This window comes from Streptomyces sp. NPDC055099 (genome assembly GCF_053607685.1).
Genome location: NZ_JBSGUA010000004.1, coordinates 322712 through 377838 on the forward strand (window position 1 = coordinate 322712; position 55127 = coordinate 377838).

General features: G+C 71.1%; 54 protein-coding genes (2 of these 54 running past the window's edge). 34 read left to right on the forward strand and 20 right to left on the reverse strand.

Translation table 11 applies throughout. The features are described from left to right. Positions 1 to 619, forward strand: the 3' portion of a protein-coding gene (locus ACWFRU_RS12840; RefSeq protein WP_453686215.1) for a hypothetical protein. It extends 560 nt beyond the left edge of the window; only the last 619 of its 1179 coding nucleotides appear in the window; its start codon lies beyond the left edge, outside the window; the stop codon is at positions 617 to 619. 182 nt (positions 620 to 801) lie between these two features. Continuing rightward, the gene (locus tag ACWFRU_RS12845; protein WP_453686217.1) at positions 802 to 1836 is read left to right on the forward strand and encodes a tetratricopeptide repeat protein; all 1035 of its coding nucleotides are present in this window, start codon (positions 802 to 804) and stop codon (positions 1834 to 1836) included. An 18-nt stretch (positions 1837 to 1854) separates the two neighbouring features. On the opposite strand, the gene ACWFRU_RS12850 is transcribed toward ACWFRU_RS12845, so the two are convergent. The 3 genes from ACWFRU_RS12850 to ACWFRU_RS12860 form a co-directional block, all read right to left on the reverse strand. Beyond that, entirely contained in the window at positions 1855 to 2241 is a 387-nt protein-coding gene (locus ACWFRU_RS12850) for a PPOX class F420-dependent oxidoreductase (RefSeq protein ID WP_453686219.1), read from the reverse strand. Positions 2242 to 2437: 196 nt separating this feature from the next. Continuing rightward, positions 2438 to 2938 (reverse strand): hypothetical protein, encoded by a 501-nt coding sequence (locus ACWFRU_RS12855; protein WP_453686221.1) that lies wholly within the window; start codon positions 2936 to 2938, stop codon positions 2438 to 2440. Positions 2939 to 3136: 198 nt separating this feature from the next. Beyond that, positions 3137 to 4528, reverse strand: coding sequence for a tetratricopeptide repeat protein (locus ACWFRU_RS12860; protein WP_453686223.1), 1392 nt, complete (start codon positions 4526 to 4528; stop codon positions 3137 to 3139). Between the two features lie 242 nt (positions 4529 to 4770). Here ACWFRU_RS12860 and ACWFRU_RS12865 point away from each other — a divergent pair, with 242 nt between their 5' ends. The 6 genes from ACWFRU_RS12865 (at position 4771) to ACWFRU_RS12890 (ending at position 10664) form a co-directional block, all read left to right on the forward strand. Next, a complete protein-coding gene (locus ACWFRU_RS12865) occupies positions 4771 to 6126 on the forward strand; it encodes a M64 family metallopeptidase (protein ID WP_453686225.1) in 1356 nt (451 codons plus the stop codon). Between the two features lie 121 nt (positions 6127 to 6247). Then, complete coding sequence (locus ACWFRU_RS12870; protein ID WP_453686227.1) at positions 6248 to 6790, forward strand: N-acetyltransferase family protein; 543 nt, start codon at positions 6248 to 6250, stop codon at positions 6788 to 6790. Positions 6791 to 6844: 54 nt separating this feature from the next. Then, the gene (locus ACWFRU_RS12875) at positions 6845 to 8140 is read left to right on the forward strand and encodes an MFS transporter (protein WP_453686229.1); all 1296 of its coding nucleotides are present in this window, start codon (positions 6845 to 6847) and stop codon (positions 8138 to 8140) included. Continuing rightward, positions 8133 to 9029 (forward strand): aminoglycoside phosphotransferase family protein, encoded by an 897-nt coding sequence (locus ACWFRU_RS12880; protein WP_453686231.1) that lies wholly within the window; start codon positions 8133 to 8135, stop codon positions 9027 to 9029. The genes ACWFRU_RS12875 and ACWFRU_RS12880 overlap by 8 nt, the downstream gene beginning before the upstream one ends. 61 nt (positions 9030 to 9090) lie before the next feature. Beyond that, a complete protein-coding gene (locus ACWFRU_RS12885; RefSeq protein ID WP_453686233.1) occupies positions 9091 to 9846 on the forward strand; it encodes an AraC family transcriptional regulator in 756 nt (251 codons plus the stop codon). Between the two features lie 83 nt (positions 9847 to 9929). Next, a complete protein-coding gene (locus tag ACWFRU_RS12890) occupies positions 9930 to 10664 on the forward strand; it encodes a Clp protease N-terminal domain-containing protein (RefSeq protein WP_453686235.1) in 735 nt (244 codons plus the stop codon). Here ACWFRU_RS12890 and ACWFRU_RS12895 read toward each other — a convergent pair. Both ACWFRU_RS12895 and ACWFRU_RS12900 read right to left on the reverse strand, forming a co-directional pair. Further along, a complete protein-coding gene (locus ACWFRU_RS12895; RefSeq protein ID WP_453686237.1) occupies positions 10651 to 11721 on the reverse strand; it encodes an isopenicillin N synthase family dioxygenase in 1071 nt (356 codons plus the stop codon). The two genes, ACWFRU_RS12890 and ACWFRU_RS12895, sit on opposite strands and share 14 nt — an antisense overlap. Before the next feature lie 54 nt (positions 11722 to 11775). After that, a complete protein-coding gene (locus ACWFRU_RS12900; RefSeq protein ID WP_453686239.1) occupies positions 11776 to 12645 on the reverse strand; it encodes a (2Fe-2S)-binding protein in 870 nt (289 codons plus the stop codon). A gap of 501 nt (positions 12646 to 13146) precedes the next feature. Here ACWFRU_RS12900 and ACWFRU_RS12905 point away from each other — a divergent pair. The 4 genes from ACWFRU_RS12905 (at position 13147) to ACWFRU_RS12920 (ending at position 19542) form a co-directional block, all read left to right on the forward strand. Beyond that, positions 13147 to 14343: an ATP-grasp domain-containing protein gene (locus ACWFRU_RS12905; protein ID WP_453686241.1), complete on the forward strand. Its 1197-nt coding sequence runs from the start codon at positions 13147 to 13149 to the stop codon at positions 14341 to 14343. Next, a complete protein-coding gene (locus ACWFRU_RS12910; RefSeq protein WP_453686243.1) occupies positions 14340 to 16250 on the forward strand; it encodes an IucA/IucC family protein in 1911 nt (636 codons plus the stop codon). Before ACWFRU_RS12905 ends, ACWFRU_RS12910 begins: the two co-directional genes overlap by 4 nt. Before the next feature lie 239 nt (positions 16251 to 16489). Beyond that, positions 16490 to 18340: an IucA/IucC family protein gene (locus ACWFRU_RS12915; protein WP_453686245.1), complete on the forward strand. Its 1851-nt coding sequence runs from the start codon at positions 16490 to 16492 to the stop codon at positions 18338 to 18340. After that, positions 18337 to 19542, forward strand: coding sequence for a type III PLP-dependent enzyme (locus tag ACWFRU_RS12920; protein WP_453686246.1), 1206 nt, complete (start codon positions 18337 to 18339; stop codon positions 19540 to 19542). The genes ACWFRU_RS12915 and ACWFRU_RS12920 overlap by 4 nt, the downstream gene beginning before the upstream one ends. 36 nt (positions 19543 to 19578) lie before the next feature. Here the strand turns inward: ACWFRU_RS12920 and ACWFRU_RS12925 are convergent, their stop codons facing one another. Both ACWFRU_RS12925 and ACWFRU_RS12930 read right to left on the reverse strand, forming a co-directional pair. Continuing rightward, entirely contained in the window at positions 19579 to 19713 is a 135-nt protein-coding gene (locus tag ACWFRU_RS12925; protein ID WP_453686248.1) for a hypothetical protein, read from the reverse strand. Between the two features lie 121 nt (positions 19714 to 19834). Beyond that, entirely contained in the window at positions 19835 to 20350 is a 516-nt protein-coding gene (locus ACWFRU_RS12930; protein WP_453686250.1) for a hypothetical protein, read from the reverse strand. A gap of 236 nt (positions 20351 to 20586) precedes the next feature. Here ACWFRU_RS12930 and ACWFRU_RS12935 point away from each other — a divergent pair, with 236 nt between their 5' ends. Continuing rightward, a complete protein-coding gene (locus ACWFRU_RS12935) occupies positions 20587 to 21525 on the forward strand; it encodes a GlxA family transcriptional regulator (RefSeq protein WP_453686252.1) in 939 nt (312 codons plus the stop codon). A gap of 47 nt (positions 21526 to 21572) precedes the next feature. Here the strand turns inward: ACWFRU_RS12935 and ACWFRU_RS12940 are convergent, their stop codons facing one another. Then, entirely contained in the window at positions 21573 to 22301 is a 729-nt protein-coding gene (locus ACWFRU_RS12940) for a class I SAM-dependent methyltransferase (RefSeq protein WP_453686254.1), read from the reverse strand. A gap of 103 nt (positions 22302 to 22404) precedes the next feature. Here ACWFRU_RS12940 and ACWFRU_RS12945 point away from each other — a divergent pair, with 103 nt between their 5' ends. After that, positions 22405 to 23286, forward strand: coding sequence for a slipin family protein (locus ACWFRU_RS12945; protein ID WP_453686256.1), 882 nt, complete (start codon positions 22405 to 22407; stop codon positions 23284 to 23286). A gap of 31 nt (positions 23287 to 23317) precedes the next feature. Further along, the gene (locus tag ACWFRU_RS12950) at positions 23318 to 24145 is read left to right on the forward strand and encodes a hypothetical protein (RefSeq protein WP_453686258.1); all 828 of its coding nucleotides are present in this window, start codon (positions 23318 to 23320) and stop codon (positions 24143 to 24145) included. Positions 24146 to 24170: 25 nt separating this feature from the next. Here the strand turns inward: ACWFRU_RS12950 and ACWFRU_RS12955 are convergent, their stop codons facing one another. Then, positions 24171 to 24854: an alpha/beta fold hydrolase gene (locus ACWFRU_RS12955; protein WP_453686260.1), complete on the reverse strand. Its 684-nt coding sequence runs from the start codon at positions 24852 to 24854 to the stop codon at positions 24171 to 24173. Between the two features lie 129 nt (positions 24855 to 24983). On the opposite strand from ACWFRU_RS12955, the gene ACWFRU_RS12960 reads away from it, so the two are divergent. From ACWFRU_RS12960 to ACWFRU_RS12985, 6 genes are all read left to right on the forward strand, one after another. After that, positions 24984 to 27419, forward strand: a complete 2436-nt coding sequence (locus ACWFRU_RS12960) for a polysaccharide lyase 8 family protein (RefSeq protein WP_453686262.1) — start codon at positions 24984 to 24986, stop codon at positions 27417 to 27419. A 359-nt stretch (positions 27420 to 27778) separates the two neighbouring features. Beyond that, positions 27779 to 28222, forward strand: a complete 444-nt coding sequence (locus ACWFRU_RS12965) for a subtilase-type protease inhibitor (RefSeq protein ID WP_453686264.1) — start codon at positions 27779 to 27781, stop codon at positions 28220 to 28222. A gap of 145 nt (positions 28223 to 28367) precedes the next feature. Beyond that, the gene (locus ACWFRU_RS12970) at positions 28368 to 29336 is read left to right on the forward strand and encodes an aminoglycoside phosphotransferase family protein (RefSeq protein ID WP_453686265.1); all 969 of its coding nucleotides are present in this window, start codon (positions 28368 to 28370) and stop codon (positions 29334 to 29336) included. Between the two features lie 132 nt (positions 29337 to 29468). Beyond that, a complete protein-coding gene (locus tag ACWFRU_RS12975; protein ID WP_453686266.1) occupies positions 29469 to 29846 on the forward strand; it encodes a YciI family protein in 378 nt (125 codons plus the stop codon). Further along, positions 29846 to 31090, forward strand: coding sequence for an RNA polymerase sigma factor (locus ACWFRU_RS12980; RefSeq protein ID WP_453686268.1), 1245 nt, complete (start codon positions 29846 to 29848; stop codon positions 31088 to 31090). Before ACWFRU_RS12975 ends, ACWFRU_RS12980 begins: the two co-directional genes overlap by 1 nt. A 3-nt stretch (positions 31091 to 31093) precedes the next feature. Continuing rightward, on the forward strand, positions 31094 to 31621 hold the full coding sequence (locus tag ACWFRU_RS12985; RefSeq protein ID WP_453686270.1) for a GNAT family N-acetyltransferase: 528 nt from the start codon (positions 31094 to 31096) through the stop codon (positions 31619 to 31621). Between the two features lie 24 nt (positions 31622 to 31645). Here the strand turns inward: ACWFRU_RS12985 and ACWFRU_RS12990 are convergent, their stop codons facing one another. From ACWFRU_RS12990 to ACWFRU_RS13000, 3 genes are all read right to left on the reverse strand, one after another. Continuing rightward, positions 31646 to 32878 (reverse strand): epoxide hydrolase family protein, encoded by a 1233-nt coding sequence (locus tag ACWFRU_RS12990; RefSeq protein ID WP_453686272.1) that lies wholly within the window; start codon positions 32876 to 32878, stop codon positions 31646 to 31648. A 30-nt stretch (positions 32879 to 32908) separates the two neighbouring features. Beyond that, the gene (locus ACWFRU_RS12995; protein ID WP_453686273.1) at positions 32909 to 33874 is read right to left on the reverse strand and encodes a TauD/TfdA dioxygenase family protein; all 966 of its coding nucleotides are present in this window, start codon (positions 33872 to 33874) and stop codon (positions 32909 to 32911) included. 175 nt (positions 33875 to 34049) lie between these two features. Continuing rightward, entirely contained in the window at positions 34050 to 34898 is an 849-nt protein-coding gene (locus ACWFRU_RS13000) for an SAM-dependent methyltransferase (RefSeq protein WP_453686275.1), read from the reverse strand. 253 nt (positions 34899 to 35151) lie between these two features. Between ACWFRU_RS13000 and lpdA the strand changes: the two genes are divergently transcribed. Further along, positions 35152 to 36555: a dihydrolipoyl dehydrogenase gene (lpdA, locus tag ACWFRU_RS13005; RefSeq protein ID WP_453686277.1), complete on the forward strand. Its 1404-nt coding sequence runs from the start codon at positions 35152 to 35154 to the stop codon at positions 36553 to 36555. A gap of 163 nt (positions 36556 to 36718) precedes the next feature. Next, complete coding sequence (locus ACWFRU_RS13010; RefSeq protein ID WP_453686279.1) at positions 36719 to 38923, forward strand: MMPL family transporter; 2205 nt, start codon at positions 36719 to 36721, stop codon at positions 38921 to 38923. Here ACWFRU_RS13010 and ACWFRU_RS13015 read toward each other — a convergent pair. Continuing rightward, the gene (locus ACWFRU_RS13015; RefSeq protein ID WP_453686281.1) at positions 38905 to 39711 is read right to left on the reverse strand and encodes an isocitrate lyase/PEP mutase family protein; all 807 of its coding nucleotides are present in this window, start codon (positions 39709 to 39711) and stop codon (positions 38905 to 38907) included. The genes ACWFRU_RS13010 and ACWFRU_RS13015 overlap by 19 nt on opposite strands. A gap of 189 nt (positions 39712 to 39900) precedes the next feature. Between ACWFRU_RS13015 and ACWFRU_RS13020 the strand changes: the two genes are divergently transcribed. The 3 genes from ACWFRU_RS13020 to ACWFRU_RS13030 all read left to right on the forward strand — a co-directional run bounded on the left by ACWFRU_RS13020 (position 39901) and on the right by ACWFRU_RS13030 (position 42160). Next, complete coding sequence (locus tag ACWFRU_RS13020; protein ID WP_453686283.1) at positions 39901 to 40317, forward strand: YciI family protein; 417 nt, start codon at positions 39901 to 39903, stop codon at positions 40315 to 40317. Beyond that, the gene (locus tag ACWFRU_RS13025; RefSeq protein ID WP_453686786.1) at positions 40314 to 41549 is read left to right on the forward strand and encodes an RNA polymerase sigma factor; all 1236 of its coding nucleotides are present in this window, start codon (positions 40314 to 40316) and stop codon (positions 41547 to 41549) included. Before ACWFRU_RS13020 ends, ACWFRU_RS13025 begins: the two co-directional genes overlap by 4 nt. A 284-nt stretch (positions 41550 to 41833) precedes the next feature. Next, positions 41834 to 42160 (forward strand): plasmid mobilization protein, encoded by a 327-nt coding sequence (locus ACWFRU_RS13030; protein ID WP_453686285.1) that lies wholly within the window; start codon positions 41834 to 41836, stop codon positions 42158 to 42160. Positions 42161 to 42189: 29 nt separating this feature from the next. On the opposite strand, the gene ACWFRU_RS13035 is transcribed toward ACWFRU_RS13030, so the two are convergent. Then, entirely contained in the window at positions 42190 to 42807 is a 618-nt protein-coding gene (locus tag ACWFRU_RS13035) for a TetR/AcrR family transcriptional regulator (protein WP_453686287.1), read from the reverse strand. 73 nt (positions 42808 to 42880) lie between these two features. Between ACWFRU_RS13035 and ACWFRU_RS13040 the strand changes: the two genes are divergently transcribed. Then, positions 42881 to 43828: a DMT family transporter gene (locus tag ACWFRU_RS13040; RefSeq protein WP_453686288.1), complete on the forward strand. Its 948-nt coding sequence runs from the start codon at positions 42881 to 42883 to the stop codon at positions 43826 to 43828. On the opposite strand, the gene ACWFRU_RS13045 is transcribed toward ACWFRU_RS13040, so the two are convergent. Then, positions 43801 to 44247, reverse strand: coding sequence for a cupin domain-containing protein (locus tag ACWFRU_RS13045; RefSeq protein WP_453686289.1), 447 nt, complete (start codon positions 44245 to 44247; stop codon positions 43801 to 43803). The two genes, ACWFRU_RS13040 and ACWFRU_RS13045, sit on opposite strands and share 28 nt — an antisense overlap. Then, complete coding sequence (locus ACWFRU_RS13050) at positions 44244 to 44903, reverse strand: TetR/AcrR family transcriptional regulator (protein ID WP_453686291.1); 660 nt, start codon at positions 44901 to 44903, stop codon at positions 44244 to 44246. The genes ACWFRU_RS13045 and ACWFRU_RS13050 overlap by 4 nt, the downstream gene beginning before the upstream one ends. Positions 44904 to 45125: 222 nt before the next feature. On the opposite strand from ACWFRU_RS13050, the gene ACWFRU_RS13055 reads away from it, so the two are divergent. The 4 genes from ACWFRU_RS13055 to ACWFRU_RS13070 all read left to right on the forward strand — a co-directional run bounded on the left by ACWFRU_RS13055 (position 45126) and on the right by ACWFRU_RS13070 (position 49278). Further along, positions 45126 to 46013, forward strand: a complete 888-nt coding sequence (locus tag ACWFRU_RS13055) for a Gfo/Idh/MocA family protein (protein ID WP_453686293.1) — start codon at positions 45126 to 45128, stop codon at positions 46011 to 46013. A gap of 445 nt (positions 46014 to 46458) precedes the next feature. Continuing rightward, positions 46459 to 47280, forward strand: a complete 822-nt coding sequence (locus tag ACWFRU_RS13060; RefSeq protein WP_453686295.1) for an MmyB family transcriptional regulator — start codon at positions 46459 to 46461, stop codon at positions 47278 to 47280. Between the two features lie 93 nt (positions 47281 to 47373). Next, positions 47374 to 48426: a PhlD gene (locus tag ACWFRU_RS13065; protein WP_453686297.1), complete on the forward strand. Its 1053-nt coding sequence runs from the start codon at positions 47374 to 47376 to the stop codon at positions 48424 to 48426. 54 nt (positions 48427 to 48480) lie between these two features. Next, a complete protein-coding gene (locus ACWFRU_RS13070) occupies positions 48481 to 49278 on the forward strand; it encodes a GNAT family N-acetyltransferase (RefSeq protein ID WP_453686298.1) in 798 nt (265 codons plus the stop codon). Here the strand turns inward: ACWFRU_RS13070 and ACWFRU_RS13075 are convergent. From ACWFRU_RS13075 to ACWFRU_RS13085, 3 genes are all read right to left on the reverse strand, one after another. Beyond that, on the reverse strand, positions 49241 to 49837 hold the full coding sequence (locus ACWFRU_RS13075) for an isochorismatase family protein (RefSeq protein ID WP_453686300.1): 597 nt from the start codon (positions 49835 to 49837) through the stop codon (positions 49241 to 49243). The two genes, ACWFRU_RS13070 and ACWFRU_RS13075, sit on opposite strands and share 38 nt — an antisense overlap. Positions 49838 to 49938: 101 nt before the next feature. Beyond that, entirely contained in the window at positions 49939 to 50382 is a 444-nt protein-coding gene (locus ACWFRU_RS13080) for a MarR family winged helix-turn-helix transcriptional regulator (protein ID WP_453686301.1), read from the reverse strand. Between the two features lie 96 nt (positions 50383 to 50478). Beyond that, positions 50479 to 51705, reverse strand: a complete 1227-nt coding sequence (locus tag ACWFRU_RS13085; RefSeq protein ID WP_453686303.1) for an acyl-CoA dehydrogenase family protein — start codon at positions 51703 to 51705, stop codon at positions 50479 to 50481. A 167-nt stretch (positions 51706 to 51872) separates the two neighbouring features. On the opposite strand from ACWFRU_RS13085, the gene ACWFRU_RS13090 reads away from it, so the two are divergent. Further along, positions 51873 to 52520 carry a TetR family transcriptional regulator gene (locus tag ACWFRU_RS13090; RefSeq protein WP_363207121.1) on the forward strand — a complete coding sequence of 216 codons (648 nt, stop codon included), beginning with the start codon at positions 51873 to 51875 and terminating at the stop codon, positions 52518 to 52520. 31 nt (positions 52521 to 52551) lie between these two features. Here the strand turns inward: ACWFRU_RS13090 and def are convergent, their stop codons facing one another. Then, positions 52552 to 53091: a peptide deformylase gene (def, locus tag ACWFRU_RS13095; RefSeq protein WP_453686305.1), complete on the reverse strand. Its 540-nt coding sequence runs from the start codon at positions 53089 to 53091 to the stop codon at positions 52552 to 52554. 142 nt (positions 53092 to 53233) lie between these two features. Between def and ACWFRU_RS13100 the strand changes: the two genes are divergently transcribed. Continuing rightward, complete coding sequence (locus tag ACWFRU_RS13100; RefSeq protein ID WP_344519320.1) at positions 53234 to 54472, forward strand: MurT ligase domain-containing protein; 1239 nt, start codon at positions 53234 to 53236, stop codon at positions 54470 to 54472. A gap of 40 nt (positions 54473 to 54512) precedes the next feature. Continuing rightward, a protein-coding gene (locus ACWFRU_RS13105) for a type 1 glutamine amidotransferase (RefSeq protein ID WP_160509220.1) crosses the window boundary here: on the forward strand, positions 54513 to 55127 show its 5' portion. It continues 114 nt past the right edge of the window; the window shows 615 of its 729 coding nt (coding positions 1–615); the start codon lies at positions 54513 to 54515; the stop codon falls past the right edge of the window.

Below are 55127 nucleotides of genomic sequence, written 5' to 3' on the forward strand. Positions count from 1 at the left end.
CGACATCGTGCGCGCTGACGACCTCAAGAAGGCCGTCGCGGCCGAGGCCAAGGCGGGCGACCGCGTCGACTACGTCCGCCAGATCGTCGACAAGGGGCAGGTCAAGACGCCGGCGGGCCAGCTGATCGACGCCCCCGCCGAGCTGAAGGAAGAGGCCGAACGGCATCTGTCCCTCATCGACGAGCTCGACGAGGGCGAGGACTCCGGCGAGTGGGCGCGCGAGGCGTACGACACCGTGAAGGACCTGGTCGCCCAGACCGTCCAGAGCGACCCGAAGCTGCGGGTGCAGGAGCGCCGCGCGAAGTTCTACAGCAGCCTGCAGAAGGCGACGAAGGTCTTCGAGGAGCTGACCTTCGACGACGTCGAGGTCGAGGACATCTACGAGGACGACATGCTGCTGCGTCTGGAGGAGCTGCAGAAGTCGATCGCCGCGTGCATCACGGCGCTGCAGACGGCGACGGCGGGCTCGGCATCCGCCGGTTCCGCCACGGCCACGGTCGCTGCCGCCTCCGAGGCCGTCGCCGGCTTCGACGACATGCCCGTCTTCGACGACACGGACGGAACGGCCGACACAGTCGACACGGCAGACGCGACCGACACAGCGCAGCCCACCGGCTGACGGACAACCGCGGGCCCCGCCCTCCCCGTACATCCCGATGATGACCATGGCCTCTCCCGTAGCCCTGGAGTCGTACGGAATGACCCATACGTGGAGGGATTCGCCGCACCCCGCCGCGCTCGTAGCTTCTTGATCAACGTACGGAGACCGACGTACGGAGTTGATCGAGAGGTCATGGATCTATGCACGGCAAGGCATTCGCGCCCGAGTACCAGGGCGAGCTGGGCGCGGCACTCGGGGTGAACTCCTCCTACGAGGAGGTGCTGACGGCGGCGGACCGCGCCCTCTCCCAGGCGGACACCGCACTGGAGAGGGCGCGCGCCGCACTCGCCCTGGCCGAGGCCAACCGGCGGCTCGGCCAGGTGGACGAGGCGGGCTCCGCCTGGCGGCAGAGCTACCGCAGCGCACGCGTCGCGGGGGACGCGGGCGCCATGGCCTGGGCGCTGTGGAGCGGCGGCACGCTCGCCCGCCAATGCGGCCAACTGCGGCTCGCCCGAAGGCTGCTGGCCTGGGGAGTCGCGCTGGCCGACGCCGGCGGGGAGCGGCTGGCGCACGGCTACGCGCTCGCCGGGCTCGCCGAGACGGGCCGTATCCAGGGGGACTACGCGGCGGTGGCCGCCCTGCACGAGCAGCTCCTGGAACAGGGCAGAAAGCACGGGGAGGCGCGGCACATGGTGTGGGCGATGTCCGGCATCGCCCAGATGCGGCGCAACACCGGCGACTACGCCGAGGCGCTCGAGCTGTTCGAGGAGTGCGTCAGGATCTCGGCCGACGCCCAGGACGCGCGGGGGCGCGCCTGGTCGCTGCGCGGGGTCGCCGACGTCCTCTCGCTGCGGGGCGAGACGGAGAAGGCGCTCACGCTGCTCTCGGAGGCGGAGGTCATCTGCCGGGCCATGGATCTGGCGAGCGCGCTCGCGTACAACCACAAGATGCGCGGCAACGTCCTGTACCGGGACGGGCGTCACAGCGAGGCACGTGAGATGTACGCCGTCGCCCTGGAGGAGTTCGACGCCATCCGGGAGCCGCGCGGCGCGGCCCTGTCCCGGCTCGGTCTGGTCAAGTCGCGGGCCAAGCTCGGCCACGACCGGGGCGAGACACTGGCCGAACTCACCGCTTTGGAGGCCGACTTCGCGCGCATCGGGCTGCGCCAGGCACGGGAGGCCGCGGCAGAGTTCCGTGCCGAGATGACCCGGGAGCCGGAGCCGAGCATGACCTGACGCCGGCGTTGCGGGGTGTCACTCCGCCCGGGTGATCCTGATGCCGACCGTCCCCTTCGTGCCGCGCCGGATCCTGCTGCCGAACAGCGTGAGGCGGCCGATCAGGCCGTACTTGCGCGCGATGAGGGTGCGGTAGCGCGCGGTCTCCTGCGGGCCGCAGATCTCGGCGGTGGCGGGGACCTGCTTGCCGGTGGGGTTGCCCCGCAGGTCACAGGGGCCGATCAGGACATCGGCGCGGTTACGGATCCGCTTGACCTTCCAGGAGTCCGCGGCCGTCCAGACGCCGAGCGCGGCACCGTCCTGGACCACCCAGACGGGGCTCGGCACCGGGGTGCCGTTCTTGCGGTAGCTGGTGACCAGGAGGTACTTCCCCGCACCGAGCCCCGCCTGCGCTGCCTCGCCCACTTGACCGCTCCTGAGGTTCCGTTGACCCACGTACAAACCGCCGACGGAGCGGATGCTACTCGCGATCACGTTCGCCTGGCGCGTGTGGGGCCGGGAAGCGGGCGGCAGGGCCGGTGGCCTGCGGCGGAGACGGCGGCGCCCGCGGGCCCCGGAGTAAACCGGGGCCCGCGGGCGCGTGATGCGTGGCGCTGGGGGCTCAGGCGCCCCAAGTTCCCTGGTTGACGGCGCAGTTCCAGCCGTTGCCGTGGACCTTGAACTTCACCTTGTACGACCTGGTGTTCAGCAGGCGCGTCTTGACCCTGACACCGAGGCTGGCCTTGCCCGCCAGGCTCTTGTCGTAGACGGAGATGGTCTTCGAGGTCTTGTGCGTGACCTTGCCGCCCTTCGCCTTCGCCGAACCGAAGCGGACGTTCTTGACGTTGCTGACGGTGAAGGTGACCTTCTTGAAGCTCTTGGTGCTCTTGTTCTTGAGGCCGAAGTACAGGCCGTCGCCCTTCACCCAGCCACCCGCGCCGATGTAGAACCGGGACGTGTAGACGATGTCGATCGGGCAGCCGGCGCTCTGCGCCGAGGCGGTCGACGCCTTCGGCGCCTTCGGTGCGTCCGCCGCGGACGCCGATCCGGCGAGGCCGAGCTGAGCGGCCGTGAGGGCCCCTGCCGTGGCCAGGACTGCGGCGGTCGTACGTGCGTGGTTCATCAAGGCTGGTGCCTTTCCCCCTGCGGCCCTCTCGGGCCAACTGTCAGAATGGTGCGATGGATGCGCACAAGGCGGTCCGCGTCCCTGTGCCGCCCGTATTTTTAGCAGGCGGACGGACATGAGTGGACATCAGGTTGTCCGCTCGCACAGCACCGTGACAAAAGCCGGACAATCGCCCGCCCATCCGGCGCTGGCCCCTCACATCGGCGGCGGCGCGGGCGCGGGGCCCAGTGTCGTCGTGCCCGGGGTGGTCCGTCGGGCGAGGCCGGTGCGATAGGCGTCCATGGCGGCCTCGGTGCGTCCCGTGCGCCGGAGCAGGTCGCCGAGCAGACAGCACAGGCCGGCCATGTCCCCGGCCGCGCCCGCGCGTTCGAGCAGCGGCAGGGCGGCGCGGTAGTGCTCCTCGGCGCCCTCCGTGTCACCGCACTCCTCCGCGATGAGGCCGAGCAGCCGGTGCGCGGCGCTCTTGTGTACCGCGCCGCGCCCCGCCCGAAGGGCCGGGACCTCCGTGGCCCGCGGGCCGGCGGCAAGCAGCGGCCGCAGCAGCGCCTCGGCCTCCTCGGTCCTGCCACGCCTGCGCAGCACGTCCGCGAGCTCCACCTCGACCTGGTGGGCGTAGAGCGCGGCCCGCTTCGCGGTGAGCATGTCGTGGGCGGTGCGCAGTTCCTGCTCGGCGCGTTCCAGGTCGCCGTCCTGGGCGTGCACATAGCCGCGCATCCAGTGGCAGTGGGCGAGTTCGGTGCGGATGTGGAGTTGCTGATAGAGGTCCTGGGCCTTGGCGAGGGACGTATCGGCCTCGGCGACACGGCCCTGGGCGATGAGCGTACGGGCCACCCCGCGGTGCATGCCCGCGAGCAGCGCGGGGTCCTGCACGCGCGGCGCGAGCGCCAGGGCCAGTTCGGCGGCATGCGCGGCGCGCTCGTGTGCACCCATGTCCATGTACGGGGCGATGGACGCCGAGTAGAGGAGGAGCAGCGCGTCGGGGTCGTGCAGCCCCGAGGCGTTGAGCTGGTCGAGCGCGGTCTCCAACAGGTGGCATGCGTAGCGGAGTTCGCCCGTGAGGCGGTGTGCGTTGGCGCGCCCGCGGATGGCGGGGACGCGGCGCGGCAGCGGCTCGTCGGCGAGCAGCCGCTCCACGGAGGTGAAGCACTCGCGCGCGTCGTCGAGATCGCCGGATTCGAGGAGGCAGTCCCCGAGGCCGAGGAGTGCGGCTGCCTGCTCCTCCGGCAGGGCGTGCTCGACGGCTTCGGCGCACAGCGCGCGGAAGAGGGGGGCGGCGTCCTCGGGGGAGCCGGTGGCCAGGGCGCGCCGCGCGTCGGTGAGGCGCAGGCGCAGTTCGGTGGCGAGACGGGCCGGGCGTCCCGTCGTCAGCTCATCGGGGGTGACGCCGAGCCTCTGCGCCAAGTGCCGAAGGGCCGCCTCGGAGGGCCGCACCTTGCCCGACTCCAGCGTGGAGACATAGGCGGGCGTGTACGCGGGCTCGGCCAACTGCCGTTGGGTGAGGCCGAGTTCCGTCCGCAGCCGCAGGACGCGACGCCCGATCTCCGCGGGCTCGTCCGGTCGCACGCCCCCTGATCCGCTCCCTGCCATCTTTTTCCCTCCGGTCAGGCCCCGCGTCCGAGCGAGGTTCATCCAGGTCCGCGGCGCGCGGACTTGGCAGTGCGGGCCATCAACTGGTCGCCCCCACAGCCACCTTGTGTCTCAGGCATTGCCTGACTTCCCCGCAGACCCCTACATTGAACCGCGCCTTAAGCTCCCTTAACCCCCCACTTATATCGCGGACTTGCCGTGACTCGGCGCCTCGGTCCGCGCTGACCCCCGGGAGATCGTCCATGCGTAGACACGCTTCCCGCATATCCGGCATACCCCGCATGTCCCGCAAGCGGCTCGTCGTCGCCACCGGTGTCGCCCTGGCCGTGACGCTCGCCGTCACCGCGCCGGCCGCCGTGGGCCAGGGCCAAGGTGAGGGCCAGGACGGCAGCGCTCCGGCCGCCCGGGACACCGACCGCGTCGAGGTCGAGTACTTCACCGGCCCCGACAGCCACCCGCGGCACACCAAGGTCCCGGCCTCCGCCCCGCTCACCAGGAAGGAGCGGGCCACGGTCAAGGACGACGGCGACGTCCTGCCGATCGTGGAGGCCGGTGCGAGCGACACCAAGGTCGACGTCGTCTTCATCGGCGACGGCTACACCGCCGCCCAGCAGGAGGACTTCCACGCCGACGTGCGCACCAAGTGGAAGGAGATGGCCGCCGTCGAGCCGTACGCCCAGTACAAGGACCTGTTCAACGTGTGGGCCGTCGACGCGCACTCGCGGGACTCCGGCGTCTCGGGCGACCCGACGAGCGACGTCCGCAAGAACACCGCCCTGAACTCGGCCTTCTTCTGTGACGGCATGGAGCGGCTGCTGTGCGTCGACACCAACAAGGTCGAGGCGTACGCGAGCAAGGCCGCCGACCCCGATCTCGTCATCGTGCTCAGCAACTCCACCAAGTACGGCGGCGCCGGCTACAACGACATCACCTCGCCGTCCGGGTACGACGGCATCGGCACCGCCTCTTCCGACCATCCCGACTCGGACCAGGTCGCCGTACACGAGACCGGCCACTCCTTCGGCAAGCTGGCCGACGAGTACTGGTACGACGAGAGCACCTACACCGGGCCCGAGCCCGGCGAGTCCAACCTCACCAAGCTCAGTGCCGACGAGATGGCCGCGCAGAAGGTGAAGTGGCACCACTGGCTCGGCCAGGCATCTCCTGACGGAGGCACGGTCGGCGCGTACGAGGGCGGCGGCTACCACGGGCACGGCCTCAACCGCCCCACCGAGGACTCGATCATGCGCACCCTGGGCCGCGAGTTCAATCTCCCCGGCCGCGAGGCGATGATCGCGGGCTTCCACCAGCACGCGCCCGTGCTCACCTCCACCACCCCCACCGACCGCAAGGTGCGCGGCACCGAGCGCATCCGCGTCGCGGCGTCCTCCCACGCCGAACTGCGCTGGTACGTCGACGGCCGCGAGGCACGGAAGGCGCGGGGTGCGAGCAGCGTGACCCCCAAGACGCTCGGGGTGCCGGCCGACGGCCGCACGCACACCGTCAGGGCACGCGCCACCGACCGGACCAAGGCGGTCCGCGCCCCGGAGCTGCGCAAGCTGATGACCGGTTCGCTCAGCTGGCAGGTCACCCGCTGACGGACCGGGACAGGTTCCCCCCTGGCGGGCCGGGACAGGTCACCCCTGAGGGGCCGAGACCGCCGCCTGACGGCAGGACCCCACCCCTGCCGTCAGGCGGTGACCAGGGATACTTCCGGCCATGACCACGCACCCCGAGCAGTCGCGGTACGCGTCGAAGCCCGCCCTCAAGTGGACGCTGCGGGCCGCGGAGCCCACCGACGTCGAGACCATCGCCGAGCTGCGCGCGACGGTGATGCGACCGGATCTGGAGCGGCTCGGCCGGTTCGACGAGCATCGGGTGCGCCAGAGGTTCCGGGACGCTTATGTCCCCCGGGACACCTCCGTGGTCCTCGTCGACGGCGCCTTCGCGGGCTGTGTCGCCCTGCGGCCGGCCGACGGCTGCCAGTGGCTCGAACACTTCTACCTCGACCCCGCCCTCCAGGGCCAGGGCCTGGGATCGGCCGTGCTCCGCGGGCTGCTCGCCCGGACGGACACCGACAAAGACCTCGTCCGCCTGAACGTCCTGCAAGGCAGTGCGGCCCGGCGTCTCTACGAGCGCCACGGCTTCGGCGTGGAGGACGAGGACCCCGTGGACGTCTTCATGGTGCGGCGGCCGGGCCGGGAATTGGCCCACACCCAAGGCCCCCGAATGGTCCACGGCCCGGACCATTCGGCTGGCTAGCCTCCTCCCGTCAGCGAAGGAACCGGCCCAACGGCCGCCTGCTCCGGGAGCGTCGTGCCGATCCAGATCCTGCCGCCCGCGGGCGCGCCGCGCGTGCTCGCCGCCGCTCAGCTGTGCAACTCGCTCGGCGACGGCGCCTACTACGTGACCTCGGCCCTCTACTTCACCCGCGTCGTCGGCCTCTCCCCCACCCAGATCGGGCTCGCGCTCACGGTCGCGTGGGCCATCGGCTCCGTGACGGGTGTCCCGCTGGGCGCGCTCGCCGACCGGAGGGGGCCGCGCGGTACGGCGGTGCTGCTCGCCCTGGCCACCGGCGCGTCGGTGGCGTCCTTCCTGTTCATCCGCTCCTTCGCCCTGTTCCTCGTCGCGGCCTGCCTGTACGCGGTCGCCCAGTGCGGGCTCGCAGCGGCACGGCAGGCGCTGCTCGCGGGGCTGGTCACGCCCGGGGCTCGCACGGGCGTCCTGGCCCACCTCCAGTCGACGCTCAACGCCGGTCTCGCCGTCGGGGCGGCCCTCGGCGGCATCGCCCTGCACCACGACACGCGCGAGGCGTATCTGGCGGTCTTCGCACTGGACTCGGCCAGCTTTCTGCTCTGCGCGCTGGTGCTGCTGCGGCTGCCCGCGGTGCCGCCGTCCGTGGGGCGGGGGAAGGATGAGCCCCGCCTCGCGGTGCTCCGTGACCGGCCGTACGCCGCCGTCACCGCGCTCAACGCGGTCCTGCTGCTGCGGATGCCGCTGCTGAGCCTGGCGATCCCGCTGTGGGTGGTGGAGCGGACGAACGCGCCGAGCTGGCTGGTCTCGGCGCTCTTCGTCCTCAACACCCTTGCGGTGATGGCGTTCCAGGTCCGCATGGCCCGCGACGTCGACGGCCCGCGCACGGCCACCCGCGCGGTACGGCGCTCCGGCCTCGTCATGCTCGCCTCGTGCGCGGTCTTCGCCCTCTCGGCTGCCGGGCTCCCGGTGTGGGCGACGGTGGCGGTCCTGGTGGCGGGGGCGGTGCTCCAGGTCATCGCGGAGATGCAGCAGTCCGCGGGCTCCTGGCAGATAGGCTTCGACCTGGCGCCCGCCCATCAAGTGGGCCAGTACCAGGGGTTCTTCGGCTCCGGCGTCCCCGTCGCCCGCACCCTGGGCCCGCTCGTGCTCACCTCGCTGCTCGTGGTGTGGGGCGTACCGGGCTGGTTCATCCTCGGCGGGATCCTCGCCGGGGCGAGCCTCGCGACGGGGCCCGCCGTGCGGTGGGCGGAGCGGTCGCGGGCCGCGCACGTGCGAGCGGGGCACGGAAGCGGTGCGGCGTATATTCATCGGCCGACCGCCGGCACGCCGAGGGATGGGTACCCCGCACATGAATGACCTCGTGGAGCTCGATGAGTCCTTGGTCCGTTCCCTGCTCCATGAGCAGCACCCGGACCTCGCCGGCCTCGACCTCCACGGGGCGGTACGCGGCTGGGACAACCAACTGTGGCGTCTCGGCGAGGACTTGGCCGTACGTATCCCGTGCACGGAACGGGCACCGGATCTGCTGCGCAAGGAGCACCACTGGCTGCCCGGACTGGCCGCGCGCCTGCCCCTGCCGGTGCCGACGCCCCTGCGGATCAGCGAACCGTCCACGCGCTTCCCGAAGCCGTGGACCGTCACAACCTGGGTCCACGGCGAACCGGCCGACCGCACCCCCCTCAGCCGCGGAGACCACGCGGCCGAAACACTGGCCCAGTTCCTGCGGGCGCTCCATGTGGCGGCGCCCGCGGACGCACCGGTCAACCCGACGCGTGGCCTTCCTCTGCACCACTACGCGACGGGACTCCACGAAGGCCTCAAGGCTCTCGCCGGCTTCAGTGAAGTCCCCAGCGGTGTATGGGACTTGTGGGAGGCCGCCGTCACGTCCCCCGAATCGGCGGGCCCGCCGGTCTGGCTGCACGGCGACCTGCATCCCGCGAACGTCGTCGGCTCCGACGGCACGCTGTCCGGCGTGCTCGACTTCGGTGAACTCTGCGCCGGAGACCCGGCGACCGACCTCTCGGCGGCCTGGCTGCTCCTTCCCGCGGGCGCGGCGTCACGGTTCTTCGACGCCTACGCCCTCGCGGACGAGGCGACCGTCAGGCGCTCCCGGGGCTGGGCGCTGCTCCGCGCCGTCGGCCTCATCCACATCGGCCGCGCCGGGGAGCAGGGGCTCACCGGCGGCAAGCGGACCTGGGGCGTGGCGGGCCGGGCCACGCTCGACCGACTCCTGGCGGACTGCTGACACCTCGGGGCGGACGCGAGGCCCCGGCCAGGGCGTCCCGCTCCCGGTAGAATCCTCACCTGTGCCGCACATCCGCCACACCCCACGCGCGACCACCGGGCTCCTCCCCCTCCGTGCGGGCGCCGAGGTCGACGCGCACCGGCACGACGAGCACCAGATCGTGTACGCGGGCCACGGTGTCCTGTCGGTCACCACCGACGCGGGCAGTTGGGTCGCCCCCGCGACGCGCGCCATCTGGATTCCCGCGGGAACGGTCCACGAGCATCGCGCGTACGGCGACACGGACCTGCGTCTGGTGGGCCTGCCTGTGGCGGACAATCCGCTGCGCCTCGACCGGCCCGCCGTCCTCGAAGTCGCCCCGCTGCTCCGCGAGTTGATCATCGAGTACACCGGGCAGCCCGAGCCGCCCGTGGGCCGCACCGCCGAGCGCCGCCGCCTGCGGGCCGTCCTGCTCGACCAGCTCCGCCGTTCGACCCAGCAGCCCGTGCACGTACCGGCGGCCCGCGATCCACGCCTGGCCGCGGTGTGCGCGATCCTCCGCACCGACCCGGCCGACCCCCGGACCCTGGCCCAGCTCGGCGCCGCGACCGGCGTCAGCGACCGCACCCTGACCAGGCTCTGCCGAGCCGAACTCGGCATGACCTTCCCGCAGTGGCGCACCCAACTGCGCCTGCATCACGCCCTGTGTCTGCTGGCCGACGACACCCCGGTCACCGTGGTCGCGCACCGCTGCGGCTGGGCATCCAGCAGCGCCTTCATCGACGTATTCCGCCGGGCCTTCGGCCATACGCCCGGCGCCTGGCGGGCCCGGAGCTGACCGAGGGAGCGCGCATCGACACCCGCCTCCCGGGTGTCAACCAAGGGTTGACACCCCTTTCACTGTCAACCTACCGTTGACACATGACGCAACCCACCCAGCCCATCCGCCTCGACGATCTGATCCAGGCCATCAAGAAGGCCCACCCCGAGGCCGCCCTCGACCAGCTCTCCGACGCCGTGATCGCCGCCGACCACCTGGGCGATGTCGCCGACCACCTGATCGGCCACTTCGTGGACCAGGCGCGCCGCTCGGGCGCCTCATGGACGGACATCGGCAAGAGCATGGGGGTCACCCGGCAGGCGGCCCAGAAGCGGTTCGTGGCCAAGGACCCCGGCGAGATGTCGGACCTCGACCCCCGACAGGGCTTCAGCCGCTTCACCGACCGGGCGAAGAACGTGGTCATGGCCTCGCAGGAAGAGGCCCGCGCTGCGGGGAACGACGAGATCGGCCCCGGACATCTGACGCTCGCCCTCCTGACCGAACCGGACGCCCTCGCCGCCAAGGTGCTTGTCGCGCAGGGGAGTTCGCTGGACGCGATCCGCGAGAGCGTCACCGAGGCGCTGCCGCCGGCGGTCGGCGAGGTGCCCGACCTCATCCCGTACGACGCCGGGGCGAAGAAGGTCCTTGAGCTCACCTACCGCGAGGCCCTGCGGCTCGGGCACAACTACATCGGGACCGAACACATCCTGCTCGCGCTCCTGGAGGCCGAGGGCGGCACGGGCCCGCTCGCCGGACTCGGCATCGACAAGGCGGCCGCCGAGGCGAACATCACCGAGACCCTGGCGGCGATCCGCGCCTCGCTCAACCAGGTGTGAGCGGACCAGGCGGGACCGAACCGGACCCGGCCGCGCGTACCCGCGCCGCCTCCCGGACGGCCGCCGCGTTCGCCTTGCCCTGCCGGGACCCGGCGAGCTTCGCCTTGATGTGGTCGCGCACGAGGATCGGCTCGTAGGCGAACTCGTCGGAGGCGGCGAGGTGGCTCGGCAGCGTGGAGATGACCGCGTCGACGTTGCCGTCGTGGAAGTAGGCGGCCGACCTGCGCCGGACGATGCCGCCGTCCACGATCGGCGGCTTGACCCGGTGCAGGGTGGACATCCAGCGGTCGTTGGTGAGCCGGGCGGTGAGATCGCCGAGGTTGACCAGGAGCGCGCCGTCGACGGGGGACACGTCGTGCCAGACCCCGTCGGCGCCGAGCACCTGCAGCCCGGCGACCTGATCCGCCCACAACACGGTGACCAGGCCGAAGTCGGTGTGCTCACCCATCCCCGTCAGTTCGCCGTCGAGGGTGACGGCGCCTTCGGGCAGGGCGTAGTTGTTCATGCGCAGGACGTCGATGGAGTGGTCGGTCAGCGAGGCGAAGAAGTCGGCCGGCTCCCCCAGGGCGTCCGCGAAGACACGGGTCAAGGTGCGGGCCACGCGGCCGGCCTCGGCGAAGTAGCTCAGCACGGCCGGTTCGAAGCCGTCGACCTGAGTGGGCCAGACGTTGAGTCCGTAGTCGTCCTCGGACAGGCCGAGGCCGGGGAACGAGCGGGCCTCGGTGCCGATGTTGAACGCCTCGAAGAAGTCGTTCATGCGCCCGGCCGACTCCACACCCAGGCTCAAGCTGAGGGATTCACTCTTGGGCGGGCTGTAGCCGCGGTTCGCACCGGCGACCCGGTAGCTCTTCCGCACCTCCAGGGGCAGGCCGAAGAAGCCGTCGACGGCGGCGGCCAGGCCGTCCACCGTCTCGTCGGGAATGCCGTGCCCGAGGATCTGGATGAACCCGACGCGAGCGCAGGCGTCGTCCAACTCCCGCGCCACCCGCGCTCGTTCGGATGCCGTGCCGTCTTCGACGTACGGAGTGATGTCGATGACCGGAACCTGGAAGGACATGGGCGTCTCCTGGCGCGAGCGGGGGGGAGCTACGCCCGCTTCCCTATCACGGTTTCATCCGCCGGTTTCCGACTCCAGCCTCCGCAGACGGTCCGCGTCGCAGACGCGCGGGCAGGTGCCGCACGCCTCGGCGGCAGGGATCGTGTAGTAGAGGCAGCAGCCGAGCCGCGTCCGGGTCGGGTGCCGCTCCCCGTCACGGGTCGTCAGATGCCGGAAGGCCGCGCCACCGGGGAAGGGGTCGACCGGTCCGGGCAGCAGTGCGTCCACCGCGCGCAGCGCCTCGTCCTCCTGGCCGAGCATGCGCCCCAGGTACCAGATCCCGGAGATGAGATCGTCTCCCGCCATGCCCCACAACGCCCGCTGTCCGCGCCGCAGTCGGGGCCCGATGACGGAGAGCAGGGGTTGCATGTGCGCGACGACCGCGGCGCGCAGTTCCACGCGCAGCGACTCTTCGTCGGGGAGGACCCGCGTGCCGGGGAGCCCGGCCGCCGGATCGTCCGGGAAGCAGGCGAAGGAGCCGGGGACGATCTCGAAGGCACCGGTCTCCAGGTGGACGCGTACGTCCTGCGGGCGGATGCGCGGGACGCGCCGCTCCAGGTACCAGGCACCGCTCATCAGCAGGGACACCGACCAGAGGTAGCCGTGCAGGGCGCGGGAGGCGGCGACGTCCGGGCGCGGGATGTGGTCGTGGCCGCCTCGGATGCGTGCGGCCTCCGCCGCGACGAAAGCCTCCAACGCGTGGTGATGTGACGTCAATTCGGCGCCGGTCACCCAACCTTGACCCGCGAACGAGTCAGGTCGCGCCACCACGACGGCGAGCGTCTCGCAGTGCGCGGTGAGTCGCCGATAGGTCGCGGCGAGCAGGGCGGCGGGGCTCAGGGCGGTGGCGTCGGGCGCCAGGTCCGGGGCCACGGTGAGCGGCACTCGTACTCCTTGGAAGGCAGGTCCACAGGCCGTCCGACGGTGAACTCACCACCGCGAACTAGGTAAGGCTTACCTTATTTCTCTTCAACTTGCCGCATCGTGCACGGCGCGTCGCGAACCCGACCGTCACGAGTCGGCCACCTCTCGCGGCGAATTGACATCGTTAGGCATACCTAACCTAAACTCTCACCCCGTGTCCAAGATCGCTCGGGCCGTCCCGCCGGACAGCCTCTCCACACGGCGGATCGGCCACGGTGTTGCTTTCCTGGACCCGTGCCGTGATGCTCACCGGCACGCCGGCGGGCCCGGCGGTGGCGGTCGCCGGGCCCGTCGCTCTCATCGGACCCGCGGGAAAAGCGTGGCCACGGCGACGGATGTCGGACCAACGGTCAAACCGACGCACACGTAGGGCAGGCGGCGAGCCGTTCGACACCTCCACCCGCCGCACCCTCCTCCCGTCACACACAGCACCTCCGCTCGCACCCGGAAGTGGTCTCGCACATGCGGCTGTACGTCCTTGCCCGCAACCCCACCGACTCGGTCACCGAAGGCTTTCTGCCCGCCGCGCGCCGGCTCGGCCTCGACGTCACCCTCCTCACCGATCAGCCGGAGGCCCACCGTCTCCGCGAGGGGCCGGCCGCCCCGGAGATCCTGGAGTGCGACGTGCGGGACTTCCGCGCGGTCATCAGCCGGATCTCCGCCCACCACTCCCCCGGCGCGGTCTTCACCAACAGTGACCACCTGCAGACGCAAGCGGCCCTGGCCGCCGAGTACTTCGGCCTGCCCGGGAAGGACTGGCGGGTGGCGCTGCGCACCAAGGACAAGGCACACATGCGACGCCACCTCGCGGCGGAGGGTGCCGACGCGGTCTGGTCCGCGGAGCTGATGGCGGGTCAGGACCCGGCCGAGCTCGGCGCGCTCGACGTGCCGTTCCCCTGCGTGGTCAAGCCGCGGGAAGGGGTGGCGAGCGAAGACGTGGTGCTGGTCGAGGGCCCGGAGCAGTTGGTACGGCGGTGCGCGGAGATCCAGGAGCGGCGTCCGGGTGCCGCGCTGGTCGTCGAGGAGTATCTCGCCGGGGAGTTGTGCACCCTGGAGACGCTCGGCGACGGCCGCGTCCGGCACGTCCTGGGCGGATTCCGTACGGAGGTGTCGCCGCCGCCGTACTTCATAGAGGAACGGATGGCGTTCGTCCCCGCGCATCCCGCGCCGGTCGTTGCTCAGGTCCTGCACCAACTGGACGTGCTGGGGGTGGGGTTCGGCGCCTGCCACACGGAGTTCGTGGTGGCGGACGGCCGGGCGCGGCTCATCGAGGTCAACTACCGCGCCATCGGCGACCAATGCGACCTGCTCCTCGCTCAGCTCCTGGACATCCCCCTGTTCGAGCTCATCCTCCGCACACACCTGGGTGAGCCGCTGCCGTCCGATCTGGGTGCGCGAACGGACGGCCGGGCACGGCTCGACTATCCATACGCCCGGCGTGCCGGAACGCTGACGGCGGCGCCCGTCGCGACCGAGGTGACAGTGGACGGCGTTCGCCTCACGTACCGCCCCCTGCGCGAGATCGGCGAACGCCACGAACTCCACGGCACGAACCGTGACTTCCTCGGCGTGGTGCGCGCCACCGGCACCGACCAGGCAGCGGTCGACCGGGCCGTGGCCGACTTCCTCGCCGCGCACCACTGGGAGATCACACCGTGACCCGACCGCCTGGCAGGACGCCCGAGGCCGAGACCGAGCTCCTCTTACGCGTACTGAGCGCGCTCCTGCGCGAGGACGTACTGGGCTGGCGCACCCGAAGCGAGGAAGTGCGGCGCCCGGACGGCTTGTGGCTGAGGCTGCCGGTGCCTGGGTCGGTTCCGGTCCCGGTTCCGGGTCCGGTTCCGGGTCCGGGTCCGGTTCCGGGTCCGGGTCCGGTTCCGGGTCCGGGTCCGGTTCCGGGTCCGGGTCCGGGTCCCGGTCCGGTGCCCGAACGGAGCGGCATCGACGGCGATGCGCTGCTCATGCCGGTCCGTGCCGATGGGTTTCAGGCCATCTACGCCGCCCGGCTCCCCGTGCTCCGTCGCGAGTCGGACGGACACGAACTGGTCGACGCGGGCAGCATCATGGCCGCGCTGCGCGACCTCGCCGCCCCCGTCGACCGTGCCGGGTTCGACGCGTTCGCCGTGGAGTGCCAGCAGGCGCTCGACGCCATGCGCCTGCATGCGGAGACCAGAGGCGAAGTGGACGCCCTGCTCGTCGGGCGGTACGGCCCGGACCCCGCCGCCTGGACCGGGCTCGCGGGTGGCATCGGGTACGACACGCTCGCCGCGCGCGCGGATCATCCCGTGTACCCGACCTCGCGCGGCCGCTCCGGGCTGTCCGTTGCCCAACTGCAGTCGTACGCACCTGAGTTCCACCCCACTTTCGCGCTGCGGCAACTCGCCCTGCCCCGCGAGGCCGTCACCGTCGGCGGCGGCAGCGACGCCTGGCTCTCTCCCCGCGCGGCGGGCGTGCCCGAGCTCGAAGGAAGCCACCTCGTACTGCCCGTGCATCCCTTGACCGCGGACGGAACCCTACGGGACGCGCTGCGGGCAGCGGGGCTCGACGGGCGGGCCCGGCTCGTCGGCGAACCCGGGCCCGACGTCGTACCCACCCTGTCCATGCGCACCGTCGCCCTCACCTCCGACCCCACCCGGCACCTCAAGCTGCCGCTCGCCACCGCCACACTGGGTCTGCGCAATCGGCGCACCATCAAGCCGGGCACCCTCACCGACGGCGCGGCGGGCCAACGGCTGATCGAGGCCGTCGTCGACCGTGAGCCCCGGTTCAAGGGCGTCGTCCTGCACGCGGACGAGACCCGCTTCGCCCACGCGGGCCACGAACTCCTGGCCGTGCTGGAACGCCGCTACCCCGCCGGTCTCGACGACGCCCTCGTCGTACCGACGGCCGCGCTCCTGTGCCCGGCACCCGGCGGCGACCGCCTGCTCCTCGACCACCTCGCCGACCGCTTCTACGGCGGCGAGCCCCTCGCCCTCCTGGACGCCGCGCTCACGCTCCTCTTCGACTGGCAGACCACCCTCTTCACCTACGGAATCGCCCTGGAGTCGCACCAGCAGAACATCTCGCTGGTGCTCGACCACCACCCCGCGGACGGGAGCACGGGCCGCCGTACCCGGCTGCGGCTGCTCTTCAAGGACAACGACGGGCCCCGCATCAACCTCGCCCGGCTGCGTGACGTGATGGGGCAACAGGCCCCGGACGCAGCCGAGTTCGATGACGCGCGCATCTTCGTCGCCGGCGATCTGCCCGTGCTCGACGTGTTCACCACCATCACCCTCCACCTGTGCGCAGGCTCCTACACTTTCGAGCTCGCCCGCCAGGGCCGCGCCCCGCTGCGAAGGCTGCTCAGGCTGGTGCGCGAGCGGCTCGCCGAGGCCGTCGAAAGGCTCGGGCCCGGCGAACCCGGCGCCCTGCTGCGGGCCCACGTCCTGGACGCGACGGAGCTGCCCGTCAAGGCGATGGTCACGGCGGGCACCTTGCTATCCAAGGAACGCTCGGGAGCCGCCGACATCAACAAGCACTACACGACGGGCCCCAACTACCTGCGGCAGGCGGGACTTTCGTGAGGGGCGCCGCATCATCCGACTGCTGCTTCGTCGCGTCCGGCGCCAAGCCCGCCGGCACACCAGGGCTCGACTCCATAGGCAGCGCGGTCGCCGCCGGTTCCGTGGCAGCGGCCGCAAAGAGCCTCGTCCGCCTGCCCGCGCCCCCTCCTGACCGGCACCGCGACCGCCCTGGCAGCCTTGGCCGACGTCACTCTTCCCGCCCTGTTCCGCCGCTCGCCCCGCATCCGCTGGAGTCGTTGATGTCCTTGCCGACCGGCACGTTCGCCGCCCCTTCCGCCACATCCGCCGCCCCCGGCCCCGCCCCTGTCGCCGTCGCCCGTGCCGCGCCCACCCGTCTGCCCGGCGCCGACGAAGCGGTGACGCACACCCTGCTCAACTGTCTGCTGCGCGAAGTCTCCGGACCCGAGCACCAGACAGCCGTCGTCGACGGCGACCTCCTGCTCCGGCTGCCGCGCCGCGGGGTCCTCCTGCGGGTCGCGCTGCGCCGCACCTCGCTCCTCGGCGCCCACCGCTTCACCGGCCCGGTGACCGAGCAGCGCGACGGCACCTGGGTGGAGGTGGACTGGCCTCGCCTCGCCGAGTACACCCATGCCGAGCTGTCGCTGCGTACAGGGGTGAGCAACGAGGAGTTCCTGGAGCAGGTCGCCTCCAGCCACCAAGGGGTCAGCGCCGCGATCGCCGCCCGCCCGGCGCCCGGCACGGGGACGGTCGCCGCACCGGAGTCGGCCCCCGAGCCGACGGCGAAGACGGACCCGAAGTGGCTCGCGGACTACCTCGCCTCCGAGCAGTCCCTGCTGTTCGGCCACCGCTTCCACCCCACCCCCAAGGCCCGCGGCGGCGACCTCACCGACTGGTCCGCGTACGCCCCCGAGACCGCGGCTTCCTTCCCCCTGCGCCACCTCGCCGTACGCGACCATCTCATCGCCGAGGAGTCGGCACGGCCGGGCGCCACGGCACCGCTCGACCGTCTGGGACCTGTGCCCGAGGGCTACCGGCTGCTGCCGGTGCACCCCTGGCAGTACGACCTTCTGCGGGAGCACCCGGGACTGCGCGCCGCCCTTGCCCGCCAGGACGTCATCGACCTGGGCCCCGCCGGTTCCCCCTTCGCGGCCACCGCATCCGTGCGCACGCTGTACGACGGTGACACGTTCCTGAAGTTCAGCCTCAACGTCCGCATCACCAACTGCCTGCGCAAGAACGCCAGTTACGAGCTGTCGGGTGCCGTCGCGCTCACCCGCGTGCTCGAAAGCGCCCTGGACGACCTGGCCGCCCGCTTCCCCGGCAGCGGGGTGCTGCGTGAGCCCGCCTACCGCAGCCTGGCGCTCCCCGGACCCGACGGGCACCTCGATCTCGCTCTTCTGGAGGGCTTCGGCGTCATCGTCCGCGAAGGCCTGGCCGGCCGGCTCCTTCCCGGCACGACGCCGCTGCTCGCCGCGGCCGTCGCGGACGAGTACCCGACGGGGCCCGGCCACATCTCCCGCCTCCTGGTGGGCGCGGGCCCGCAGCGGTCGCTCGACTGGTGGCGGACCTATCTCCGGCTTCTGCTGCCCCCGGTGCTCGCCGCCTACTTCGACCACGGCCTGGTGCTCGAACCGCATCTGCAGAACGTCCTCGTCTGCGTCGACGGCGACGGCATGCCAGCGCAGGTGCTCTTCCGCGACCTGGAGGGCACCAAGCTGATCCCCGAGCATCACGCACGAACCCTGGCCGCGCTCCCGCCGGAGGTCGCGGGGCCGATGACCTACGACGCGCGGCGCGGCTGGGACCGCGTCGTGTACTGCCTCCTGGTCAACCACGTCGCCGAGTTGCTCGCCGGGCTCGCCGACCTCCATCCGCAGACCGAGCCCGCACTCTGGTCCCGTGTCCACTCCACCATGCGGGAGTTCGCGGACACGCACGGCTGCCCGCCACGCCTCAACGCCCTGCTCGCCGGGGTGCCGCTGCCCGCCAAGGCCAATCTGCTCACCCGCTGGGAACGCAAGGCCGACCGGGACGCGGGCTATGTCCGACTGCCCTCACCCTTTCCGCTCGCCGAGCACGTACGGGGCCTGGGTGCCCGTACCGACGCACCTTGGAGCACCGCCGGATGACCGCCGCCCCCACCACCGCCGTACGTGAGCTTGCCCTCGGTCTCGCCGCCGAGGAACTCCCCGCGTACGTCTATGACTTGTCCGCACTCGACGCGCATGTCGCGGCGGTGCGTGCCGCGCTCCCCCGGCAGGTGGAGCTCTACTACGCGGCCAAGGCCAATCCCGAGCCGGAGATCCTGGCCACCCTCGGCCCGCATGTCGATGGCTACGAGGTGTCGTCGGGCGGCGAACTCGCCCATGTGGCCAAGGCGGTGGCCGGGCGTCCGCTGGCCTTCGGCGGGCCCGGCAAGACGCCGGACGAGATCACCGCCGCCCTGGAGCTCGGCGTGGCGCGCTTCCACGTCGAGAGCCTCTACGAGCTGCGGATGCTGGCCTCGATCGCCGCCCGCGTGGCGCCGCACACCCGCGTGGACGTCCTGCTCCGGTTCAATCTCGGCCTCGACGCCGCGTCTCTCGCGGGTAGTGCCCTCGCGATGGGGGGACGCCCCACGCCCTTCGGTCTCGACCCGGTCGAAGCGGACTCCGCGGTCTCCTTGTTCGTCGACGGCAGCTTCCCCCAGCTCCATCTGCTGGGAGTGCACGCCCACTTGGCCAGCGGGCTCGACGCACCACGGCAGCTCGCCGTCGCCGAGTCCATCGTGACGTGGTCGCAGGCCCTTGCCGCGCGTCACGGCATCCGCTTCACGGAGGTGAACGTCGGCGGCGGGGTGAGCGTCGACTACGCCGACCCCGGCGCGCGCTTCGACTGGGCCGCGTACGGCGACGGCCTCGCCCGGCTCTGCGCGGCGCACCCCGGACTGATGCTCCGCATCGAGCCGGGGCGGGCGCTGACCGCGTACTGCGGCTGGTACGCCACCGAGGTCCTGGACGTGAAGCGGAGCCACGGCGAGGAGTTCGCGGTGGTGCGCGGCGGCACCCACCACCTGCGCACTCCGGCGGCCAAGGGCCACGACCAGCCGTGCACCGTGCTCCCGGTCGCCGGGCCGTGGCCACATCCCTGGCCACGGTCCGAGGCGCGGCAGGACCGGGTGACGTTCGCGGGGCAGTTGTGCACCCCGAAGGACGTCCTGGCCCGGCAGGTTCCGGCGCCGGGGCTGCGGGCCGGGGACCGGGTGGTGTTCGCGATGGCGGGCGCGTACGCGTGGAACATCTCGCATCACGACTTCCTGATGCACCCGAGGCCGGGCTTCCACTTCCTCTGATCACCCTCGCCTGCCCGGCGGCGTGGCGACACCCGCTCATCGGCGGTGCTTGCCCCGCATCAGCAGAGCCACGAGGGCTATCGCGAAGACGACGAAGACGATGACGAACATCGTCGCTCCTCCGCGTGACGCCCACATCTTGGCGAGCTCGACCGACGTATCTGGGTGCACGACCTGTCTCCTTCCATGCAGCCCGGTCAGAGGTTGAGGAAGTCCGTGTGCCCCCGGGTTCACGGTTGAAGCTCCAGCACCACTGGGGCCACCGCACGGGGTTGTCGGTCGTGGGGCGGAATCAGGCGCCGGTCGTGGATCCCGGCCTGACGATCATGAGGACGGTGACGGTGGCCCAGAGGAGGTTGAACACGCCCGTATACATGGCGAGTTGCGAGCTGGTGCGCTCCCCCACGGCGACCACGCCCGCGTCCCCGTCGAGTTGGCCGCCTGTACCCTCGCTGCCCTGCCCTGCTCCGGCCACCGCTTCGAGCGCCGCCTCCTGGCGCGGCAGCACGAGGACGATGAGGACGACGGCCGCCGCCATCGTGAGGATGATCGAGGCGATCAGCCAGGCGCTGCCGAGCACACCCAGGCTCTGCGCGGTCACCAGCCCGGTGACGGGGACGGCGACACCGACGAACGCGTACACCGAGCAGATGCGCTGCAGCAGCCGCAGCGAGGCGAGGGCGGCCACGTCCCCCGGACCGGCCTGGGCGCGCCGTAGGGCCGCGGGGAACATGCTGGCGGCGACGGTGACCGGGCCGACCGCGAGGATGGCGGCCAGCACATGCAGCGTCAGGAAGAACTTGGTCACGACGGGCCCTCGGGATTCGAAGAACGGGGGTGGCGGAGAAAGGCGGAGGTCACAGGGCCCCGATCGGGACCCGAACGCCGAGATTAGCCAGCGTCCCGCCCGCCGAACAGTGGCATTAATGACAGGCTTCGCAGAGATACCGCCATGGAATGCCAGGCCAGGTCAACCACGGCCAAGGACCCGCGGCGGCTGTGCCCGCGCTTGGCGAGAACCTGGCTCTGACGTACGTTGCCGCCATGCATACCGTGGCCGTCCTGGCGCTGGACACCGTCATCCCGTTCGACCTGTCCACCCCCATCGAGGTCTTCGGACGCACCCGGCTGCCCGGCGGGCGGCCCGGCTACCGGGTACGAGTCTGCGCCGCCTCGCCCGAGACCGACGCCGGTCTGTTCACCCTCCGGGCGCCCTGGGGCCTGGAGGGGCTCGCGGACGCGGACACGATCATCGTGCCCGGCAGCGCCGACCTGTCCCGGCCCGTCCCCGACGCGGTGCTCGACGCGCTGCGGAACGCGGCTGCCGCCGGGACGCGGATCGCCTCGATCTGCGTGGGCACCTTCACGCTCGCCGCGACCGGCCTGCTCTCCGGGCTGCGCGCCACCACGCACTGGGCGGCCGCCGCCGAACTCGCCGCACGCCACCCCGACATCGACGTCGACCCGGACGTGCTCTACGTCGACAACGGGCAGATCCTGACCTCCGCCGGCGCCGCCGCCGGGCTCGACCTGTGTCTGCACCTGATCCGCAGGGACTACGGCTCAGCCGTCGCGGCGGACGCAGCCCGGCTCTCCGTGATGCCCCTGGAACGCGAGGGCGGCCAGGCCCAGTTCATCGTCCCGGAGACGCCGCCCACACCGCAGGGCTCCGAGCTGGAGCCGCTCCTGCGCTGGCTGGAGGAGAACGCAGGGCGTGAGCTGACCCTGGAGGACATCGCGGGCCGGGCGGGCATGAGCACCCGTACGCTGCTGCGCCGCTTCCGGGACCAGACGGGCAGCACACCGCTGCAGTGGCTGCACCGCGCACGCATCCGGCAGGCCCAGCACCTGCTCGAATCGACGGGGCACTCCGTCGAGCGCATCGCCGTCCAGGTCGGCTTCGGCTCGCCCACCGCGTTCCGCGACCGCTTCAAGCGCGTCGCCGGAGTCAGCCCGCAGGCGTATCGCAGGGCGTTCCAGTGACACCGGCCGCCGACCGCTGACCTTTGACCGCTCCCGTCAGGTGACCCTCAGACCTTGCGCGCCTCGACGAGGCACCAGTAGGGGCTGCCGTCGGCGCGGCGCCCGAACTCCTCCAGCGGGTGCAACCGCGTCGTGAAGCCGGTCCGGAGCAGGTCCTCGAGCACACCCCGCAGCGGGAAGGTCCTGTAGTACATGACGAACGGCGGACGCCACAGCGCGTTCCGCACCCGCATCACCCCGTCGAAGCCGAGCAGCGCCCAGTACAGCGGCGAGGTCAGGGGAAGCGGCGCGCCGATCGGGAAGGCGAACACCCCGCCGGGCCGCAGCGCCCCGCAGACCTCCGCGAACAGCTTCGGCCGCTCGGCGGGCAGAAAGTGGCCGAACGCCCCGAAGCTGACCGCCAGGTCGAAGACCTCGACGAAGGGCAGAGCGCGGGCATCGGCCCGCACCCACTGCACGGCGGGCCCGCCGTGGTGCGGGACCACGGCCGCCCGCGCCTCGGTCAGCATCCCCGAGCTGAAGTCGACGCCGGTGACCCGCTCCCTGCACAGCGGCAGCAGTGTCCCGACGCCCGCGCCGGTGCCGCAGCAGACGTCGAGCCCCGCGTCGAACGGCCCGAGACGCCCCAGGGTGTCCGCGACGGCGTGCAGCATCCGGTCGGGCGTGCGGAAGGGGGTGTGGTCGAACTTCGGGGCCAGCAGGTCGTAGCCGTCCTCGATGGAGGAGAGGGCCTGCACGGCCAGTTCGCGGAGTGTGGGTCCCTGAGAGGTGAACACCGTCCCCACCCTAGTCAGCGCCGGGGCGGCCGGGGCTCGACCCCGGACAAACCGGGGCATATCTTGGTAATGAGACGGGCGACTCGGAAGAAGGGGGGTCGTCATGGTCGAAGAGCTGCTGACGGCAGGGGCCGCGGTCGCGGCTGCCGGGTTCATGTACGTGGTGTCAGCGGCCCGCGTGGTCAAGCAGTACGAGCGAGGCGTCGTGTTTCGCCTCGGACGGCTCCGGGAAGGCATCCGGCAGCCAGGATTCACCATGATCGTTCCCGGTGTCGACCGCCTGAACAAGGTGAACATGCAGATCGTGACGATGCCGGTCCCGGCGCAGGACGGCATCACCCGGGACAACGTGACCGTGCGCGTGGACGCGGTCATCTACTTCAAGGTGATCGACGCGGCGGACGCGGTGATCAAGGTCGAGGACTATCGCTTCGCGGTCTCGCAGATGGCGCAGACGTCGCTGCGCTCGATCATCGGCAAGAGCGATCTGGATGACCTGCTCTCCAACCGCGAGAAACTCAACCAGGGCTTGGAGCTGATGATCGACTCCCCCGCCATGGGCTGGGGCGTGCAGATCGACCGGGTCGAGATCAAGGACGTGTCGCTCCCGGAGACCATGAAGCGCTCGATGGCGCGGCAGGCCGAGGCCGACCGCGAGCGGCGGGCCCGCGTGATCAACGCGGACGCCGAGCTGCAAGCCTCCAAAAAGCTGGCCGAGGCCGCGCACCAGATGGCGGAGGAGCCGGCCGCCCTCCAACTGCGGCTGCTGCAGACCGTGGTGGCCGTCGCCGCCGAGAAGAACTCGACTCTCGTCCTGCCCTTCCCCGTGGAACTCCTGCGCTTCCTGGAAAAGGCCCAGCAGGCGCAGGCGCTGCCGACCGCACCACCGGCCACGACCTCGGCGGCGAACCCGGAGCCAGAACATCCGGAACCGGGCCGACCGGAGGCGGCACAGGCACAGGCACGGGCCGAAGCACGGCCGTAGACCCGCCACCGCTCGCGAGGAGAAACGCCTGATGACCAGTGCCCGGACCACCACCGCGGCGGGCAAGACCCGGTTCGACGACATCTACGACCAACCCGACCCGCGCGCGTACTTCCGCACGCTCGCCCCCTTGCGGTACGAGATACCGCACCAGGCCCAGGGCATCTTCCGGCGTACACTCGCCCAGCGCTCGGCGGTGCGCGGCACCCGCCTCCCCGTCACGGTGCTTGACCTCTGCTGCTCCTACGGGATCAACGCGGCGTTGCTCAACCACGACCTCACGCTCGCCGACCTGTACGCGCACTACACCAGCGCCGAGACCGCGGCGCTCTCCCGGGGCGAGCTCGTCGAGGCCGACAAGGAGTTCTACGCCTCGCGGCGGCGCTCCGGCGCCGTCCCGGTCATCGGTCTCGACACCGCCGGCAACGCCACGCGCTACGCCTTGGAGGTGGGGCTGCTCGACGAGGCCCATACCGAGAACCTCGAACGCCGTCCGCCCAGCGACGGGCTGCGCGAGGGGATGGGGCGCGTCGGCCTGATCACGGTCACCGGCGGCATCAGCTACATCACCCACCGCACCTTCGACGCGCTCCTCGACGCGGCCCGCATCCCGGTGTGGGTGAGCGCGTTCGTCCTGCGCACGGTGCCTTTCGGGGAGATCCTCGCGACCCTGGACGCACACGGTCTGGCCACCGAAACCGATCCCGAACGGGCCTACCCGCAGCGGATGTTCACCGATGCCGCCGAGCAGAGCAGCGCGGTGGAGCAGGTCCTCAAGGCCGGTGACGATCCCACGGGCCTTGAGGCGGAGGGCCGTTACTACACCCGCCTCCATCAGTCACGGCCCCGGCCGGTGTAGCCCACATCACCGAGGCGTTCCCCGTTCAGCTGGTGAAGAACTCGCTGACCTGCTCCGCGAACTGCTCCGGGCTCAGCTCGTGCACCCGGTGACCGACCGGGATCGAGATCACCCGGGAGTCGGGGATCGCGGCTGCCATGTCGGGGATGCGCCCCTGCGGCATGCTGCTGTCCGGGCCGCCCGCCACGATCAGCGTCGGCGCGACGATCTCGCCGAGGCGCTCGGCCCACTCCGGGTCGGGGTCGAAGATCTGGGCGCGAATCGCGGGAGACACCGGCCAGTCGAAGTCGATGGCCTCGTCGGGGCGCGGGGTCTCGACCCAGTCGCTCGGGTAGGGCGGCGGCGTCTCCTCCAGGACGAGGCGCTCGACGCGGTCCGGGTGCTCCTGGGCGAGCAGGTAGGCCACGACCCCGCCCATGGAGTGGCCCACGACGCCGACCCGGTCAAGGGAGAGCTCGTCGAGGAAGCCGAGCACGTCGTCCCGCATCAGCTCGACCGTGTACTCGTCCGGCCAGTCGCTCTCCCCGTGCCCGCGCAGATCGAGCGCGTACACCCGCCATTCCTGGCCGAGCGCCTGCCCGACCTTCTCCCAGCTCGCCGAGGAACCACCGAGCCCGTGCAGCAGCACGACAGGCGCTCCGTACGAGTCGCCCCAGGTCCGATAGGCCAGGCGTACGTCGCCCACATCCACCACTGCGTGATCGCTCATGCCCCTGACGCTACAGCGCGTTGTGCGACCCATTGAGCAGCGGCCCGTACCCATGCTAGAAAGCGCTTGCTCTTCGCGCGGCCCTCGCGCCCCTTCCGCCGCACTCCCCCCCTCACCGTCGGAGAACCCATGCACTCTCCTTGGTCCCGCCGCGCCTTCCTGCTCACCACCGGCGGCTCCGCGCTCGTCCTGACGGCCTCGTCGCTGCCCGCCGACGAGGCGGCAGCGGCGGAGCAAGCGGACGCCTACGAAGCGCTGCGCACCAGGTGGCGCACCCTCCTCCTCGGCGAGGGCTTCTCCCCCACGGCCGAGCCCTTCAAGAGCCGTCTGGCCGAACTCGGAGCCACCGCGCGGGAACTGCGCGACACCATGGCCCCCGCCACGGGCTCCCTGTGGCCGGACCTCTCGTACGCCGACCCCGACCCGGACACCGACCAGGAGTCGTACGGATACTCCGCCAACGTGGTAACCGGTTACAGCAGACTCAGCACCATGGCGCAGGCCTACCGGCAGGAGGGCACGGGCCTGACCGGCGACGCGAGCCTCAGGACCGGCGTCCTCAAGGGCCTCGATCACCTCTACGCCGAGGTCTACAACGAGAACCAGGCCCGCTTCGGCAACTGGTACAGCTGGCAGATAGGCGCCCCGCAGGCCCTCCTCGACGTCTGCGTGCTGATGTACGACCAGCTGTCCGCGTCCCAGGTGGCCGCCTATTGCCGGGCCGTGGACCACTTCGTGCCCGACTCCGCGGTGGGCAGTTACACCGGGACCAGCACCGGAGCCAATCGCGTCGACCTGTGCCGGGTGCTCGCGCTGCGCGGGGTCGTCGGCGCCAGTGCCGCGAAGATCGCGCTGGCCAGGGACGCGCTCTCCCCGGTCTTCCCGTATGTGACGACCGGGGACGGCCTCTACACCGACGGGTCGTTCATCCAGCACACCACCGTGCCCTACACGGGCTCGTACGGGTCGGTGATGCTGGGCGGCCTCGGCATGCTCTTCTCGCTGCTGCGGGGCTCCAGTTGGGAGGTCACGGACGCCAACAAGCAGATCGTCTTCGACGCCGTGGAGAAGGCGTGGGCTCCGTTCCTCTACAACGGCCTCGTCATGGACGGTGTGGCGGGCCGCGCCATCAGCCGCGGCCTCGCGGCGTCCGACACCAAGAAGATCCAGGCGGACGACCACCGGCGCGGCCACCCCATCATGGCGGCCGTGGTGCTCCTCGGTCAGGGCGCGAGCGCCGCCGAGAACGCGCGCTGGCGCGGCCTGGTCAAGGGCTGGATGCGGCGGGACTACTACAGCCCGCCGCTGAGCGACGCCTCGCTCGGCCTGACAAGTCTGGCCCGGCTGCGGGGAGTCGAGGACGACGCGTCGGTGACCGCGATCGCCGAGCCTGTCGGCCACCGTCTCTTCCCGAACATGGCCCGTGCCACGCACCGGCGCCCCGGCTGGGCCGCGTCGATCAGCATGGCCGATCCCCGCATCACGTACTACGAGACGGGCAACGGCGAGAACCTGCGGGGCTGGCACACCGGCTCCGGCATGCTCTATTGGTGGGGCGACAGCTATGCCAACGGGCAGTACAGCGACGCCTTCTGGCCCACCGTCGACCCGTACCGGCTGCCCGGCATCACGGCCTCCCGCAAGGCGCTCGCGGACGCGGCGGGCGGCGACTGGGGCGCGTCCCTGCCGGACGTGCGGTGGGTGGGCGGGGCGAGTGACGGGCAACGCGCGGCCATCGGGCAGTACGTGAAGGGTCTGCAGAGCACGCTGCGGGCGAAGAAGTCGTGGTTCTGCCTGGACGACGCGATCGTCTGCCTGGGCGCGGGCATCGCCTGCACGGACGGCGCGGCGGTCGAGACGACCGTGGAGAACCGCAACCTCGGCCCGACGGGCACCGCCTCCTTCCAGGTGGACGGCGCCGCCAAGCCGACCGCGTCCCCCTGGTCGGCGACGCTCACCGGCGCCAAGTGGGCGCACATCGGAGGCCACGGTGGCTACGTCTTCCCCGGTGGCGCGACGGTCAAGGCGCTGCGCGAGGAGCGCACCGGCAGATGGAGCGACATCAACAAGGGCGGCGCGACGACCGCGATCGCCCGCAAGTACCTCACGATGTACGTCGGCCACGGCACCGCCCCGACGAACGGCACGTACGCCTACGTCCTGATGCCGGGTGCGAGCGCGGCACAGACGGCGGCCCGGTCGACGGCCACCGGATGGCTCCAGATCCTTGCCAACTCCGACAGCCAGCAGGGCGTTTCCGTGTCCTCGCTCGGCTTCACCGGAGTCAACTTCTGGCTCGGCGGCACCGTCGGCAAGCTCACCGCGAGCGCCCCCTGCTCCGTGCAGATCAGCGAGAGGAGCGACGGCACCGCGGTCATCTGTGTCAGCGACCCGATGCGCGCGCAGGCCTCGTTGACCTTGACCTGGAGTCGCGCCGTGGCCGCGGTGACGGCCAAGCCCGCGACGGTCACCTCGGCGGTGACGGGTGCCTCGCTGAAGCTGACCTTCGGGGATCTCAGCGGCACGAAGGGGGCCACGCAGCGGATCACGGTCAAGCTGGGCTGAGGTCCGGCCGGGGCGCGGTCGGGGGCGGTCGGGGTGCGATCGGCCCGGACCGCACCCCGTACCCTTAGCACCGATGCTTTCCGGTCGACCCTGGATTCCGGTAGAAAATCAAAACAACTGTCCTCGCAGGTCAGGCAGTTGTTCTTGCTTGCACCATCGCCTCCGGTCCATATGTTGGACACGCGCGAGGCCTCTCCTCACTCCCTTGCCGCCCACCCTGAGCTGCCCGAACATCCTTCCGGCGACCGCTCAGCGGACACATGCATCCGGAAATCGACCATGCATTTGGTGCTCACTCTCCGCACCGGCAAGACTCCCGTCAGCAACCAGGACCACACCCGCATCAAAGGAGAGTTGACGTGCGTTTCTTCCTCAAGACGGTGGGCGCCACCGCTGTCGTGGCCGCCTGCGTGATGTCCGGCACCTCTGGCACGGCACAGGCCCAGCCAAAGCCGGCCGGGGCCGGCCTCCTCGCGCCCTCGTCACTGGTCCTCGCCGTCGGCCAGGGCGAAGAGGCGGACACCGCGACCATGCAACGCGCCGTGACGCTGAACTGTGCGCCCAAAGCCTCGGGCACCCACCCCGCGGCATCCGCGGCATGCGCCGAACTGCGCTCTGTGAACGGCGAGTTCGCTCAGCTGGTCAACACGTCACCCGACGCCTTCTGCACGAAGGAGTGGCAGCCCGTCGTGGTCACCGTCGACGGTGTGTGGCAGGGCAAGCGCGTCGCCTGGAGCATGACCTTTGGCAACGGCTGCGAGATGCGGGCGAGCCTCGCGGAGGGCGCCGCCTTCACGTTCTGAGCCCCACCTGCCGTGCACCCGAAGGTAATTGGGTGGACGCGGCCTCGCCCCTGACGGTGGGATGAGGCCTCGTCCTTCACGACCGCGCCTTGGACGACGCCCCGAGCGACGTCCAAGGCGTCTGCCATGAAAGGGAGTTGCTCACATGACGGTAGGCGGACCCGAAGACCGTGCCACCACGCGGGACCTCGACGCCAGCCCCGGGGCCGACCGCGACCCGCACATCGACACGGACCTGGTCCGCCGGCTGCTGGCGGCACAGTTCCCCCGCTGGGCGGACCTGCCGATCACACCGGTCCCGCGGTCCGGCATGGACAACGCGACCTACCGGCTCGGCGACGACATGTCCGTGCGGCTGCCGCGCTACCGCCGCTGGGTCGGACAGGTCGAGGCGGAACAGCGCTGGCTGCCGTGGCTCGCCCCGCAACTGCCGCTCACCGTCCCCGAGCCGCTCGGCAAGGGCGAGCCCGGCGAGGGCTACCCCTTCCCCTGGTCCGTCTACCGGTGGCTGGAGGGCGACACCGCGACCACCGAATCGCTGGCCGACCCGCTCCGGGCGGCGGCGGACCTGGCCGGGTTCGTCACCGCTCTGCGGCACATCGACCCCACGGGCGGCCCGCGGCCCAGGCTCAGCAACGCCTTCCGCGGGGAACAGGTGGGCACCGAGTGCGACTCCTTGTTCGCCGACTCCCTCGTACGCGCCAAGATCGCGAAGCTGAAGGTGGCGGGGCTCGTCGACACGGACGCGGTGACCGCCGTGTGGGACGCGGCGCTCGCGGCTCCCGCGTGGGACGGGCCGCCGGTCTGGGTCCACGGCGACCTCGCGACCGGCAATCTCCTGGCCGTCGAAGGGCGGCTGAGTGCCGTCATCGACTTCGGGACACTGGCCGTGGGCGACCCGGCGGTCGACCTTTTGCCCGCATGGCTGTTCCTGCCGGACCAGGCCTGCGGCGCGTTCCGCGACGCGGCGGCCGTGGACGACGCGATGTGGGCGCGGGGCCGGGGGCTCGCGCTCGCGGGGTCGCTGCCCGTCCCCGACGACCCGTTCTTCGACGATCCGGTGCGGGTGACGGCGGCGCTGCGGCACCTCGACGCGATCATCACCGATCGCTGAGAATCCACGGGCGGCATGTCGCCGAAAGCTTTTCCCTGGCATGTCGATCCGGCCGATCGCCGTTCGTATGGACAGTGAGAGACCGGCAGCGGCCGGTCAGGGGCGATCCGCCACTCCGAGGGAGAGACAGCCATGAACCAGTACTTGATCAGCGTCTACCAGCCCGACGGCGGCGTGCCGGAGCCGGAGATCCTCGAACCGATCATGCGTGACGTCGAGGCGGTGAACGCCGAGCTCAAGGAGGCGGGCGCCTGGGTGTTCGCCGGAGGCCTCTTCCCGCCGAGCACGGCGACCGTGCTGCGTCTCAAGGACAGCAAGGACAGCAAGGACGGCAAGGACAGCGAGGTGCTCACGACCGACGGACCGTACGTCGAGGGCAAGGAACACCTGGGCGGCTTCACCGTCATCCGGGCGGCCGATCTGGACGAGGCACTCGCCTGGGGTGCCAAGGTGGCCCGCGCCATCACCCTGCCCGTCGAGGTCAGGCCGCTGCAGTCCGGAACCTGCTAGTGCCCCCGGGTCCCCCGGAGGTCACATCGGGGGTCATCGAGCAGGTCTTCCGTGCGGAGTACGGGCGCGCGGTCTCCGTACTGGTCCGCGTCTTCGGCGACATCGACATCGCCGAGGAGGCGGTCCAGGAGGCGTTCACCACGGCGGCGCAGCGGTGGCCCGCCACCGGTCTGCCGCCGAGCCCGGCGGGCTGGATCATCACCACCGCCCGCAACCGCGCCATCGACCGCCTGCGCCGTGAGGCGTCCCGCGAGGACCGGCACGCGCAGGCCGCCCTGCTGCACGCCCACGAGGCACCGGCCCAGGAGGGACCCGTGCGCGACGACCGACTGCGTCTGATCTTCACCTGCTGCCATCCGGCGCTCGCCCCCGCGGCACAAGTGGCCCTCACCCTGCGTCTCCTGGGCGGTCTCACCACCTCGGAGATCGCCCGCGCCTTTCTGGTGCCGGAGCCGACGATGGCCCAGCGGATCGTGCGGGCCAAGGGCAAGATCCGCGACGCGCACATCCCGTACCGGATTCCCGGCGACGCGGACCTGCCGGAACGGCTCCGCGCGGTCCTGGCCGTCGTCTACCTCGTCTTCAACGAGGGGCACACGGCCGGCGCGGGTGAGGCGCTCGTCCGCGACGACCTCTGCGCGGAGGCCATCCGCCTGGGACGGCTCCTGACCGAGCTGATGCCCGACGAACCGGAGGCGCTTGGGCTGCTCGCGCTGATGCTGCTCTCCGAATCGCGGCGGACGGCCAGGACCACCGCCGACGGCCGACTCGTCCTCCTCGCCGACCAGGACCGCGGACGATGGGACCGCGCCCTGATCGCCGAGGGCCAGGAACTCGTCCGCCGCTGCCTGCGCCGCGGCCGTCCCGGGCGGTACCAGATCCAGGCCGCGATCAACGCCGTGCACAGCGACGCGACGACCGCGGCCGCCACGGACTGGGGCCAGATCCTCCAGCTCTACGACCAGCTCCTGGCCGTCGCCCCGAGCCCGGTCGCGGCCCTCAACCGCGCGGTGGCCGTCGCCGAAGTCAAGGGTCCCGCCGAGGCGTTGCCCCTCGTCGACGAGTTGCGCCTTGACGGTTACCACGTCTTCCACGCCGTCCGCGCCGACCTGCTCCGGCGCCTGGGCCGCACCGACGAGGCGAACGCCGCGTACGACGCCGCCCTCGCCCGCACCGAGAACGCGGCCGAGCGTGCGTTCCTGCTCGGCCGCCGACAGGAGGGGCCAGCCTCCCGGTTAGGGTGACGCATGCCCACGGTCCACGCCCAGGAGATCAGCACCGCCCGCCTCGACCTCGTGCCTCTCAGGGTCGAGCACGCCGACGAGATGGCCGTGGCGCTCTCCGATGAGGCCCTGCACACGTTCATCGGCGGTTCCCCCGACGACGCGCACGCCCTGCGTGCCCGCTACCGGCGGATGACCGCCGGGTCCCCCGACCCCGCGGTCTCCTGGTGCAACTGGGTGCTGCGACTGCGCGACGAGGAGTGCCTCGTCGGGACCGTGCAAGCCACGGTGGTACCCGCCGGCGCCGGTGGCGAGCTGGTCGCGGAGATCGCCTGGGTGGTGGGAACTCCCTGGCAGGGGCGGGGCATCGCCGTCGAAGCGGCCCGGGGCCTGGCCGCCTGGCTCGCCGGAAACCCGGCCGTGCGCGGCATCATCGCCCACGTCCACCCGGACCACCGGGCTTCGGCCGCCGTCGCCCGCGCCGCGGGGCTCACCCCCACGGACGAGTGGCAGGACGGCGAGGTCAAGTGGCTGCGCACCCCGGAGCGTTGAGCGAGACCACCGTCCGCATGTCGCTCAGCGTCGGCCGCGGAACGTGCGGCGCAGGTCGTTCACCCAGCCGTCGGGCAGCTCCCACGGGATGAAGTGGCCGCCGCTCTCGTGCGCGGTGAGGTTCACGTGGTGGTACCAGTCGGCCCGGTCACCGGCGAGCCAGCTCTCGACGCGCTGCTCGGGGGTGGTGACACCGGGCGGGTTCTCGTGGGCGACGAAGGTGATGCCGGTGGGGGCCTCGATGACCGGCTGCCGGTCATGGGAAGGGGTCCAGGGGTAGCGGTTGTTGTTGGCGTAGTAGCGCACCGACGTACCGATGGTGTTGTTCACCCAGAAAATCATGGCGTGGGTGAGCAGGTCGTCCTTGGAAAAGACGCTCTCCACGTCCCCGCCGTTGTCGCTCCATCTGTCCCAGCGCTCCAGGATCCAGGCGAGCAGGCCGACGGGTGAGTCGCTCAGCCCGAAGGAGAGGGTGCTCGGTCCGAGGACGTGCACGGCCAGGTGCGCGGCGAAGCGCTTCTCCAGGGACAGCAGTTGGCGGTACGCGGGCTCCGGCAGGCCTTCCGGGAACGGCTGACCGCCGCTGAGGTCCCAGCCCCGGTCGCCGTTGAACATGGTGAGCTTCTGGCCGGAGCCGATGTGGATGCCGTGCAGTTCGTCCGCGTACTTGTGGCCGAGCTGGCCGGTGACCAGGGCGCCGACGTCACACCCCGCGGCGGCGTACTTCTCGTGGCCGAGCGTCTCGGTCATCAACGTGTGCCAGAGGTCGGCGACCTTCCAGAAGTTCATGTCGGGGTGGTCCGGCAGCGGCGCCGAGAAGCCGAAGCCGGGCAGCGAGGGCACGATGACGTCGAACGCGTCGGCCGGGTCACCGCCGGACGCCGCGGGATCGGCGAGCCGGTCGACGACCTTGGACCAGTGCCAGAAGGTCCAGGGCCAGCCGTGCGTGAGGATCAGCGGGGTGGGTGCGGGGCCGACGCCGGGCCTGCGCATGAAATGCACGGGCACGCCGTCGACCCGCACCCGGTAGTGCTCATAGGAGTTGATGGCCGCTTCGGCCTTGCGCCAGTCGTAGCCGTCGAGCCAGTACTCGGCCAACTCCTGGAGGTAGCCGCGGCGGACGCCGTAGTAGCCGTCGTCGTTGCCCACGTCGTCGGGCCACCTCGTCAGCCGCAGCCGCGCCCTGAGGTCGTCGAGCACCGCGTCGGGGACGTGGATCGGCTCGGGCGTCAACGGGAAGCGCGCTGCGGCTGTCATCAGGAATCAGGTTCCTTCCGAGGGAGGGTCTCAGAACGGGCGGTCGCCCGCGATCGCGACGCGTTCGGCCACGCGACGGTGCGGGGCGTAGTCGTCGACGGCGTAGTGCTGGGTGGAGCGGTTGTCCCAGAAGGCGACGTCACCCGCCTGCCAGTGGAACCGCACCTGGTACTCCGGGACCTGCGCCTGCCGCACGAGGTAGCTCAGCAGCCGGTCGCTCTCGGCCCGCTCCATGCCCACGATGTGCGTGGTGAACGAGGTGTTCACGAAGAGCATCTTCCGGCCGGTCTCCGGGTGCCTGCGCACCACGGGGTGGGCGACCGGCGGGAACTGCTCCTGGAGGGGGATCAGCTTCTCGGGGCCGTAGAAACGGACGAAGCCGGGGATGAAGTCGTGCACCGCCTGGGCGCCCTCGATGCGGGCCTTCACCTCGTCGGGGAGGTTGTCGTACGCGGCGGCCATGTCCGCCCACATCGTGTCGCCGCCCACCGGCGGCACCTCGCGCAGTTGCAGGACCGCGCCGAGCGCGGGGCGCTCGCGGAAGGTGACGTCGGCGTGCCAGACGTTCTCGTAGGTGGGTGTCGCGCTGCCGCCCTTGTCGAAGCGCACGACATCGTCGGCCGAGCCGCGCGCCAGCAGCGGATTGGTCTCCAACTCGCCCCAGTTCAGGGCGAAGGCGCGCTGCTGCTCGGAGGTGATGCCGGCCCCGCGGAAGAACAGCACCTTCCACTCGAGGAGGGCGCGGTTGAGCTCCTCGCGCAGCGCGGGCGTGAGCGGCTCGGCGAGGTCGACGCCGCGGATCTCGGCGCCGATGAGACGGCCCTGCGGGACGACGTCGATCAGTTCGTACGGGCGCTCTTCCCAGCCCTCGGGGACGCGGCGCAGGGTGCGGCGGCCTTCGTACATGCCGTCGGCGGGTACGCGGGCGTCACGGAGTGCGGGAGAGCCGGTGGAGGCGGGCGAGGCGGAAGAGACGGCAGGGGTAACCACGGCCATGGTGATCCTTGAGTTGTGAGTGAACGGGTGGCGTCACGGAGCGGAGACTCCGGACGGCTGGAGACGTGTCCCCGGGCAGCTAGCGACCCGATCGCTCGCACCCACAGCGCCACGGGACCTGGAAGGTCCTCACGGCGGCGGTCAGGTGCTGGATCATGCACACCATTGTGTATGGCTATGCCTTGCGGAGCAAACCCCCGTACTCGTAGATCTCCTTGTTCTGCTCGGTGGCGCCCAAGTAGGGGGCCAGGTCCTCGTGGACCGGTGCCAGCGGGGGCTGGTCGGCGTCGGGGCGCCAGTCGACCAGGTTCACCAGGCCTGGCTCGACCGGGTCGAGGCCGTCCAGGAGGGTGTCGACCTCGGCCGGGGTGCGGGTCTGCCAGGGGACGCCGCCGCCGGAGATGTGCGCGCTCATCGCGGCGCCGCGGACGGGATCGTCGGCGACGACCTGGGAGACGCCGAGGTAACTGCCGGGCGCCGCCTTGTCGATGATCGTGCGCAGCACGCGGCGGGGGTTGTCCGCGTCGGTGAGGTGGTGCACCACCGAGAGGAAGAGCACCGCGACCGGCTGGTCGAAGTCGATGAGCCGGACGACGTCCGGATGGCCGAGGATCGCCTCCTGGTCACGCATGTCGCCCTGGATGACGGCGGTGGTGGAGTCGTCGGCGAGCAGCGCCCTGCCGTGCGCGAGGACGATCGGGTCGATGTCCACGTAGACGACGCGGGTGTCCGGTGCGAAGCGCCGGGCGACCTGGTGGACGTTGTCGTCGGTGGGCAGGCCGCAGCCCATGTCGATGAACTGGCGGATGCCCGCCCGGGTCAGATGGCGCACCACGCGGTACAGGAACTCGCGGTTCTGGCGGGCGATGTCGACGCACTCGGGGAAGTCGGGCAGCGTCCGCAGCAGGAATTCGCGGTCGACGGCGTAGTTGTCCTTGCCGCCGAGCATCCAGCCGTAGGCGCGCGCCGATGTCGGCACGTCGAAGGGTATGGACATCAACTCGGCCTGGTCGTCTGCCGCCACAGCGCGTTCTCCACCTCTCCCGCAGGGACATGTGTTTCTGCTCCGTCACGGCGACACTATCCCGTGACTCACGACCGGGTGAACCTGGGTTGGATCGCCAACAGGCCTGAGTCCAGAGGCGGTTGGGTGAACGGGGCCGGAGGGCCGGCATGACATCGGACACCCGGCCGCCCGCGGGGCGGCCGGATGGCGCATGATCGGAGGTGCGCGAGTCACGTACCACCGGATACGTACCACCAGAGAGGACCTCCCCATGGAAGACCGCTTCGACGTCGTCGTGCTCGGAGCAGGACCCGGCGGCTATGTGGCCGCCATCCGCGCCGCCCAGCTGGGCAAGCGGGTAGCGGTCGTCGAGGAGAAGTACTGGGGAGGTGTCTGCCTGAACGTCGGCTGCATCCCGACCAAGGCGCTGCTGCGCAACGCCGAGCTGGCCCACCTGTTCACGCACGAGCAGAAGACGTACGGCATCAAGGTCGACGGGAACGTGTCCTTCGACTACGGCGAGGCGTTCAACCGCAGCCGCACGGTCGCGGACGGTCGCGTCAAGGGCGTCCACTTCCTGATGAAGAAGAACAAGATCACCGAGTTCGACGGCCGGGGCACCTTCCTCGACGCGAACACGCTCCAGGTCGCCAAGTCGGACGGCTCCACGGACACGATCACGTTCGAGAACTGCATCATCGCCACGGGCGCGACCCCGAAGCTGCTGCCCGGCACCAAGCGCTCCGAGCGCGTCGTGACGTACGAGGAGCAGATCCTCGCCGACTCCGTCCCGGAGTCCATCGTGATCGCGGGCGCGGGCGCCATCGGCATCGAGTTCGCCTATGTCCTGCACAACTACGGCGTGAAGGTCACGATCGTCGAGTTCCTCGACCGCATCGCGCCCCTGGAGGACGCGGACGTCTCCACGGAGCTGGCCAAGCAGTACCGCAAGCTCGGCATCGACGTGAAGACCTCGACCCGCGTCGAGTCGATCGACGAGTCCGGCGCCAAGGTCAAGGTCACCGTGACGGGCAAGGACGGCAAGCAGGAGGTCCTGGAGGCGGACAAGGTCCTGCAGGCCATCGGCTTCGCGCCGAACGTCGAGGGCTTCGGCCTGGAGGCGACGGGTGTGGCGCTGACCGAGCGCGGCGCCATCGACATCGACGGACGCGGGCGGACGAGCGTGCCGCACATCTACGCCATCGGTGATGTCACCGCGAAGCTGATGCTCGCGCACACCGCCGAGGCCATGGGCGTGGTGGCCGCCGAGACCCTCGCGGGCGCCGAGACGATGGAGCTCGACTACCCGATGATCCCGCGCGCCACCTACTCCCAGCCGCAGATCGCCAGCTTCGGCTGGACCGAGGCACAGGCCAAGGAGAAAGGCTTCGACGTCAAGGTGGCCAAGTTCCCGTTCATGGCGAACGGCAAGGCGCACGGCCTCGGCGACACGGTCGGCTTCGTCAAGATCATCAGCGATGCGCGGTACGGCGAGATCATCGGCGCCCACCTGATCGGCCCGGACGTCACCGAGCTGCTTCCCGAGCTGACCCTGGCCCAGCAGTGGGACCTGACCGTGCACGAGGTCGCCCGCAACGTGCACGCGCACCCGACGCTCGGCGAGGCGGTCAAGGAAGCGGTGCACGGCCTGGCCGGGCACATGATCAACTTCTGACGGCACGAGGGCTTTGGCCGGGCCTCCCGCAGGATTCCCACGGGCTTCTAAGGGATTCCCGGCCACCCGGCCGAACGGCTCAAGTGGCGGGGCGGCCCGGTCCGGAAGATCCTTGGTCGGAACGCGCCGTTACGCCTCGGGGGCGAGGGAGAGGCAGCAGCCGATGTTCTCTGGCCTGGGCCGATTCGTGGTCCGTCGCCCGTGGTGGATCATCCTCGCGTGGGTCGTGGCGGCCGGCGCCGTGATCTCCCTGGCGCCGAAACTCACCTCCAGCAGCGACGAGGCGAGCTTCCTCCCGGACCACTACGAGTCCATCCGCGCGGCGGACGTGCAGGAAGCGGAGTTCCCCAAACAGCAGAACGTCGGCGCGATCATCGTCTTCCAGCGCTCCGACGGCGGAAAGCTGACGGCGGCCGACTCCGCCGACGTCACCCGCGTCTCCAGGGATCTGCAGGCCCAGAAGATCCCCGAGGTGCAAGCGGTGGTGCCCGGCGCCCTCTCGCCCAACAAGCTGGTGCAGACGTCGGTCGTCGCGATGCCGAAGCTCACCGACCCCGAGGACACCGCGCAGCAGGACGCGGTGGAGGAACTGCGCTCCGACCTCAAGCCCGAACTGAAGGGCACGGACCTCTCGGCCGGGATCACCGGCTCCGCCGCCCAGGCCCTCGACGAGAGCGACGCGTCGGAGCGGGCCGGGCTGCTGGTCGGCGTGGGCACCATCGTGATCATCGTCGTGCTGCTCCTGGTGATCTTCCGGAGCCCGATCATCGCGCTGCTCCCCGTGATCCTGATCGGCCTCATCTCGCCGATGGCGACCGGCCTCATCGCCTCCGCGAACAAGGCCTTCGACATGAAGGCCGACTCCTCCATCCAGGAACTGCTCACCGTCGTCCTGTTCGGCGTCGGCACGGACTACATCCTGTTCCTGCTCTTCCGCTACCGGGAGGCCCTGCGGGCGGGCGAGGACCCCAAGGGCGCGATGGTGCACGCCGTCGAGCGGGTCGGCGAGGCGATCACCTCGGCGGCCGGCGCCGTCATCGTCGCGTTCGCCGCCCTCACGCTCTCCTCGCTCGGCATGCTGCGCTCCATGGGCCCCGCCCTGGCCATCGCGGTCTTCGTGACGCTGCTCGCCGGGCTCACCCTGGTCCCCGCCGTCGTCTCGCTGCTCGGCACCAAGGTGTTCTGGCCCTCGAAGTCGTGGCAGCGGGAGCCGCAGGGCACCGGGTTCGCACGGCTCGGCGCCTCCATCGCCCGTAAGCCCGCGATCTGGGCGCTGGTGTCGGCGCTGTTCATGGGCGCTCTCACGCTCGGCGCGCTCGGCTACCGGGCCAACTTCGACCTCGCGGGCTCCTCGCTGCCCAAGGACAAGGAGTCGATGGTCGCCCTGAAGAACCTCCAGAAGGGCTTCCCCGCGGGCACCACCGACCCCACCTTCGTCTACCTCACCTCCACGGACGACGGCTCGCTGCCCGCAGCGCGGACGGCCGCCTTCCGCGGGAAGCTGGACAAGGTCGAGGGCGTGGGCGAGGTGTCCCCGCCCCGGCTGAGCAAGGACGGCGGCACGGCATCGTTCTCCGTGGTGCTCTCGGATCCGCCCGCCTCCGACAAGGCCCTGGAGACCGTCAAGGACCGCCTGCGCCCGGTCGCCCACAAGGACGCCCCGGCCGGCACCGAAGCACTGGTCGGCGGGACGACCGCGGTCTACGTCGACATCAACAAGGCCGTGGACCGGGACTACTCGGTGGTCTTCCCGGTGGCCGCCCTCGCCATCATGGTCATCCTCGGCCTGCTCCTGCGGAGCCTGGTGGCGCCCTGGTACCTGATGCTGTCGGTCGCGCTCGGCTTCGGCGCGACCCTGGGCGCGACCTCCCTGCTCTTCCAGCAGATCGGCAGCCAGCCCGGGCTGATGTTCATGCTGCCCGTGATCATGTACTTGTTCGTGGTCGCCCTCGGCACGGACTACAACATCCTCATGGTGTCGCGACTGCGCGAGGAGGCCCGCGAGGGCCACACCCCGCACGATGCGGCGGGCACGGCGGTGCGCCACTCCGGCCCGACGATCGGCTCGGCGGGCGTGATCCTGGCGGGCACGTTCGCGACGCTGATGCTCGCGGGCAACTCGACGCTGTCGCAGATGGGCTTCTCCCTGTCCTTCGGCATCCTCATCGCCGCCTTCGTCATGGCGATGATCTTCACGCCCGCGCTGACGGCCCTGATCGGGCACAAGGCGTGGTGGCCGGGCCACGGGGACGAGAAGCGCGGCGGAGGCGGCCCCCGGGACGGCGGCGGCGCGAGGCCGGGCCGGTCCGACGGCCCGGACGTCGGCGGCCCGGACCTCGACAAGCCGCCCTACGCCTCCTCGCCGTAAGCCGCCGAGAGCGCCTGGGCGTCGGCGTACGAGGGCAGGTCCTGTGGCACGGCGCCGCCCCGGGCGATCGCGCGCGCCGCCTCGACGGCTCCGTGCAGCGCGGCGCGGAAGAGCAGCGAGCCGCTGCTCACCCGGCGCACGCCGAGCTCGGCGAGGCGTTCGTAGGTCAGGGCCCCGGGCGCGTAAAGGATGTTCAGCGGCATGCCGGCGATCCCTTCGACCAGTCCCGTGATGACCTTCTCGTCCTGCAGTCCGGGGACGAACAGGCCGTCGGCTCCCGCCAGTTGGTAGTCGGTGGCCCGTCGCTCGGTCTCGCCCGCTCCCCCGGCCCGCAGCCAGTAGGTGTCCGTGCGCGCGTTGACGAACAGGTCGGGGGCCGCCTCCTTGACCGCGCGGATCAGCTCGCACTGCAGCACGGCGTCGGTCAGCGTCCCGTCCGGGCGGCCGTCCTCGATGTTCACGCCCACCACACCCGCCTCAGCGAGTTCCGCCGCGAGCGCGGCGACCTCCCCCGGCCGGTCGCTGAAGCCGCCCTCGATGTCCACGGTGACCAGCGCGGGCAGCCTTGCCAGGCCGCGGGCGAGGCTCAGGGTCTCCTCCCGTGTGCCGCCGGTGGCGTCCGCCTTGCCGGCGGCTGCCGCCACACCCAGGCTCGTGGTGCCGATCGCCGGGAAGCCGCCGTGGGCGAGCGCCGCGGCGGAGGCGTGATCCCAGGCGTTGGGCAGCAACAAGGGTGCGCCGGTGCGGTGCAGGGCGCGGAACTGCTCGGCTCGCTGTACGTAGGTCATGCCCGGGACCGTAGCCGCGCATCGGTTCGGGGACCACCGAAAACTCCTGGTGGGCGGGGTCCGGGCGGCACTTTTCAAGAAGTCACAGATTTTCTTCCGGCGTAATGTCGAGAACAGGTGGTCGGCCCCGACGTCCCCTGTGAGAGTTGCCCACAAGGGGTGACCACCGCACAGTCGAGGAGAGACGTCATGAAGTACCTGGTGATGGTGCAGGGCACGCAGGCGGACTACGAGGCGCAGAGCGGCAAGGCCAACGCGACGAGCCCGGCGTGGAGCGAGAAGGACCTGCAGGCGATGTTCGCCTTCATGGGGGCGCTCAACAACGACCTGGCCGAGTCCGGTGAGCTGGTCGACGGGCAGGGTCTCGCCGAGCCCGCCCGGACCCGCCTGGTCGACGTGGACAAGGAGGGCCGCCCGGTCATCACGGACGGTCCCTACGGCGAGACGAAGGAAGTCCTCGCCGGTTACTGGGTCCTGGAGTGCGAGAGCCTGGACCGCGTCACCGAGATCGCCAACCGCATCCAGCAGTGCCCGATCCCCGACGGCGCCCCGAACTATCCCGTGGTGATCCGCCCCATCATGGGCGGCCCGGACGACGCGTCCTGAACAGCACAGCCGCGGTCGAGGACCTGCTGCGCCTGCACGCGCCGCAGGTCCTCGGCGCGCTCATGCGCCGGTACGGGCACTTCGGCGAGGCCGAGGACGCCGTGCAGGAGGCGCTGCTCGCCGCGGCGCGGCAGTGGCCCGAGCAGGGCGTCCCGGAGAACCCGCGCGGCTGGCTGATCAGGGTCGCGTCGCGGCGGCTCATGGATCAGCTGCGCAGTGACGAGGCCCGGCGCAGGCGCGAGGAGGAGGCCGCCCAGCTCTCGCCCCGGGACGCCTTCACGGCGCCCCCGCCGGGCGAGAGCCGCGCGCCGTCCGACGACGACACCCTGACCCTGCTCTTCCTGTGCTGCCAGCCGGGGCTGAGCCCTGCCGCGCAGGTCGCCCTCACGCTGCGCGCGGTCGGCGGACTGACCACGGCCGAGATCGCCCGCGCGCATCTCGTGCCCGAGGCGACGATGGCGCAGCGCATCAGCAGGGCGAAGGCCAAGGTCAAGGGTGTGCCGTTCCGGCAGCCTGGCCCGAAGGACCGTGACCAGCGGCTCGCGGTGGTGCTGCAGGTGCTCTACCTGATCTTCAACGAGGGGTACACCGCGACCTCCGGCAGCGCCTTGCACCGCTCGGATCTGGCCCGGGAGGCGATCCGGCTCACCCGGTCCGTGCGCACGCTGCTGCCCGACGAGGGCGCGGTGACCGGGCTGCTCGCGCTGATGCTGCTCACCGAGGCCCGCAGCGCGGCACGTACGGGCCCGCACGGGGAACTCATCCCGCTCGACGAGCAGGACCGCTCACGCTGGGACCGGCGCGCGATCGAGGAGGGCTGCGGTCTGGTCGAACTGGCCCTGTCCCAGGGCCCGGCGGGCGCCTACCAGTTGCAGGCCGCGATCGCCGCGCTGCACGACGAGGCCGCGCGCGCCGACGACACCGACTGGCCGCAGATCCTGGCCCTCTACGACATCCTCGTACGCCGTTTTCCCGAACCCATGGCCGAGCTCAGCCGGGCCGTGGCCTTCGCCATGGTGCACGGACCGCGCGCCGGGCTTGCCGAAGTGGCGGCGCTGGAGGACCGGCTTGCGGGCCATCACCGGCTCGATGCCGTGCGCGCCCATCTCCTGGAGCGGGCGGGCGAGACGGAAGCGGCCCGCGCCGCCTACCGATCGGCGGCCAAGCGCACGCTGAGCATCCCCGAGACGCGCTACCTGCAGATGCGCGCGGCCCGCCTGCTGTCGCCCTGAGGACGGAGCACGAGACGCGCGTTGCCATTCGCACTGACGCACCGATCATGCCTGGATACTGCTCGTCACGTAACGCAGCTCACAGCGACAACCTCTCCACCTGGGAACACCGCGTATTGGTTCACCGTTGAACAGTGCGTAGGTCCCGATCGCGATTCCCCCGTCCGGTCGGGGCCTACCTTTATTTCCGACCGTTCATGTCCGTTCGGGGCCGTTTCACGCCTTCGAGGGCGAATATGCCAACCGCACCGCGCGGCGCACCCCCCGAGCGGCATCATGCGTTCATGGACGGTGCCAAGCCTGTGCAGGTCTTGTTCACGCCCGACGAGTACGAGGCGGTCCTGCGGAACGCGGAACAGCTCGGGCTCCCGGTCGACGAGTTCATACGCCGGGCCGTGACCGTCGACGCCACGGAAGCGCCCTGCCCCACCGCCGGAACCCGGCGCGGTTCGGAAGCCCCGGCGACCGTGCCGCCCATCCGCCGCAGCCTGGGGCCGGGGGGCGCGCCCGCTCTCCAGCGCTTCCTCGACACCCTCGCGACCACGGCGGAGCCTGACGCCGAGGACCGGGTCCCGCCGCAGCCGACGGTCCGCAACTGCTCGGGGCAATGAGACTGCGGTGAGGCCTGGGCCCGTCGGACTCAGGCCGGGAGCAGTGCTGCCGCCTCCTCGCGGGCGTGATCCATCGCGTCCGGGAAGATGCGCAGGCCGTGGGCGACCAAGGCGCCCTCGTGCAGCAGCATGAGCGCCCGGCCGAGTTCCGCCGCCCGCCCGGGCGCGACGGCGCGGGCGAGAGCGGTGAACAGGGCCAGCATCCACGCCTTCTGGCCGGCGATGACCCGATACGCGGGGTGCGCGGGGTCACTGATCTCGACGTGCGCGTTGACCATGCTGCAGCCCTTGGTGCTGTTGGCGTCGGCCCAGTCGCGTGAGGCGTCGAAAACCGCCAGGATCTTGGCCCGCGGAGTGGTCGCGGCCTCGACGTACGGCGCGAGGAAGGCCTGCCAGCGCTCGTCGCGGGCCGCCAGATACTCGACGACGATCTGCTCCTTGGAGCCGAAGCGGTCATAGAGCGTCTTCTTGGTGACACCGGCCTCGGCGGCGATGAGGTCCACCCCGACGGCGTGGATCCCGCGCTCGTAGAACAGCGTGCTCGCGGCGTCGAGCGCGCGCCGCGCGGCCGGCGTCAGGACGATCCTGCGCGGTGCGCCGCCGGCTCCGCCGGCGTCCTTCACGATCTCACTCAGCAGCTCGGTCATGCCCCCATGGTAAACCGATCTGTATACTCGGCGAGGAGTAGACAGATCTGTATACCTCGCTCGGAGGAACGACATGAACGTCCTGCTCTCGACCGCGTTCGTCCTGACCTGGAGCTCGGGTTTCATCGGGGCCAAGCTGGGCGCCGGGAGCGCCTCCGCCGTGACGGTCCTGATGTGGCGGTTCCTGCCGCTGGCCCTCGTGCTCGCGGTCGTCGCCCTCACCGTGGCGCGGGCGTCCTGGCGCGGCTTCACGGCCCGTGACGCGATACGGCAGGCCGCGGTCGGCGCGCTGTCACAGAGCGGCTACCTGCTCACCGTGTACTACGCGATCCAGCTCGGCGTCTCCAGCGGCACCACCGCCCTGATCGACGGCACCCAGCCACTGGTGGCGGGCGCGCTGGCCGGACCACTGCTCGGCCAGTACGTCTCGCGCACCCAGTGGGTGGGCCTCGCACTCGGCGTGACCGGAGTCGTCGTCGTGACCGCGGCGGACGCCACGGCCGGCACCGATGCTCCCTGGTGGGCCTACGCGGTGCCGTTCCTCGGAATGTTCTCGCTGGTCGCGGCGACCTTCCTGGACCGCCGCTCCCCCCGCCCGGTCGCCCCGGCGGTCTCCATGACGGTCCACTGCGTGACCAGCGCCGTCATCTTCACGGCGCTGGCCGTGGGCGCGGGCGCCGCGACACCGCCGGCCGAGACGTCGTTCTGGGTGGCGATCAGCTGGCTGGTGACGCTCTCCACCTTCGGCGGGTACGGGCTGTACTGGCTGATCCTGCGGCGCTCCGGGGTCACGCAGGTCAACACGCTCATGTTCCTGATGGCGCCGGTCACGGCCCTGTGGGGAGCCCTGATGTTCGGCGAACACTTCGGCGTCCAGACGGCGTTGGGCCTCGCGGTCGGGCTCGCGGCGGTCTGCGTCGTGCACCGCGGCAAAAGCTCCGGGCCATCGGTGGTGCGGTCGTCGCAGGAGCCGCCCCGGACCGCGACACCACGTCAGTCCGCGAGCCGGAAGTCCGCGTAGTCGAAACCGGGCGCCACGAGGCAGCTCACCAGGACCGGTTCGTCACCGGAGGGACGCGCCGCCTGCCACACCCCGCCCGGCACCAGGATCTGCGGGCGCTCGCCGCGCTCGACGCCCGGACCCAGGCGCATGGGCGCCGCACCCTCCTTGGGGAACTCGCCGTCTCCTCCCAGGCGCAGATCGAGCGGGCCGCCGCGGTGCCACAGCCAGATCTCGTCCGAGCGCACCACGTGCCAGCGGGACTCCTCCCCCGGACATAGCAGGAAGTAGATGGCGGTGGCAGCTGTACGGGTACCGGGGTAACCGGCGGGCGTGAAGGAGTGGTCCGACGCCCAGGTCTCGACGAACCAGCCGCCTTCGGGGTGCGGCTCCATGCCCAACTCGCTCGCCAGGGCGGGGCGTTCACTCGCGTCGTTCATGCGTGCTCTCCGTTTCGAGGGTCGGCGGGGTCGGCGGGGACGGCGGGGGCGAGGGGGTGCCCCTCGGGGGGCGTGAGGAAAGCTTGCACGGTGGGTGCGTACCGCTCGGTGATCTCGGCGACGGGCGTGCCGCGCACGTGCGGTCCGCGGGCTATCCCGTACATCACGCCGAGGCCGAGCAGCGTGCCCACCGCCAGCTCGGCGCGTACCCCCGCGTCCGGTCCTTCGAGGCGCTCGCGGAGCCGGTCCACCACCTGCGTACGGAAGTTGTCGCGCAGGGTGTCGCCCTGCTCCCGGTGGAGCGGCGCGAAGACGATCCGCAGGATGGGGTCGGCGCCGTGCTCGGCCTGGCCGGTCAGCAGATGGCGGACCATGTGGCGGCCCAGGACGGCGAGGGGCGCGTCCAGCAGCGCCTCGGCGTCGGTCTCGAAGGACATGACGCGGGCGAAGAGCGCGTCCTTGTTGCCGAAGTACTTCAGGATCAGCGGCGCGCTCACGCCGGCCCGCTCGGCCACGGCCCTGAGCGTGATGTCGGCGTGCGCGTGCCGGGCCAGGAGGTACCGGGCGGCGCGCATGATGGCGGCTTTCGTCGCATCGGCGTCGCGGCGGGCGCATATGCCTGTGCTATCTGCGGAAGATATCGGGGCGAACTTCATGATCACTCCAGCGTGGGCACGAAACTCCGGAGAAGTGAAGGAAGGGGAAATGAAGTGAATGGGAATTCACCATAGCCGGTGAATGGGCTTTCACCACCGCCGACTTCGGAAACGAGATCAAGCCATCGAAGCCTTGGGAACAAGGGCGAAGAGCGGCCAACTGCCGTGCGGCCACTGGGCATCACCGCAGCCGACGGTATGGAGTCAGCCATAATGCCGACCATGAAGAGATGGCGAATTGGACTGGTCGGCACGGGTCCCTGGGCCTCGTCCACGCACGCTCCCGCGCTCGCCGCGCACCCCGACGTGGAGCTCTCCGGCGTGTGGGGGCGGCGGCCCGACGCGGCGGCCGCGCTGGCGTCGACGCACGCGGCCACGGCGTACGCGGAGGTGGACGAGCTGTTCGCCGCGAGCGACGCCGTGGCGTTCGCCGTACCGCCGGACGTGCAGGCACCGCTGGCCACACGCGCCGCGGCGGCGGGCTGCCATCTGCTCCTGGACAAGCCGGTCGCGACGACGGTGGCCGCGGCGCGCGACCTCGCGGCGGCCGCCGAGGCGGCCCGGGTGGCGTCCGTCGTCTTCTTCACGCTGCGCTTCGCCGGGCCGACGGCGGCCTGGGTGACGGAGCAGGCGGCGACGGAGGGCTGGTTCACGGGCCGCGCCGACTGGTACGGCTCGTTCTACGCGGCGGACGGGACCAGCCCGTTCTCCTCGCCATGGCGGGCGCGGCGGGGTGGCCTGTGGGACGTCGGCCCGCACGCCCTGTCGATCCTGATGCCGGTGCTCGGCGATGTCACCGACGTGACGGCTGCGGCGGGACAGGCGGACGTGGTCCATCTGGTCCTGCGGCACAGCGGCGGGGCGTCGAGCACGGCGACACTGAGCCTGAGCACACCGCCGAAGGCCGCGGGGGTGGCGGTGGAGCTGCGCGGTGAGGCGGGAACGGCGCTGATGCCGACCGGGGGTGAGGCACTCGACGCCTTCCGCGGCGCGGTCGACGCGCTCGTCGAGTCGGCGCGATCCGGCCGGTCACACGCCTGTGACGTGCGATTCGGTCTGCGCGTGACGGAGGTTCTGGCCCGGGCCGAGGAGCAGCTCTCCGCCGGTTGACTCCCCCGGGTGCACCGCCCGGGGACGACCGCGGGCGGCCGGTACCGTGGCCGCTACGTAATGGCGAGTGACGGCACCGGCCGCAGCCAGTGGACCCAGGAACCGGTCCGGGAAGTCACGCCACGTACGTCCCGAGTGCGACGTTTCCGACCACACACATCGGAATACGAACAACCGATCCATACTCTTCCCGCAGCGGCCCAATGGGCCTAGGGGGTACCCGACGCCGAGGAATTTCAGCCAATTTCAAGCTCCTCGGCCAAGGCGCCCCACACTTGTGTCCGCGTGCCCACCGACACCGGAACTCGCAGGTCGGTGGTCCCGCTCCAGCCATGGTGCCGCATCCGCTGATCGTTTTTCTTCGGGCAATCTTTACTACCAAAGCTGGTGAGAATATTTAGACTGCTGATGCTCAACTCGGCGTGCACCAAGAGGGATTACCCACATGAACAAGACGGCGCTCCGCGCTCTGCTCCGCGAACGACGCGCCCTCATAGCCCCCGAATCGCACGGCTTCAGCCGCCCCACGGGCCAGGGGCGACGCGCCCGCGGCCTCTCCCAGCACCAGGTCGACCAGCTGCTGCACCGCGCCATCGGCACGTACCACCGCCTGGAGTCGGGCAGTTACCCCAATCCCCCGGCCTCGCTGCTGCGGGATGTCGCGCTGCTGTTCGGGCTCAACGAGCAGGAGTGGGTGTCGCTCTGCCGGTTCGCGTTGTTGCAGGACCCGCCGGGACCGCTGTACTCGTCCTCCGGCAAGGAAATCTCCGGGTCGTGGCAAGAAGCTGTCGACGGCGTCAGTCACATGGCTTACGTCGTCGACGCCTCGTGGGAACTCCTCGCCCACAACGACGCCTTCGCCGCACTCTTTCCCCAGGGCAACGTCCCGAGCAACACCATGCGCTGGATGCTGCTCGACCCCGTCGGCCGTGAGTCCCTGACGGACTGGCACACCGCGTGGGCACCCATGGTTCTGCCCCAATTGCGTGCCGCGCTCACCTCCCGGCCGGACGACGAGATCCTCCGCCGTATCGAGAAGGAAGCCCTCACCGATCCGGTCATCGCCAGGCTCTACGAGGCGGACGGCGCTCTGATCCACCCCGACGGCCACGAGCGTCCCTTGCGCCACGCGCAGCGCGGACCGGGGTGGGTGACCATCTGCGTGGCCCAGCCCATGGCATCGCCCGGCGCCCGGCTGTTCATCCTGATCTTCAAGCCGGGTGCTCAGCGCAAGCACACACGAGCACGCGTGCTCCGCGCGACATGACGCACGCCGACTCGTAACCATCTCGCGTCCGCAGGGACAGGGATTCGGCGACGTCAAGTACGTTGAGCGGCACCCCCCACCAAGACTAGCCACGTGGGAGCCACCGTGCCGGCCTTCATTTCCGCCCCCAGAACCATCTTCGGTGCCCACAAAGTCACCACCGCTGAGATCGTCGACGACATACGCGCACGTCAACACGGTCACCCACGACTCACCGCGATCTTGCGTGTCGTCGACAACTGCGGCGTCTCCTCGCGCTATTTCAGCCGTCCTCTGAACTCTCCGACGGTCGCCGGCACGGCCGACGTGCACGAGCGCACCCAGGCCGCGTTCGACGACGCCGTCGCGCTGTCCGAGGAGGCCGCCCTGGCAGCCCTCGATACGGCGGGGTTGACCGCGCAGGACATCGACGCGATCGTCACCACGCACTCCACCGGCTGGGCGGTCCCCAACCTCGACGTGCACCTGGTTGCTCGGCTCGGTCTGCGTCCCACCGTGCGCCGCGTGGCGCTGACGACGGTTGCCTGCGCGGGCGGCGTGCAAAGCCTGATCAGGGCAGCGGATCTCGTCGCCGTCCGGCCTGACAGCAAGGTACTGGTCGTCGCGGCGGAAGTCCTCTCGACCTCGTACAACCACACCGAAACCACCATTGAATCGATGATCTACAAGGCGTTGTTCGCGGATGCCGGTGCCGCCGCTGTCGTCAGCGGAACCCCGCTGACCTCCGGCCTCGCGATCGACGACAGCTTCGAATACACGCTGCCCGACAGCCTCGATCGGTACAGGGGCCGACTCGACGTACACGGAATGCACTTCGATTCCACCAAGCAGGCTCCGTCCACGGCTGCCAAGACCCTCCCGGCCCTCGTGGACTGGCTCGGCCCGCGCCCCGTCGACTTCGCGGTCATCCACCCCGGCAGCCATCGCATCATCGCCGACACCACGGAAGCACTCGGCCTCGACGCCAGAGCGGCGCACCACTCGGTGGACGCGCTCACCGATGAGGGCAACATGGGTGCTGTCAGCGTCTTCAGGGTGCTGGAGCGTTCGCACACCACCCCGCCCGACGACGGTGCGCACGGCGTAGCCGTGGCGTACGGCCCGGGCTTCATCACCGCAGCCCTCCGCTGCCACTGGCAAGCCTGACCCCGCGCGGCAAAATCAGTTGCCGCGCCCCACCGCCACTGCTGAAGTGCCCGCATGGATCATCAAGCGGTACTGACGGCGTACGACCGGCAGATCCGGCGCGGGGCGCAGGCGGACAGCCCCGGTGCCCGCGTCGAGCGGGACGGTGCCGTCGTCCGGCAGACCGGCGCGGCGCACGACTGGAACGGCGTCCACTGGGCGGACATCGACGAGGCCACGGCGGACGCCGTCATCGCCGAGCAGGTCCGCCACTTCACCTCTCTCCGGCGCGAGTTCGAGTGGAAGCTGCACTCCCACGACCGCCCGGCCGACCTCGCCGACCGGCTGCGTGCGGCCGGTTTCGTCCCGGAGCCGCCGGAGACCGTGATGGTGGCGGAGGTCGCCGATCTGCCCATGGAACCCGAGCTGCCCGAGGGGGTGAGCCTGCTCCCGGTGACCGACGCGGCCGGCGTACGGCTCATGGCGGACGCCCACGACGCGGCCTTCGGCGAGGGCAGTTCGGCACTCGGCGAACGCCTCGCCCAGCGCGTCCTCACCCAGCTGACCGAAGCCCCCGACACGATCGTCGCGGTGGTCGCGATGGCCGGTGACGTGCCGGTGAGCTCGGCCCGGATGGAGTTCTCCCCCGGCACCGACTTCGTCGGCCTGTGGGGCGGCGGCACCGCACCGCACTGGCGGGGCAAGGGCATCTACCGCGCCCTGGTGGCGTACCGCACCCGCATCGCCGCCGCCCGCGGCTACCGCTACCTCCAGGTGGACGCCTCCGACGACAGCCGCCCGATCCTGGGGCGCCTGGGCTTCGCACCGCTGAGCGTCACGACGCCGTACGTCTACGCGCCCCAGGTGCACTGATCCAGGACGCCTGGAGCAGCTTCGCGATCGCCTCCGCCGTGTCCGTCTCGCCGAGCCTCGGGAAGATCTTCTCGATGCTGTTGCGGTGTGCCTGCGCGTCCATGTCGGTCACCGCGTCCACGGCGACCGTGACGTGGTAGCCGTGCTCGTGTGCCGCGCGGGCCGTCGACTCGACGCCGATGCTCGTCGCGATGCCGGCGACGACGACCTGGGTGACGCCGCGGCGGCGCAGCTGGAGGTCGAGGTCGGTGCCGTAGAAGGCGCCCCACTGCTGCTTGGTGACGACGATGTCGCTTTCCTGGCGGCCGAGTTCGGGGACCAGGTCGGCCCAGTCGGCGGGCACGTCGCCGCCGCGGGCGGGGCTTTCGGTGCGCCCGGGGGCGCCGCCGGTGACCCGGACGAGGACCACGGGCAGGCCGCGCTCGCGGAAGGCACCGGCGAGACGGGCCGAGCGTTCGACGATCTCCGCGGAGGGGTGGGCCGTGGGCAGGGCGGTGATGCCCTTCTGGAGGTCGACGAGGACGAGGGCCGTGGTGGGGTCAAGGGTGGTGGCGGTCATGGCTCAGATCTTTCTTGCGTGGGGGGGGCGGCCGGGGAGCCGGTCGTCGGCGGCGTCGGGCTTCGGCGGTCTCGGAGGCGCCGGAAACAGAAACAGCACTCTCACTGCTGCACCAGGCGCTCCAACAGCACGACGGCGTCGGCCAGTTGGCGCTGCTCGTCGGCATCGAGGCCGTCGGCGATGGCGCCCGACAGCCAGCCGTGCTTGGCGGCGCGCGCGTCCGCGAGGGTGCGGCGCCCCTTCTCCGTGACCGAGACGACGGACTGCCGCCCGTCGTTCGGGTCGGGGGCGCGCTCGACCAGCTCCATGCTCTCCAGGGCGCCCACCGTCATCCGCATCGACTGCGGCCGTACGAGTTCCGTGCGGGCCAGGGCGGCCGTGGTGGCGGGCCCCTCCCGGTCCAGGAGAGCGAGGACGGTGCGCTGCGATGCGCTGAGCCCGGCCCCGGGTGACGCCGTCCGCAGCCGCCGCACGACGCGTCCGAGCACGGCCGTGAGATCGGCGGCGAGCTGCTCGGGGGCCGGGTCGCCGGGCTTGTCGGTCATGGAACGACCGTAGGAGATAGACAGGCAAACTTGCAAACTTGCCTGTCTATCTCCTACGTGATCCATCTGCCCGCCCCAGGCGGCACCCAGCGGTGGCTAGCGAATCGGCATCCCCGAAAGCGTGCGCGCGATCACCAGACGCTGGATCTCGCTCGTGCCCTCGAAGATCGTGTAGATCGCGGCGTCCCGATGCATCCGCTCCACCGGGTACTCACGCGTGAAGCCGTTGCCGCCGAGGATCTGCACCGCCTGCGCGGTGACCTTCTTGGCGACCTCGCTCGCGTACAGCTTCGACATCGAGCCCTCGGCCGACTCGAACTTCTTGCCCGTGCTCGCCATCCACGAGGCGCGCCAGACGAGCAGACGGGCTGCGTCGATCTGCGTACGCATGTCGGCGAGCTGGAAGGCGACGCCCTGGTTGTCGATGATCGGGCGACCGAACTGCGTACGCGTCTTGGCGTACTCCAGGGCTTCTTCGTACGCGGCGCGCGCGGTGCCGACGGCCATGGCGCCGACCGCCGGGCGAGACGCCTCGAAGGTGGCCATCGCGGCGTTCTTCACGCGCTCGCCGCCGGTCTTGGCGCGCTCCCGGGCGCGGGCGAGGCGCTCGTCGAGCTTGTCCTTGCCGCCGAGCAGGCAGTGGCCGGGGACGCGGACGTTCTCCAGGACGACCTCGGCGGTGTGCGAGGCGCGGATGCCGTGCTTCTTGAACTTCTGACCCTGGGAGAGGCCGGGGGTGTTCGGCGGGACGATGAAGGAGGCGTGCCCCTTGGAGCCGAGCTCGGGGTCGACGACCGCGACGACGACGTGGACGTTGGCGATGCCGCCGTTGGTCGCCCAGGTCTTGGTGCCGTTGAGGACCCACTCGTCCTTGGCCTCGTCGTAGACGGCGCGGGTGCGCATCGCCGCCACGTCGGAGCCGGCGTCGGGCTCGGAGGAGCAGAAGGCGGCGACCTTGACGTCGTTCACGTCGCCGTACATCTGCGGTATCCAGGTGCCGATCTGCTCCTCGGTGCCGTTGGCGAGCACGCCCACGGCGGCCAGGCCGGTGCCCATGATGGACAGGCCGATGCCCGCGTCACCCCAGAAGATCTCCTCGGTGGCCATCACGATGCCGAGGCCCGTGGGGTCGAAGAACTGCTGGGCGTAGAAGTCGAGGGAGTAGATCCCCAGCTTCGACGCCTCCTGGATGATGGGCCACGGGGTCTCCTCGCGCTCGTCCCACTCGGCGGCGGCAGGCCGGATCACGTCAGCGGCGAACCCGTGGAGCCAGTCCCGGACCTCCTTCTGTTCGTCGTTGAGCTCCATGGTGAACTCGGCCATAACCCCTCCAGGACCTGCGGTGAAGACGTGCGTTACTTGCGGTAACTGGAGTCTGTTACTGGCGGGTAGCCGATGTCAACTCCCGGCCGCCCGTTCGATCGTCGTCGCGCGCGGGGTGTTACGTTGCGCGTGCGTCACGCAATCGCACGGGCGGGGAGAGAATCGCTATGGAGACCACCACACAGCAGACCGATCAGCAACGGTCTGCCGAGCGCCGGCGGCGCGAGTTGCTGGAGGCCGCCGACCGGGTGGTGCTCCGCGACGGCCCCGGTGCCTCGATGAACGCCATCGCCGCGGAGGCCGGCATCACCAAGCCGATCCTGTACCGGCACTTCGGCGACAAGGGCGGGCTGTACGCCGCGCTCGCCAAGCGGCACACCGACGCACTCCTCGAAGCGCTGCGGGCCGCCCTGGACGCCCCGGCCGAGCGGCGCGAGCGGGTCGAGCAGACCCTGGACACCTACCTCGCGGCGATCGAGGCCCGCCCGCAGGTCTACCGCTTCCTCATGCACCCCTCGGACGCCGCAGCCCCCGGCGACCAGGGCTTCGACGTGGGTCTGCACTCCGCGCCCGTCCTGCGCCGCATGGGCGAGGAGCTCGCGCAGGTCATCGAGGAGCGGGTCGACCTCGGACCGGGCAGCGCGCAGCTCGCGCGCGTGTGGGGCCACGGCATCGTCGGCATGATGCACGCGGCGGGCGACTGGTGGCTGGGCGAACGCCCCTGCCCGCGCGCCGAGTTGGTCAGCAGCCTGGCCGACCTGCTGTGGGGACGCCTCGCGGCGGCGGGCGACCGCGTCGGCGGCCCCGGCTTCTGAAGACTCCTCAGGGGCGGCCCGGCGCGGGAGGTCAGTTGCTCCAGGGCGCCTTGGCGGCGGCGCGCAGAACCCTGCGCCGCCGCCAGCCCGTGACGTGATCGGTGTAGACGCCGCCCTCCAGGTGGTCGCACTCGTGCTGCAGACAGCGCGCGAACCAGCCGGTCCCGTGCACCCGCACCGGCTCACCGAGCATCGTGACGCCCTCCACCACCGCGTGGTCGAAGCGTGGCGTGCCCGCCTCCAGGCCCGGCAGCGAGAGACAGCCCTCCGGTCCGCGCACGACCACCCCGTCGGCCTCCACGAGGCGCGGGTTCACCACGTACCCGAGATGACGCACATCGTCGTCGTCCGGGCAGTCGTACACGAAGACCCGCCGGTTCACGCCGATCTGGTTGGCGGCCAGACCCACGCCCTGGGCGGCGTACATCGTGGCGTACATGTCCTCGATGAGCCGGGCCAGTTCGGGACCGAAGTCGGTGACCTCCTCACAGGGCTTGTGCAGCACGGGGTCACCGAGCAGTGTCAGAGGTCGTACGCGCCCCGAGGCGCCCGGGATCGAGCCGTGTCGCATGGCCGCAAGGGTACGGTCCTTGGTGAACCCCGGGGTCGGGGTGGTGCCGCGGTTCGGGCTGGACAGTGGATCTCGATAGGCTGAGGTTCATCGCGTTGCCGGGGGCAGGCGCGGCGCCGTAAGCAAGGAGGATCCAGAACTGATGGCAGGCAACACGGACCCGCTGTCGCCGCGGGCCAAGCTGGCCGTGACGGCGGGCAAGGCGGCCGCGGCGGTGTCGCGCGCGGCGGGCCGCGGCAGCGGATCGGTGATCGGCGGCCGCGTATCACTCAAGCTCGACCCCGACCTGCTCGGGCGTCTCGCCACGCACCTGGACGTGGTGCTCGTCTCCGCCACCAACGGCAAGACGACCACAACCCGGCTGCTCGCCGAGGCGCTGCGCGCCAGCGGGCCCGTGGTGTCGAACGCGCTGGGCGCGAACATGCCGGCCGGGATCACCTCGGCCCTCGCGGGCGGCTCGGACGCCCGTTTCGGCGTGATCGAGGTCGACGAGAAGTATCTCGCCGGTGTCGCCCGCGACGTGGAGCCCAAGGCGATCGCGCTGCTCAACCTCTCGCGCGACCAGCTGGACCGCGCCGCGGAGACCCGCATGATGGCCGAGAACTGGCGCGAGGGCCTGGCCGGCTCCAAGGCGGTCGTGATCGCCAACGCGGACGACCCGCTGGTCGTCTGGGCGGCGTCCTCGTCGCCGAACGTCGTGTGGGTGGCCGCCGGACAGGAGTGGAAGGACGACGCCTGGTCGTGCCCCTCCTGCGGTGGTGTGATGCAGCGACCCGGCGACGACTGGTTCTGCGGCGAGTGCGGCTTCCGCCGCCCCGCGCCCAGCTGGGTGCTCTCCGGCGACCACGTCCTGGACCCGCACGGCTCGGCCTGGCCGATCCATCTGCAGCTGCCGGGCCGCGCGAACAAGGCGAACGCCACCACGTCGGCCGCCGTCGCCGCCGTCTTCGGTGTGCCGCCGCAGGTCGCCCTGGAGCGGATGTACCAGGTGCAGGCCGTCGCCGGACGCTATGACGTCGTGCAGTTCCAGGGCCGTGACCTGCGCCTGCTCCTCGCGAAGAACCCCGCGGGCTGGCTCGAAACGTTTTCGCTGATCGATCCGCCGCCCACCCCGGTGGTCCTGTCCGTGAACGCCCGCGGCGCCGACGGCACCGACACCTCCTGGCTGTGGGACGTCGACTACACGCGCCTGGCCGGTCACCCGATCTTCGTGCTCGGCGACCGCAAGCTGGACCTCGCCGTGCGTCTTGAGGTCGCGGGCCTGGACTTCCGGGTCTGCGAGTCCCTCGACGAGGCCGTGCAGCTCGCGCCGCCCGGACGCATCGAGACCATCGCGAACTACACCGCGTTCCAGGACCTGCGCCGCCGCGTCGGCAACTGACCCCACCGGACCCTCTAGACCCTCGTAGGGACGAATGAGCATGAGCGACAACAGCCTGCGGCTGGTGTGGGTCTACCCCGACCTGCTCAGCACGTACGGAGACCAGGGCAACGCCCTGGTCGTGGAGCGCCGCGCCCACCAGCGCGGCCTCCAGGTCGAGCGTTACGACGTGCGCAGCGACCAGCCGGTGCCCACCTCCGGCGACATCTACCTGATCGGGGGCGGTGAGGACCGCCCGCAGCGCCTGGCGGCCGAGCGGCTGCGCCGCGACGGCGGCCTGCAGCGGGCCGTGGGCAACGGCGCGATCGTCTTCTCGGTGTGCGCGGGCTACCAGATCCTGGGCCAGGAGTTCATCAACGACCTCGGCCAGCGCGAGCCGGGCCTCGGCCTGCTCGACGTGATCTCCACCCGCGGCGAGGGCGACCGGTGCGTCGGCGACGTCCTCGGCGACATCGACCCGCAGCTGGGCCTGCCCCCGCTGACCGGCTTCGAGAACCACCAGGGCATCACGCACATCGGTCCGTCCGCGCGGCCGCTCGCACGCGTCACGCTCGGCCGGGGCAACGGCACCGGCGACGGCACCGAGGGCGCCTACAACGGCACCGTCTTCGGCACGTACATGCACGGTCCCGTCCTGGCCCGCAACCCGCTGATC

Excerpts from the sequence above, each read along its gene's own strand:
- ACWFRU_RS12845 (WP_453686217.1), top strand. The coding sequence starts at position 802 with ATGCACGGCAAGGCATTCGCGCCCGAGTACCAGGGCGAGCTGGGCGCG.
- ACWFRU_RS12855 (WP_453686221.1), bottom strand. The coding sequence starts at position 2,938 with ATGAACCACGCACGTACGACCGCCGCAGTCCTGGCCACGGCAGGGGCC.
- ACWFRU_RS12860 (WP_453686223.1), bottom strand. The coding sequence starts at position 4,528 with ATGGCAGGGAGCGGATCAGGGGGCGTGCGACCGGACGAGCCCGCGGAG.
- ACWFRU_RS12865 (WP_453686225.1), top strand. The coding sequence starts at position 4,771 with ATGCGTAGACACGCTTCCCGCATATCCGGCATACCCCGCATGTCCCGC.
- ACWFRU_RS12870 (WP_453686227.1), top strand. The coding sequence starts at position 6,248 with ATGACCACGCACCCCGAGCAGTCGCGGTACGCGTCGAAGCCCGCCCTC.
- ACWFRU_RS12880 (WP_453686231.1), top strand. The coding sequence starts at position 8,133 with ATGAATGACCTCGTGGAGCTCGATGAGTCCTTGGTCCGTTCCCTGCTC.
- ACWFRU_RS12890 (WP_453686235.1), top strand. The coding sequence starts at position 9,930 with ATGACGCAACCCACCCAGCCCATCCGCCTCGACGATCTGATCCAGGCC.
- ACWFRU_RS12895 (WP_453686237.1), bottom strand. The coding sequence starts at position 11,721 with ATGTCCTTCCAGGTTCCGGTCATCGACATCACTCCGTACGTCGAAGAC.
- ACWFRU_RS12905 (WP_453686241.1), top strand. The coding sequence starts at position 13,147 with ATGCGGCTGTACGTCCTTGCCCGCAACCCCACCGACTCGGTCACCGAA.
- ACWFRU_RS12915 (WP_453686245.1), top strand. The coding sequence starts at position 16,490 with ATGTCCTTGCCGACCGGCACGTTCGCCGCCCCTTCCGCCACATCCGCC.
- ACWFRU_RS12920 (WP_453686246.1), top strand. The coding sequence starts at position 18,337 with ATGACCGCCGCCCCCACCACCGCCGTACGTGAGCTTGCCCTCGGTCTC.
- ACWFRU_RS12935 (WP_453686252.1), top strand. The coding sequence starts at position 20,587 with ATGCATACCGTGGCCGTCCTGGCGCTGGACACCGTCATCCCGTTCGAC.
- ACWFRU_RS12945 (WP_453686256.1), top strand. The coding sequence starts at position 22,405 with ATGGTCGAAGAGCTGCTGACGGCAGGGGCCGCGGTCGCGGCTGCCGGG.
- ACWFRU_RS12950 (WP_453686258.1), top strand. The coding sequence starts at position 23,318 with ATGACCAGTGCCCGGACCACCACCGCGGCGGGCAAGACCCGGTTCGAC.
- ACWFRU_RS12955 (WP_453686260.1), bottom strand. The coding sequence starts at position 24,854 with ATGAGCGATCACGCAGTGGTGGATGTGGGCGACGTACGCCTGGCCTAT.
- ACWFRU_RS12960 (WP_453686262.1), top strand. The coding sequence starts at position 24,984 with ATGCACTCTCCTTGGTCCCGCCGCGCCTTCCTGCTCACCACCGGCGGC.
- ACWFRU_RS12970 (WP_453686265.1), top strand. The coding sequence starts at position 28,368 with ATGACGGTAGGCGGACCCGAAGACCGTGCCACCACGCGGGACCTCGAC.
- ACWFRU_RS12975 (WP_453686266.1), top strand. The coding sequence starts at position 29,469 with ATGAACCAGTACTTGATCAGCGTCTACCAGCCCGACGGCGGCGTGCCG.
- ACWFRU_RS12985 (WP_453686270.1), top strand. The coding sequence starts at position 31,094 with ATGCCCACGGTCCACGCCCAGGAGATCAGCACCGCCCGCCTCGACCTC.
- ACWFRU_RS12990 (WP_453686272.1), bottom strand. The coding sequence starts at position 32,878 with ATGACAGCCGCAGCGCGCTTCCCGTTGACGCCCGAGCCGATCCACGTC.
- ACWFRU_RS12995 (WP_453686273.1), bottom strand. The coding sequence starts at position 33,874 with ATGGCCGTGGTTACCCCTGCCGTCTCTTCCGCCTCGCCCGCCTCCACC.
- lpdA (WP_453686277.1), top strand. The coding sequence starts at position 35,152 with ATGGAAGACCGCTTCGACGTCGTCGTGCTCGGAGCAGGACCCGGCGGC.
- ACWFRU_RS13010 (WP_453686279.1), top strand. The coding sequence starts at position 36,719 with ATGTTCTCTGGCCTGGGCCGATTCGTGGTCCGTCGCCCGTGGTGGATC.
- ACWFRU_RS13015 (WP_453686281.1), bottom strand. The coding sequence starts at position 39,711 with ATGACCTACGTACAGCGAGCCGAGCAGTTCCGCGCCCTGCACCGCACC.
- ACWFRU_RS13020 (WP_453686283.1), top strand. The coding sequence starts at position 39,901 with ATGAAGTACCTGGTGATGGTGCAGGGCACGCAGGCGGACTACGAGGCG.
- ACWFRU_RS13030 (WP_453686285.1), top strand. The coding sequence starts at position 41,834 with ATGGACGGTGCCAAGCCTGTGCAGGTCTTGTTCACGCCCGACGAGTAC.
- ACWFRU_RS13035 (WP_453686287.1), bottom strand. The coding sequence starts at position 42,807 with ATGACCGAGCTGCTGAGTGAGATCGTGAAGGACGCCGGCGGAGCCGGC.
- ACWFRU_RS13040 (WP_453686288.1), top strand. The coding sequence starts at position 42,881 with ATGAACGTCCTGCTCTCGACCGCGTTCGTCCTGACCTGGAGCTCGGGT.
- ACWFRU_RS13045 (WP_453686289.1), bottom strand. The coding sequence starts at position 44,247 with ATGAACGACGCGAGTGAACGCCCCGCCCTGGCGAGCGAGTTGGGCATG.
- ACWFRU_RS13050 (WP_453686291.1), bottom strand. The coding sequence starts at position 44,903 with ATGAAGTTCGCCCCGATATCTTCCGCAGATAGCACAGGCATATGCGCC.
- ACWFRU_RS13055 (WP_453686293.1), top strand. The coding sequence starts at position 45,126 with ATGAAGAGATGGCGAATTGGACTGGTCGGCACGGGTCCCTGGGCCTCG.
- ACWFRU_RS13060 (WP_453686295.1), top strand. The coding sequence starts at position 46,459 with ATGAACAAGACGGCGCTCCGCGCTCTGCTCCGCGAACGACGCGCCCTC.
- ACWFRU_RS13070 (WP_453686298.1), top strand. The coding sequence starts at position 48,481 with ATGGATCATCAAGCGGTACTGACGGCGTACGACCGGCAGATCCGGCGC.
- ACWFRU_RS13075 (WP_453686300.1), bottom strand. The coding sequence starts at position 49,837 with ATGACCGCCACCACCCTTGACCCCACCACGGCCCTCGTCCTCGTCGAC.
- ACWFRU_RS13080 (WP_453686301.1), bottom strand. The coding sequence starts at position 50,382 with ATGACCGACAAGCCCGGCGACCCGGCCCCCGAGCAGCTCGCCGCCGAT.
- ACWFRU_RS13085 (WP_453686303.1), bottom strand. The coding sequence starts at position 51,705 with ATGGCCGAGTTCACCATGGAGCTCAACGACGAACAGAAGGAGGTCCGG.
- ACWFRU_RS13090 (WP_363207121.1), top strand. The coding sequence starts at position 51,873 with ATGGAGACCACCACACAGCAGACCGATCAGCAACGGTCTGCCGAGCGC.
- def (WP_453686305.1), bottom strand. The coding sequence starts at position 53,091 with ATGCGACACGGCTCGATCCCGGGCGCCTCGGGGCGCGTACGACCTCTG.
- ACWFRU_RS13100 (WP_344519320.1), top strand. The coding sequence starts at position 53,234 with ATGGCAGGCAACACGGACCCGCTGTCGCCGCGGGCCAAGCTGGCCGTG.